Source organism: Exiguobacterium sp. s152 (assembly GCF_018618335.1).
GTDB classification, from domain to species: domain Bacteria; phylum Bacillota; class Bacilli; order Exiguobacteriales; family Exiguobacteriaceae; genus Exiguobacterium; species Exiguobacterium chiriqhucha.
Window position 1 is genome coordinate 1 of the sequence record NZ_JACSLX010000002.1, and the last position, 57,671, is coordinate 57,671.

Genomic DNA, 57,671 nt, shown 5'->3' on the forward strand with positions numbered 1-57,671 from the left:
AATTAGGCTACCTCACACCGATAAAATATGGTGTGGTGGCAGCCTAATAAGGTGTTTTTATTAGTGTCTCATATAGCTAGGTCAGTCTAATCTTCCCTCTCTTTTGTTATACCCAACCGCGGAAGCGCGACGCTTCTGCCATCTTACGCACACCGACCATATAGGCGGCGAGACGCATGTCGACCTTACGGGCCGACGAGGTATTGTATACCGTATTGAACGAGTGGACGAGCACTTTCTCAAGCTTCTCTTCCACTTCCTCTTCCGTCCAATAGTACCCTTGATTGTTTTGAACCCATTCGAAGTATGAAACCGTTACCCCACCGCTCGAAGCGAGCACGTCCGGGACAAGCAGGATGCCACGTTCCGTCAAGATGCGGGTCGCTTCGTTCGTCGTCGGCCCGTTCGCGGCCTCGACGACGATGGACGCTTTGATGTTGTCGGCGTTGTCCTCGGTGATTTGGTTCTCGATCGCGGCCGGGACTAAAATGTCGCAGTCGAGTTCGAGCATCTCTTTGTTCGAGATCGTGTTCTTGAATAAGGTCGAGATTGTCCCGAACGAGTCACGACGGTCGAGCAGATACGGGATGTCGAGACCGTTCTCGTCATGGATGGCTCCGTACGCATCGCTGACGGCGATGACTTTCGCTCCGGCGTCATGCATGAACTTCGACAGGAAGCTACCGGCGTTGCCGAACCCTTGGACGACGACGCGGGCGCCTTTTAACTCGATGCCGCGACGGAGCGCCGCTTCTCGAATCATGATGGCGACACCTTTTGCCGTCGCCGTCTCGCGACCGTGCGAGCCACCGAGCACGAGCGGTTTCCCGGTGATGAAACCTGGTGAGTTGAATTCATCGATTCGGCTATACTCGTCCATCATCCATGCCATGATTTGCGAGTTCGTGAACACGTCCGGTGCCGGGATGTCTTTCGTCGGCCCGACGATTTGACTGATAGCCCGAACGTAACCACGGCTCAACCGCTCAATTTCACGGAAACTCATCTCACGCGGATCACAAACGATTCCACCTTTACCGCCGCCATATGGCAGGTCGACGATGCCGGCTTTCAAGCTCATCCAGACCGACAACGCCTTCACTTCGACCTCGGTCACGCTCGGGTGGAATCGGATTCCACCTTTTGTCGGTCCGACCGCATCGTTATGTTGCGCACGATATCCCGTGAAAATCTTTGTCGATCCATCATCCATCCGAACCGGGATGCGGACGGTCAACATCCGAAGCGGCTCTTTCAAGAGCTCGTACATCTCTTCTGGATACCCGAGTTTATCGAGCGCCTCGTGTATAACTTCTTGTGTCGATTCAAGGATGTTTTTTCGTTTTTGATGACCTTTTTCTTGATCCGTAATCATGAAGGTTTCCTCCCCTAAATTGTCGATTCTCCCCCAAGAATCAACCTCGTATTCGTTTAAAAGTATATCTGATACGCGCCTAATTTGAAAGGCTTTTACAAAAATAATGAAAGCGTTTTCTAAAACGAAAAAAGAAGGGAGTGCCCCTTCTTACTTTTCAAGTGCGAGTGCGATGAATCGCTCTAACAGTTCACCGTACGAGATACCGACGGCGCGAGCGCTGTCCGGGAACAGGCTGAGCGGTGTCATGCCAGGCAGTGTGTTCGTCTCTAAAATATAGGCGAGCCCGTCTTCTGAGACGAGGAAGTCTGAACGGGAATATCCGCTGCAGCCGAGGGCACGGTGCGCTTGAATCGCAGCCGCCTGAACTTCTTCGGTCAACGAAGCCGGCAACTCGGCCGGACAGACGTGAATCGATCCACCTTCTGAATACTTCGACTCATAGTCATAAAACTCGTTTTTCGGGATAATCTCGATAACCGGGAGCGCGGCTTCGGCGCCATGGTTTCCGAGTACAGGTACCGTCAATTCACGACCTTTAATATATTGTTCGACCAAGACGGCCGTATCGCAGGCGAACGCTTTGTCGATTCCTTCACGGAGCATCGTTTCGTCCATCGCGATCGTCAATCCGTTCGAAGACCCTTCTTGGGCCGGTTTGACGACACATGGGAATTCACCGCCCCACTCGACGATTTTCGCGTCGATATCGTCCCCTGTCTCGATGAGGACGTCACGGGCGATTCGGATGCCGGCAGCGGCGAAGATGATTTTCGCACGGGCTTTGTCCATCGCGAGCGCGGACGCCAACACACCAGACCCCGTGTACGGCAAGCCCGCCATCTCCAAGAGCGACTGCACGCGTCCGTCTTCACCGTACTTGCCATGCAAGGCGCTGACGACGACGTCGGCTTGAAGCGTCAACAGCTCATTGGCCCGGTCCGGGTGAAAATCAATCGCCACGACGTCGTGACCCCGTTCTTCGAGCGCTTCAATCATTCCTTTACCACTCGTGAGCGACACTTCCCGCTCACCTGATACACCACCATATAATACCGCGACTTTCATCAAATCTCTCCTTCAGCTAGCTACTCCAAAATTCAAGTTTTATCATACCATGTGTCGGCGGAAAACAATAGAAACAGAACAGTAAAAAAGCCGTACTTACGCGAACGTATCGTACAGCTGTTTCACGGCCTGTTCAGTTTGAATCGTCTTGCCGTACTCCATCATGACGTACGGACTGACGGTCGTCGTTCGACCGTACTCCGACAAGATGGCGGCCAGTCGTTCTTCCACGTCTGGTTTGAGCACCTCGACAAAGTGCAGATAATATCGTCCCTCGTAATGATAGAACGCTCCGCCCTGCTCGGTGTCTCGCATATGTGGGAACAAGCGAATCGAGGCGTTGATGACGTCCTCGATATCGTCAAATTGATAAATCAAATGATGAATCACGTCGATGGTGAGCCGAATCTCGACTTGCTCTTGATCCGACTCTGCTACGGGCGCATCGACTTTCTGGACGTCGATGACGAGCCCGTCACGGGGAAACATCGTCACGTTCAAGTCGACGGTCCCTTGTGGCATGAAGCCAAATTCCGCTTCCGCCGTCTCAAGCAATTCCCGCCACAGGTCTTGACCGCTCTCCCCCACGATGGTATCGATGGCGATGCCTCGAGTGGATAGGTCGCTCGCGGTCAAATATACCCTTAAATGTTCTTTTGTTTGCTTTTCAAATCTCAAACGAAAACCTCCAAAGAATAATCAATCCTACTTTATAAGCTACTCCCGTTTGTTCGAGCTGTCAAATAGTTGACAACCACTCGGTCCACGCCTCGGGCGTGTCCCCGAGGAAGGCCGATCCGAATTCGGACGCTTGAAGGCTGACCGCGTAACCACCGGCCCCGATGACGAGGTTCGGGTGGTCGGCTTGGATGAACTGCATCGCGTCTTTCAGGCCATCGAGATGTTCTGTCAACGTACATGAGAAAATCAGACACTTGGCATCGATATCGTGCAACGCCTCGTTCAAATCCTCTTTCGGGAATCCCGCACCGAGGAAAATCACGTCATAACCGTATTGGCGTAAGTAAAGCGTCACGAACAAGAGCCCGATTTCATGCATCTCGCCCGGGGCACAGACGCAAATGATGCGCGGCAAAAAGGGATTCATCGGCATTTGGAGCGAGAGCGTCGATAGACGGGCACGCAAAAAGGCCGTCGCAAAATGTTCATGCGCAATCGTGATCGTCCCATTCTCCCAACGTGTCCCGATTTCCATCAATAACGGACCGATGATATCTTTCGTAACCTTTTCAAAACTGAACGTATTAAAGGCACGATTAATCAAATCGTGCGCCTTACGTTCATCAAATGAAAGTAACGCCTCGAGCAACCCGTCCATGAGCTCCTCGTCATAAAGGCGGGCAGGCTTCGGCTTCGGGGCTTCATGTAGCTGTTGAATTGCTTGGGACACGGTCAATCCTTCCCGTTGTTTTTCAACGACCCATTTTATCTTCTCGACGTCTTGGTCGGAATACAATCGATGACCCGAATCTGTCCGGCTCGGAACGATGAATTGATAGCGTCGTTCCCACGCCCGGATCGTGGTCGGGTTGACTCCGGTGAGTGACGCGACCGTCTTGATGGAGTACTTCGGCACAGCAGCCCCTCCTTTCCTACTAGTTCTTCTCTTTCAGTATAGACCCATCTGTACGGCTTTACCTGTTTTATTGTGCAAATCTTGTGAGAAATTGGTGAGATTGTGCATATTCACAACCTCGGGCACGAAATCATAAAAAAAATACGACGTTCTCGTCGTATTGTTTAGAAAAAGATGTCGTGACGACCTATATATAAAAATACAAGAATAATGGCAAACATCGTCAGTGTAAGCATCATGGCGAGCGGCCGCTTCAGCCAGTTGTCGTTCAATTTCTCTTTTCGCTCATGCTCTTGCCGTTCAGCGCGAGATGGCAACGTGTCCACCACTTGTTCACGAAGTGAGTCCGCTTGATTCCGATGTCGCAACGTGTGCCCTCCTTTACCTTTTTTATCATTTTACTATGATATCAATCAAAGGAAAAGATACGAGCCAACCGATGTTTCCAATCTGTCACATTTTTAGACACAAGTTGCTCCGACGGCGGGAACACGATTTCGCCGCAGATGTCGCAACAATCGCTTTGCTTGACCGGTTGCTCCGAGAAATAATTTAACAAATAATCGCGCCGGCACGTCTTGATGAGGGCATAGTCCATCATCTGCCCGAGTTGACGATACCGGGCCCGCTTTCTATCTTTTACCCAATCCACCGCCTCGGCAAGCGTCCGCTCGGCAAGCATCTGATTCAACAGTCCCCAAACCGGGTCTTCCTCGTTCAAGCGCAATAAGCGTGGCAACTGGGCCAGGCTCGTGCCATTGTCTCGTTCAAAATAAGCGAGACGGATATCTTTGTCTTTCGGATATTGCTGGTCAATCAAAAACTGTTGAATCCGCTCATCCCCTTCGGCGTATAGCAAGACCGCGAAAGCCGGCTCACCGTCACGCCCAGCCCGACCGATCTCTTGCATGTACGCCTCGAGCGTGGCCGGGATTTGATAATGGATGACGGAACGGACGTTATCTTTATTGACACCCATCCCGAACGCACTCGTACACACCATGATGGCGACTTCGTCACGTAAAAATTGTGACTGCACAAGGCGCCGGTCCTCGGTCGACATGCCACCGTGATAAAACAAGGCGTCATCGAGATGGAGGGCGAGCGCTTCGGCCTCACGCCGTGTCGCCGTATAGATGACGGCCGGTTTCGGCACGTCGTGGACGAGTTCACTCAGACGACGCATCTTATCTTCTGACCCGAGACGTTCCACGATGAGGCGAATCTCGGGACGGTTCGCCGAGTGGACGAACTGCGCCGGCGAGAAGAGCGCCAGTTTCTCGACAATATCTCGTTTCACCGTCTCAGGCGCGGTCGCCGTGACGGCCATACACTGCGGACTGCCGAGCTGTTTGCGCAGTTCACCTAGGCGCGCATACTCCGGCCGGAACTCATGGCCCCACTGCGAGATGCAGTGCGCCTCGTCGACGACGAGCATTTGAATTTTCGTCCGCGCCAGCGCCCGAGTCACATGGGGCACAGCGAGTTGCTCCGGCGATAAATACAAGAAGCGGTACCGTTTCAAATGATTTAAAATCTCTTGCTTCTCTTCGAGCGTCTCCATCGACGTCAATCGCGCCACCCCGCGTTCGCCGCGTTCGCGGATGTGGAGCATCTGATCCTCAATCAGTGACAAGAGCGGCGAGACGATAATCGTCAACCCGTCGTTTTTGATATAGGACGGGAGTTGGAACGTCAATGACTTCCCGGCACCAGTCGGCATGATGGCAAGCACGTCCTGCCCATCGGCGACCGCTTCGATCACCTCGCGCTGTCCCGGACGGAAACTGTCATAACCGAAAACTCGCTTCAACGTCTTCTCAAACAAATGTCTCACCTCGTTTCAATCGTGCGAACACCAATCGGATTTGATAGTAACTGATTCCGTCGATTTGTTCAAAAATCGGCTTGAGCGCCCAACTCGATTCGTCACGTAGCTGCTCGACTTGCTTGATTTGCTCGAGCGGTACGAATTGATCGAGCGGAAATTCGTCCAAATACATCGCCATCTCGACGACGTGGTCTTCAATCGTACTGGTGCGTAATCGCCGCTGCGATTGCACTTGCTGGAACGACCGGCCGGCCAAGAACTGTTCATACGACCCCCGCGCCGATAAAGTCATCCGTTCACTCGATAAGCCGTGGGCGAATCCTAACAGTTTTGCATCTCGCGGCAGTTTCCATAGGAGCGCATTCCATCCGGCCAAAAAGTAAAGCCGGGCTGTCCGTGCATCAACGTCGAGGAGGGCCGCGATTTGCTCATACGTATATCCGGTCTCGAACGCCCCTGTGAACCGGTAGACGACAGCGGTCGCATAAGGATCGCCGATGTCTTCAAGCGCCGTCTCGAGCTCGTGGTGGAAGCTTTGAATCAACGGTCGCCATTCACGTTCGGTCCGCACGATTTGTTTGACCCAACGTTCGGCTAAACGGTCGGCTTGGACCGGATAAAACGTGCGCTCATGCTCGAGCGACATGAACGTCTGCACGAACAGACTGAGCCGTTTCCATGTCATCGTCGTATAGTCTCGATACTCACCGCCGAGACGGTCGAACAAGTCACTGACGGCCTCGGGCGAAGCGAGCATTGCCCCGGCTTCGGTCAAGGTAAAACTGGAGCGGTTGAGCCAACCACGCTTTTCGAACGAAGCGAGCAATTTCTCATAGTCGTACTTCGTGTAGGGGAACAAGCCAAAAATCGGTTCTAAATCATAAAAAAAGGCATCTTGCAGCGTCGTCGCCGATCGTTTTCCGTTCAATACGTGAAACAAACTACGTTCGCTGCGTTCACCTTTCAAGCGCTGGATGGATAGCAACAACACCCCGTCCGCCAAATGAACCATCGTTCCACCTCCTTGTTAAAATTATGCTTCCAAAACGTTATTCGTTTCCTCATTGAAATATTTGGGTATGTAGACTACAATTACTCATAGTCAGTAGAAAATCATTTCTATGCAGAGAGACGAAACGTATGGAGGGTTACAAATGGCAAAATTTACGATTGTTGATAAAGATACATGTATCGCATGTGGGGCCTGCGGAGCAGCTGCCCCGGACATCTTCGACTATGATGACGAAGGCCTCGCGTTCAACTTGATGGACGACAACACGGGTACGATTGAAGTCCCGGATGAGTTGTATGAGGACTTGATGGACGCGTTCGAAGGCTGCCCGACTGACTCAATTAAAGTCGCGGACGAATCGTTCGACGGCGACGCACTCAAGTACGAATAAGCGAGACATGTGTGCCATCTTGGCGCACATGTCTTTTTTTAACGTGTCGCTTTGCGGAAACCGGCCTCCCGCGCCTCTTCTTCTGTACAGAACATCTCTTCCGGGATCGTGCGCTCATAGCTCGCCCCGCCCGGAACGTGATAAATCTTCTCTCCGTCCCGATTGATATTCCCTTTAATGTCACATCCATCCGTGTCTCGTTTCGGCTGGGCCGGCTCGGTCGCCTCGTGGTCGAATCCGTTGCCGGTCACATAATCCTCGAGACTCCAAATCCCGAGCAATTCCCGACGCGCGGCCTGTTCGACGTCCCGGAACGCATCGACGTGTTGCGTGTTCGGCGCGTATACATAGGCGACGCGCGCCAGACCGCGACGTAACAATTCCTCGTTCAGCATCGCATCGTCGTACCAGACGTAGGCGAGCGTCCGTTGATAGCGATCGTAGCGCCCGACATCATACTCGAGCGTGATCGTATCCCCTTCCGGCAGCCACCGTTCGACGAATGATTTCGCATCCTCTCCGAACGGCTGGACCGGTAGCGTCGGATGGCTCGTCTCCGGTGTATCGACGAGCAGAAGGCGAATCGATTCGGTCGCTCCGTTCTCAAACTCGACTTTGAGCGTGTCCCCGTCGATGACGCGGTCGAGCGTGACCGTCTCGGTCTTCCCGAGCGGCCGCGCGACTTGTTGCGTGACCGACGCCGACGGAAAGTCGGCCTCGAGTTCGACGAGCGACTCCGGCGGGTCGATTTGTTCAGCGAACCAGTCATCGACTGAGCAGCCTGCGAGCGAGATGCTCAGCACGACAGCGATCAGCAGTTGCCACCATTTTTTCAATTGTCTCACCTCTACACCAGTATAACAAAAAAGGTTGTTTGACTTAAGCGTCAAACAACCTTGGTGAAATGGACATTTGTCCTTTTGGTGATTAGCGTTTCCCTTTAATATATGGGATACCGACCGATTTCGGTGCATCCGCACGTCCGACGACACCCGCGAGGGCAAGAATCGTAAGCGCATACGGTGCAATCAAGAGCAACACTTGCGGCACGTTGCTGATGACCGGCAAGTTACTGCCGATGATCGACAACGCTTGGGCGAAACCGAAGAAGAGGCCAGCTCCGAGCGCGCCGAGCGGGTTCCACTTCCCGAAGATCATGGCGGCGATGGCCAAGAAACCTTGACCGACAATCGTCGTCCCACTGAAGTTCGTCGTGACCGTGACGGCGTAGACCGCACCGGCGAGACCGCCGAACGCACCTGAGAGCATGACGCCCATGAAGCGCATTTTCGTGACGTTGATTCCCATCGTGTCAGCCGCCATCGGGTGTTCCCCGACCGAGCGGAGACGAAGGCCGAACGGCGTCTTGAAGATGACGAACCAGACGACGAACGCGAGCGCGATGGCGATGAACGACGTGTACTGGACGTTGATGAAGAACATACGAAGTACCGGGATATCCGATAAAATCGGCACGTTCTCTTTCGCAATCCGATACTCGATGAAATCGGTTTGTCCTTTGTTGTAGAGGACACGGACGACGAAGATGGCGAGACCGATCGCGAGCATGTTGATGGCGACCCCGAGCACCGTCTGGTCAGCGCGCCAAAGGATGGCCGGCACTGCCAAGAAGAGCGAGAAGAGCGCACCGACGACCATGGCGACCAAGAGCGCAATCCAAGGACTGAGACCACCAAGCCCCATCTCCGTCAACGTGAGCGTCGTGATGATGCCCGTGGCGGCACCGATGACCATGATGCCTTCCAAGGCGATGTTGACGACACCCGAACGTTCACTGAAGATGCCGCCGAGCGCCGCGATGATGAGTGGAGTCGCATAGGCCAACGCGACCGGGACGACGATATAGAGGACTTCTAAGAAGCTCATTTTTTCTCCACTCCTTTCTTACGATTTCCTTTGAATTTGTCAATCACGTAGTTGAACGCATAACCCGACGCCACGAAGATGACGATGGCCGCGATGATGACTTTGACGAGCTCAGACGGAATGTTGGCACCGAGCTGCATCGCGAGTCCACCGATGTTGAGTCCGGCGAACAAGATGGCTGCCAAGACGACACCGATGGCCGTGTTCGCACCGAGAAGGGCGACGGCGATCCCGTCGAATCCGACCCCAGTGAACGAGGCGCTGAGCGTCATGCCGTTGAACGTACCAAGGCCTTCCATCGCGCCGGCGAGTCCAGCGAACATACCTGAGATGACGAATGACAGGATGATGTTGCGATTGACGCTCATCCCCGCGTATTGTGACGCGTGTTTGTTGAATCCGACGGCCCGAAGCTCATAACCGAGCGTCGTCCGTTGCAAGATGTAGTAATAGACGATGGCCGCGAGCACGGCGATGATGACACCCCAGTGCAAGCGGGAGAACTGCGTCATTTCTTGAAGCCATGGCGACGCGAGCGACGCGGACTCCTTGATTGACTCGGTCCGTTCGTTCGTTACGCCGATGGCGCTACGCAAAATCGCGTTCGTCGTGTACAAGGCGATATAGTTCATCATGATCGATGTGATAACTTCATGGACGTGGAACTTGGCTTTCAAGAAACCAGGGACGAACGCCCAGAGCGCTGCCGCGAACATGGCCGCGAGAAGCGCGAGCGGGAGGTGGATGAACATCGGTAAATCAAAGTTGATTCCGACATAAACGGCTGCCACCCAACCGATTAACACTTGACCTTCGACCCCGATGTTGAAGAGACCAGTCCGGAACGCGAATGCGACCGCTAAACCTGAGAAGATGAGCGGCGCTGCGGCACGAAGTGTTTCTCCGATTGCATATGGGCTTCCGACCATACCTTCGAATAATGAAGAGAACCCTTGAATCGGGTCATAGCCGCCAATCAGCATGACGATTGCCCCAACGAGAAGTCCCATCAAAATCGACAAGAGCGGGATGAGCAGTCGATTGAATCCTAACTTATTCATACTGTTTCTTCTCCTCTCTTACCGCCGGCCATCAAGAAGCCGAGTTCTTGCTCGGTCGTTTCTTTCGGATCACGAATCCCGACAATCTTACCTTCATATAAGACGGCGACTCGGTCCGCGACGTGTAAAATCTCTTCGAGTTCGAACGAGATTAAGAGGACGGCGCGTCCTTTCTCACGTTCTTTGATGAGCTGTTCATGAATGAACTCGATTGCACCGACGTCAAGTCCACGCGTCGGTTGGGCCGCAATCAACAAGTCAGGTGACCGGTCGACTTCACGGGCGATAATCGCTTTCTGCTGGTTACCACCTGATAAGGCACGGGCCGGTACATCGACCGATGGAGTTCGGACGTCAAACTTCTCAATCAACGCCTTCGCCTTCTCAGCCACAGCTTTATAGTTCATCAAACCACGCTTCGAGAACGGCTCTTTGTAATACGTTTGGAGGACCATGTTGTCCCGAATCGAATAGTCGAGGACGAGTCCGTGTTTATGACGGTCTTGCGGGATGTGACCGACGCCAGATTCCGTCACTTTACGTGGCGTGAACCCAGTCACGTCTTTCCCATTCAACAATACTTTTCCAGACTCCGGTTTCTTCAAGCCTGAGATGGCTTCAATCAACTCGGTCTGTCCGTTTCCGTCAATCCCGGCGATTCCGAGAATCTCTCCTGAACGAATCTGTAAATCCAAGCCGTCGACGGCTTCAAGCCCGCGACTGTCTTTGACGACGAGTTTTTGCACGTCGAGGACGACTTGCTGTGGATCTGCCTTGGAATATTCCGCATCAAAGTTAACTTCACGCCCGACCATCATTTCAGCCAAACGGTCTTCATTGACCGTCTCATCGATATCGACGGTGCCGATATAACGTCCGCGACGGATAACCGTACAGCGGTCGGCCACTTGCATGATCTCTTTCAGTTTATGCGTGATCAAGATGATCGATTTACCTTCTTCGATCAAACGCTTCATGATTTGAATGAGTTCTTGAATCTCTTGTGGCGTCAATACAGCGGTTGGCTCGTCAAAAATCAAGATTTCAGCGCCGCGATAGAGCGTCTTCAAAATTTCGACACGTTGTTGCATCCCGACCGAGATGTCCTCGATTTTAGCGTCCGGATCAATGCGGAGACCGTATTGTTCCGAAATCTCCATAACTTTTTTACGCGCCGTGGCCCGGTCGACCGTCAATCCGCTCTTCGGCTCTGAGCCGAGGATGATGTTCTCGGTCACCGTGAACTTCTCGACGAGCATGAAGTGTTGGTGTACCATACCGATTCCAAGGTCGTTGGCGATGTTCGGATTCTCAATGTCCACTTTCTCCCCGCGCACGCGGATTTCCCCACCTTCCGGCTGATAAAGGCCGAACAGGACGTTCATGAGCGTCGATTTCCCGGCACCGTTCTCGCCGAGCAACGCATGAATCTCTCCTTTGCGCAATTGGAGGGTGATATTGTCGTTGGCAACGAACGTTCCGAACTCTTTGCGAATATTGAGCATTTCAATTACATATTCCAAGAAAGTCCACCCCTAACTTTAAGTAAAGGGAGACCGCATGGGTCCCCCCTAACTCAATGAATTATTTTACTGTTTTCATGAACTCTTCGAACTCAGCGTCAGTCGCTGGAGCCGTGATGTCACCGTCGATCAACTGTGTGCGGTACTCTTCCACTTTTGTGAGGACGTCAGCTGAAACGTTCTCATCAGAAGTTTCAGCAATCCCTACGCCGTCATCTTTCAAAGAGAACTCAACGATTTCGCCTGCAGGGAACTTATCTTCCATTGCAAGTTTCGATACTTCGTAAGTAGCCGTGTCAACACGTTTGACCATTGAAGTAAGTGTTACGTTCTCTGGAAGACCTTCTTCGTATTGGTCGCGGTCAACACCGATGACCCATACATCTTCGCCGTTCTTCTTACGGTTTTTCGCTTCTGTGAATACCCCTACCCCAGTACCGCCTGCTGCGTGGTACACGATATCAGATCCTGCTCCGTACATACCTGAAGCGATGGCAGTTCCTTTTTCAGCTGAGTTGAAGTCTTCAGCGTATTTCACGTCGATTGTTGCATCCGGGTTAACAGCCATGACGCCCGCTTTGTAACCGTTCTCGAACTTCTTGATCAAGTCAGACTCAACACCACCGACGAATCCAACTTTGTCAGTTTTCGTAGTGAGACCAGCGACGACACCAACGAGGAATGAACCTTCTTGCTCTTTGAACGTGATCGATGCGACGTTCGGCGCATCGACGACCATGTCGACGATCGCGAAGTTGTTGTCTGGGAACTGATCAGCAACTTTTTTGATGTCTTCGCCCATCAAGAAGCCGATTCCGTAAATCAAGTTGAAGTTATCGCGTGCCAATTGCTGCAAGTTTGGCTGATAGTCCGCTTGTTTTGATGATTGAAGATATTTGAAGCCTTCGTTTTCAGTCAAGCTGTTGTCTTTCCCGAACTTCGTAAGACCTTCCCAAGCTGATTGGTTGAACGATTTATCATCGACACCGCCAGTGTCGGTTACCATGGCTACTTTAAAGTCGCTGCCTTCGCCGCCGCCGTCGCTGTTTGAAGCACCTTCATTGTCATCCCCGCCACATGCTGCGAGTACTGTTGAGAGTGTGAGGCCTGCTGCTAAAGCTGAGAGAATCGTTTTTTTCTTGTTCATCGTCGTGTTTCCCCTTTCGGATCATAACAATTAAGGTTGTCATGTCATCAGTAGTCTTTACACCGGTATAAGAAAGCGCTTTCACGCTGTTCCCCAAAAATAACCGTTTCCGGATAAAACGAACGTGCTTAGACGCGTTTGCGAACGACGTGGAAGTCGAAGCGGTCCGCTCGGAAAAAGTTCGCCGAATCGAGCAGCGGTAAGTCGCTCTCATCGTAATGCAATTGCTTTAATGCCAGTAACGGTTGGTCCGTTTGAAGTTGCGTCGAGATTTCCGCGTTCACACTCGGTTCGATGTGCGTGATCGCATAAGCGACCCGACGTCCTACCTCTTGTTCGAGCGCATCAAACAACGACTTACCTTCCGTCAACGCTTTAGGATTCGAGACGAGGTGGGCCGGAATTTTATCGACACAGTATACAACTGGTGTCTCGTCTGCATAACGAATCCGGACAATCCGATAAATCGGCGAGTTCGGTTCAATTTTCAGACGCTCAGCTTCTCTCTCGGTCGCTAGAACCTTTTCGGCCACCAATACTTTCGTTCCTGGTGTCATCTTGGCGCGCATAATCATGTCCGTGACACTGAACAGTTCTTCAATCCCTGAAGTGAACGGGGGTTTTGAACTGATAAATGTTCCGACGCCATGTTTCCGCACGACAAATTTCTCGTCTTCGAGGATACGAAGGGCTTCCCGGAGTGTCGCTCGACTGACTCCTAGTTGCTTCGACAACTCGAACTCTGAAGGAAGCTTCTCTCCTTCACGATAGACACCATCGTCGATATCTTGCTTGATTTTCTCAATCACGCGAAGATAGAGCAAGCGATGATCGAGCTTGATCGACATGGGCCTCACCACCTTTACCTATTCTAACCAGTGCTCAGACATCTGACGTATGAATGTCCTTGCCAATATTAAGTATAGGGATTCGAGAATTAGAACGCAATACTTTTTGTTCGGAATCAGGGAAATATTTTAATGTGAAGGGATTATGTATACCTCTTAGTCTATATTACCTGTTGTGGAGCCGTTTGAAAAGAAAACGTAACATGTAAACGGTATTAAAAAATGAAAGCGGTTCAACGATTTTAGTAGTATGTCTTAATGTATCAAATAGGTCAGATGTGCTATATTAGTTTGTCCCAACATGACGTTGACCCCAATCGTCACGTTTGAACCGGATTATCTGAAATTATATAAAAAACGAACGATTAGGATTTCTCATACCTAATCGTTCGTTTTACTATTTATACCTCTGGTTGATTAATGAGCACTTTCCGCGGCTTTGAGCCTTCTGACGGCCCGACATATCCAGCCTGTTCGAGCGAATCAATCAATCGGGCGGCTCGATTATAACCGATGCGGAATCTTCGTTGAATCATCGAAGTGGAAGCCGTCTCTTGCGTCAAGATGAATTGAACGACTTCTTCGAACAATGAATCGTCCGAGTCGATCGTCGTGACTTCCTCTTCTTTCGGCATCATCGCCTCGACATACTGGGCCCGTTGTTGGGCGATGACGTGATTGACGACCGTCTCGACTTCTTGATCCGAGACGAAGGCGCCTTGGACACGGATTGGTTTGTTCATCCCGTTGGCGAGCATGAGCATATCACCGCGTCCGAGCAACTTCTCCGCCCCGCCACCGTCAAGAATCGTCCGTGAATCCGTTTGTGACGAGACCGCGAACGCAATCCGGGACGGGATGTTCGCTTTGATGACACCGGTGATGACATCGACCGATGGACGCTGGGTGGCGAGCACCATATGAATCCCTGCTGCCCGCGCCATCTGGGCGAGACGCATAATCGCGTCCTCGACGTCGTTCGAGGCGACCATCATCAAATCGGCGAGTTCATCGACGATGACGACGATGAACGGCAGACGCTTCGCATCCTCATCGTCCGACTTGTCGACGAGTTCGTTATAACCTTCGATGTTCCGGACGCCATAGCGGCTGAACAGCTCATAGCGCCGCTCCATCTCGGCGACGACTTGTTTGAGCGCTTGGGCCGCTTTCTTCGGATCGGTCACGACCGGCGTCAACAAGTGCGGGACACCGTTATAGACGTTCAACTCGACCATTTTCGGGTCGATCATCATGAGCCGGACCTCATCAGGACGCGTCCGCATCAAGAGTGACACGATCATGCCGTTGATACAGACCGATTTCCCTGAACCAGTCGAACCGGCGACGAGCAAATGCGGCATCTTGTTCAAGGCGATCGTCACCGTCTCGCCGCTGATGCTGCGGCCGAGGGCAACGAGAAGCGGCGACTGTTCGCGCTTGACCGGATCGGCCTCGAGCACTTCACGGAGACAGACCGGCGCCACTTCCTGGTTCGGCACTTCAATCCCGATGGCCGCTTTGCCAGGAATCGGGGCCTCGATCCGGATATCTTTCGCGGCGAGCGCGAGGGCAAGGTCGTCACTGAGCGACGTGATGCGGCTCACTTTGACCCCGATATCCGGTTGCAGTTCATACTTCGTCACGGTCGGACCGAGATGAATCTTCAATACTTTCACACCGACACCGAACGATTTGAGCGTTTGGACGAGTTTCGTCGCGTTCGCTTTCAAACGGGCGTTCTCACCGGACAAGTCGGTCACGACCGGTTCACTGAGAATCGTGAACGTCGGCAGCTCATACGTGTCTGACACATCCTGTGACGCCGTCATCATCATATCCTCGGTCGGCAGGTCGGCCACTTCTTCAGCAGAGGCCGTCTCCTCCACTTTCGGACGCTTCTCGGCGACGACTTTCTCGCTGAACCCGACAATCGGGATATCATGCATCGTCACTGCGTCCGCCTCAGGCTCGGCTTCGGCAGGGATCGGCTCGACCTTCGCCGGGGCCGGGACGGCCTTCTGACGCTTCACTGGAGCCGGTTTGACCCGTTCCTGGTCGTGCCATTCTTGCTTGATGGCCGTACCCGTCTCAAGTAACCGTGAACCCATCGTCCGCCAAATCGTCGGCGATAATAGGGAAATCCCGACGATCATGCAGAGGGCTCCTAAAAAGATGATTCCGAAGTCGGAGAGCAAGTATTGGTTGAGTCGATAGAGCGCCCCGTTGACCTCGCCTCGTTCGGCCCCCCAGACCAAGTCCCCGAACATGAGGAACGACGTGAACAACAATAGGATCCCGGCCCGTTGCATCGGACGAAACTCGTTTAAAAAGACGAGCAACGTGAACGCGATTGCCAAATACGTCAGTGCCCCCCAGCCCCCGAACAACGTCGTCGCGAGAAGCGACGTCTGATTGCCGACCCATCCGAAATCGAACAGGGAAAAGATGAACGCCGTAATCGATAAGACGAAGGCAATCCAGCCATATGTACGCAGTGGGATGGGCTGTTTTTTCGCACGTCTCGTCGTCGGTCGTTTCCGCTTCACCGGGGTTTTTCTCGTTTTTTGTGCCACCTTAGATTCCTCCTAAAAAAACAAGGCAAAAGTCTGATGACTTTTGCCTTAATCTCAATTCCTTAAATCTCCATGATGATCGGCAAGATCATCGGACGACGTTTCGTCTGCTCGTACAAATAGACGCTGAGCCGTTCGCGGATATTTGATTTCAACTCGGTCCAATCACTTCCAGCTTGGAGACTCTTCTCAATCTGTTTTGTGACGATGCGATTCGCTTCTGAAATCATCTCTTCCGATTCACGCATATAGACGAATCCACGCGAGATGAGTTCAGGTCCTGAAATCAATTTCTTCTGTTTCCGGTTCAACGTGACGACACAGAGAACGACACCGTCTTGCGACAAGAGACGACGGTCACGGAGCACGATGTTCCCGACGTCCCCGACACCGATTCCATCGATTAAGACGTTTCCAGCCGGCACTTTGCGGCTCATCCGGGCTTTGCGGCCCGTGAACTCAACGACATCCCCTTTTTCAACGATGAAGATGTTGTTCGACTTCACACCGACTTGCTCGGCGAGTTTCGAGTGGGCCATCTGCATCCGGTACTCCCCGTGAATCGGGAGGAAGTACTTCGGTTTGACGAGGTTCAACATGAGCTTGAGCTCTTCGGCCGAACCGTGTCCAGAGACGTGTACTTTGCGTTGGTTATAGATGACGTTGGCGCCTGAGCGGAAGAGCAAATCAATCGTCTTCGAGACCGACTTCTCGTTCCCCGGAATCGGCGTCGCCGCGATGACGACCGTATCGTTCAGGCGGATGTTCACTTGTTTATGGGCGTTGCGCGCCATGCGCGTCAAGGCCGCCATCGGCTCACCTTGCGAACCAGTCGTCAAGATGACGACTTTGTTGTCAGGCAAGCGATTCACTTGTGAAAGCTCGACGAGCGTCTTCGGCTTGAAGCGCAAGTAGTTCAGCTTCTGGGCCACTTCGACGATATTGACCATGCTGCGGCCGACGACGGCCACTTTACGGTCGTTCGCTTCGGCTGCCGCGAACACTTGTTGCAGACGGTGCACGTTCGAGGCGAATGACGCGACGATGACGCGGCCTTCGGCTTGATAGATGACGTCGTTCAACTCTGCGCCGACGAGCGATTCCGAACCGGTTTGACCCGGACGTTCCGCGTTCGTCGAATCCGACAAGAGGCAAAGGACGCCCCGTTGGCCGATAGCCGCCAACTTGTTGAAGTCTGACTGTTTCCCATCGACCGGTGTGTAGTCAAACTTGAAGTCGCCCGTGTGAACGATGGCGCCTTGTGACGTTTGGATACAGACCCCGACACAATCCGGGATCGAGTGGTTGACGCGGAAGAAAGTGATGAAATGATCAGCGATAGTCAATTTCGTTTTGGCGTCAATCAATCGGAGGTCGACTTCTTTCAATAAGCCAGCCTCTTTCAATTTGAGCTCGATTAAACCGAGCGTCAATTTCGTCCCATATACGGGAACGTGTTTCAAATCACGGAGTACGTAGCTGAGTCCACCGATATGGTCTTCGTGACCGTGTGTGATGAAAATCGCGCGTACCCGATCTTTATTTTCTTTCAAATACGTAATGTCCGGGATGACGATATCAATCCCGAGCATCTCATCGCCTGGGAACATAAGGCCGGCATCGATGACGAAGATGTCGTCGTCTAGTTCCACGACGTACATGTTCTTCCCGATTTCGCCTACGCCTCCAAGCGCAAAGACGCTAACGTTCTCTGTCTTCTTCTTTGACACTAACAAAAACCTCCTAGATGTTGCATATTCTGTTTCGTCCACTTATCGCTACTGAATATTGTATCGGAAAACTGCTGATATGCCAACATTTCCGTTCAATCGACGAGAGGTTTCATCACATCGGCAAGCGGCATCGTCGCTTTGTCATCCGGACGTTTCCCGGAAGCGAGCTGACGAATCGACAAACCGAAGTCCATTTGTAAGTGTGGGTAATCAGGAAAACTTCTCCAATCCCCGCCCCATTCGAAGCCGAGCGCCTTACCGAGCTCCCCTAGTTCTTGCCAATCCGGTTCATCCGACCGATTATGGTCCGACTCCAAATCATAGTCGGCGCGGTTGTTGTGAATAATGACGAAGTCGACGGCAAGGCCATAGTTATGGTAGCTCTCACCTGCTTTGGCGTTCGTCACGACTTGACCTGGTTTCGAGCGACCTTGGGCGTACAGGGCGTTCTGCTCATCGGCTGAACGGTATCCTGACGTCAGGCGAACCTCGAGACCGAGGCACGAATAGGCTAGCCGCACGAACGATTCACTCCGCTCCCGTACGTGCGGATGCAGTTTGGCGAACGCCTTCTCGCTACGCTCGACGATGACCGCTTCCGAGCGCGAGTTGCGCTCACACATCCCCGCCTCGAACGTCGGTTCATCGACCCATGGCATCGGCCCCGGACGTGACAACGTATACGCTAAAAAGATTCCGACTAAAAAAGCCATCATCGCGAACGTCAAGACGCCGGTCCATTTCATCGGCGCAACCGTTTACGGAGTCCTTTGACGAGCGGTAATCCTGTTTCAAGGGCGAAATAGAGCGGACGATTCAAGACGAGATCGAACTCGCCAACCTTCTCGATCATATCGCTACCCCAACCTGATTTGAACGCATACAGACCCGCATACTCATCATCGGCGTCGGTGCTGCCCGATACGCCACCGAAATCATAGCGTTCGGCCCCGCTCGCCTTGGCCGCTTGCATCATCGTCCATTGCATGAGGTGGTTCGGCATGAAGTCACGGAACTCGTTCGAAGACGCGCCGTACAAGTAATACGAGCGTCGTCCGGCTAACGTCAACAGACCGCCCGATAAGACGAGCCCGTTCGGGTACTTGTCGTGCAACTCATTCAGTTCCGGCAACGCAGCTTTAATCTTTTCAATCTGTTCGCCCGTCTGCTTTTGACGGTTCAACAGACTCGTCCGTTTCTTCTCCACCGTCTCCGTCTCGAGGGAACGTTCAATCTTGCCGAGGTCACGTTCGGCTTTTTCGAGCGTGGCCATCTGTTGGTCCAGCGCGAGCTTCGGTTCGAGTTTCGTCAAGAACAGACGCGCGTCCCCTGGCTGCAGGCAATCGTATAAGTTCTCAAAGTAATCAAGGCCGCGGATGGCAAAGCCGTCCCGCTCGCCCGTCACTTTCATCAACTCCGCGAACGTCTGGAGACCATCGCGACCGACTTCCGTGCAGACGATTCCTTTTCGTTCTGCCAAACGCACGTTATAGCGGAACTTATGATGGAACTTGCCAAAAATCTCTTTCTCGCTCGGACGCAAGTCCGTCTCCATCGTGAACCGAGGCTGGGCGTAATCGAACCCGCCGCCGTATCCTTTATGGTTAAAACCGAGGCTAGCCATTTCCGTCAACAGGCCTGGCACTTCGTCTCGATCGATATTCGGATCAATTTTCACGACGATCGCTTTGTTCGCCTTGGCGACCCGTTTCGCTTCTTCGGTCAACGCGGTCAACGAAGCCACATCGTCATAGTCGACGACGAAACCGCGCGGCGCGTAGCAAAGCGTGAACGGAAGTTTAGGTACGCGTTTGAACAAGAGTAACGCGACCCCGCTCGTCACACCATTGGTCGCGACGGCGATCCGCTCGGCGAACCAGCCGTTTTGTCGTTTGACGTTGGCCCAACTTGAGAGTTGAAGCAAATCCCCACGGTCATGTGTTTTGACGAATTCGTCATGCTCTTTTTCTGTCAAGGTGATCGGTTGTACTGCCATAAATCATGATTCCTCCGTCTTCAAAATTGTCGCTCGGACGATCGCTTCTTCATCTAGCGGAATTTTCTCATTGCCAATGATTTGATATTTCTCATGTCCTTTTCCGGCCAGGACGACGATGTTATCGGACTCGGCCAATTTGGCCGCGTAGCGGACCGCCTCTTCGCGGTCCCCGATTTCAACGAAATTGTCGTGTGTCATCCCGGCAGCGATGCCGCTCGTGATTGAGTCGTAGGCTTCAAAGCGTGGATCGTCCGTCGTGATGACGACCGTTCCGGCATACTTCGAGGCCATCTCTCCCATCGTCGGCCGCTTCGTAACGTCACGATTTCCGCCTGTTCCGATTAAGAACACAATCTTCTCTTTCGGCACGCCGACGAGCGACTTCAAGCATTGCTCGATGCCGTCGGGCGTGTGGGCGTAATCCGCATAGACGTTATAGCCCGGCACATCGAGGCGTTGCATCCGCCCTTTGGCCGGATGGATCGCTTCGAGCGCCTGCACGATTTCGGGCAAGCGATAGCCTGCCGCGAGCAGGCAACCTGTCGCGAGCAAGATGTTATACACGTTGAAGCGGCCGATGAATTGAACCGTCAACGGATGGCGTTCGCCTTGATAGTTGAGGCAAAAGCTCGTCTCTGACAGCGTCTGAACGATATCTGATGCCGTCACGTCTGCCATCGCATCAATCGCATAAGTAATTACTCGCGCCCCTGTCATCGTCTCATACAGCTTGCTGTACGGGTCGTCTGCGTTCAGTACGGCGACCTTGTGACGTGACGCCATCTGTCCGAGCTGTGCGAACAGTAGGCCTTTCGCTCGCGCATAGTTCTCAAACGTACCGTGGAAATCGAGATGGTCGTGCGTCAAGTTCGTGAATCCGACGATATCAAAGTCCGTCCCGATGACACGGCCGAGTTCGAGTCCGTGCGATGACACTTCCATCATCACATCGGTCACGCCTTCTGCGTGCATCCGGGCGAGCAACTGTTGTAGCTCCGAGCTTTGCGGTGTCGTATTTTTACTTGGGACGACCGTATCGTTGATGCGGACCTCGACCGTGCCGATCAATCCGGTGCTATGACCGAGCTCGGTGAGGACGTCGCGCAAAATCGTCGTTGTCGTCGTCTTGCCGTTCGTCCCCGTGATCCCGAACAGACGCATCTGTTCAGACGGATACTGATAGAACGCCGACGCTAAGAGGCCGACCGATCGTGTGCTGTCGCGCACGATTAAGTTCGGTACGCTTAACGAGAGCGGACGCTCGCTGACGACGGCTACGGCCCCTTTGCTGACCGCCAATTCGGCATAGTCATGGCCGTCGACCGTATAGCCTTTGATGGCGACGAACAGCGTCCCAGGGACGACTTCTCTCGAGTCGGTCGTCACATGGGTCACTGGGATGGCTTGTAAGTTTGGTTGATTAATCAATTGAATGTGTTTAGCTAAATCCGTTAAGTTCAAGTCTTTCCCTTCTTTCACCTGTTCCTGTCCAAAGTAAAGAATACCTCTTAATCAGTGTAGAGAACTTACAATTCGGTTTCAAGTCAGTCTTCGGACGGAAGGACATAAGATTTGGCAGGGGCGTGGCTGAGCACCTCTCTGATTAAGGCGTTGACACCATGCACATCGATGCGATCGATTTTATCGAGCACCTCGTTCAAGTCCTCGACATCGTCGAGCAGGACGAGGTTTCGACCGTTTCGGTTCATGCGGGCACTCGTACTCTCATTCCCGAGGACGAGCGAGCCTTTCAATTGGCGCTTGCCTTTCTCGACTTCCTCGTCGGACAATCCATCCGCGATCAACGTCTCGAGTTCGCGCGTCATAATCGTCTCGACTTGGGCGAGCGTATCCGGAGATGTCCCGATATAGATGGTGAACGTCCCGTGGTCATCGAACGTCGTGTAGTACGAGTAAATCGAGTATGCCAGCCCCTCTTCTTCTCGAATCGACTGGAAAAGACGTGATGACATCGTGGCCCCGATGGCATTGTTCATCAAGGCCAAATGCGGCAGACGGTCATCTTTGGCGGCAATCGCCTCAAAGTTCCAACAGAGGTGTGCTTGCTCTGTCTCTTTCTGTTTTTTCATCACGTCACTGTATAAAATCGGAGTCGTCGATTCTTTCGGAGATTCCCCTGATGGGAGGTCAGCAAACCTTGTCTTGACCGCCTCAATCAATTCATCGGTCACATGCCCGGCAATTGAAACGACGACACGATTGCCCGTGTACGTCGAAGCGACGTAACGGAGCAGTTGGTCCCGCGATAGTCCGAGGACGCTCGCTTCCGTCCCGAGAATCGGTTCGGCAAGGATGTCGTCCTTATAGACGGCTTTCGCGAGCAGCTCGTGGACGAGGTCTTCCGGTGTGTCCTCATACATTTTAATCTCTTCTAAGACGACCCGCTTCTCTTTCTCGAGCTCTGTCTCATCAAATAACGAATCGAACAGCATGTCGGCGAGCGCATCGAACGCGATGACCGCGTGCTCGTCAAGCGTCTTCACGTAATAGCACGTGTGATCTTTCGACGTGAACGCGTTGACGCTGCCCCCGAGCTCATCGAAGAACGACGCAATCTCTTTTGCCGTTCTCGTCTTCGTTCCTTTAAATAACATATGTTCAATCAAGTGGCTGATGCCAATCTCGGTCATGTCTTCGGTGCGAGTTCCGGCTTTGATAAAGACACCGGTCGACGTGCTGCGGACATCTGTCATCGGTTCAATCACGATGCGGACGCCGTTGTCTAATGTGATCCATTCCATGTTATCACTCCTATGAAAAAGGCCATCGCACCAGACGATGGCCATCATGATTAGTTTGTCGAGCGTGGCGGACGACGGTCTCCGTCACGACGCGGCGGACGGCTGTCACGTGGTGGACGGCTTTCGCGCTGCGCTTTACGTTTTGCTTCGTATGCTTCACGTTCTTCCGGTGACAATCCTTCAAAGATGAGCACTTTGTGTGAGGCATTAACTCGGCCTTTGTCGTCAATCTCTGTCACACGGACTTTGATTGTATCGCCGAGTTTAACGACGTCTTCGACGTTCGCGACACGCTCTAAGCTGAACTCAGAGACGTGGACGAGCGCGTCTTTCCCTTTGAACAATTCGACGAACGCACCGAACTTCTCGATGCGGCGGACCGTTGCATCGAACTCTTCGCCGACGACGACTTCACGGACGATGTCGCCGATGAGGGCCATCGCCATATCGATGCCATCTTGATCGGTCGACGCGATGAAGACCGTTCCGTCTTGCTCGATATCGATTTTGACGCCCGTTTGGTCGATGATGCTGTTAATCATCTTCCCGCCCGGTCCAATCACATCGCGGATCTTATCCGGATTGATCGTCATCGTCACGATTTTCGGTGCATACTTCGACAACTGCGGACGCGGTGCATCGAGCGTCTCAAGCATATGGTTCAAGATGTGGAGACGGCCTGAACGTGCTTGTTCGAGTGCCTCTTCCAAAATCTCACGCGTGATTCCGGCGATTTTGATATCCATTTGGAGCGCCGTGATCCCGTCTTTCGTTCCAGCGACTTTGAAGTCCATGTCACCGAGGTGATCTTCGAGTCCTTGGATGTCCGTGAGAACCGTGTAATGTTCGCCTTCCATGATGAGACCCATCGCAATCCCGGCAACCGGTGCCTTAATTGGAACCCCTGCATCCATGAGAGCGAGTGTCGAGCCACAGATTGACGCCTGTGAACTTGAACCGTTCGACTCGAGTACTTCTGAGACGAGACGAATCGTGTACGGGAAGTCGGCTTCTTTCGGGATGACCGGGAGCAACGCACGTTCTCCGAGGGCACCGTGACCGATTTCACGACGACCTGGCGCACGCACCGGACGAGCTTCTCCGACCGAGAACGGCGGGAAGTTGTAATGGTGCATGAAGCGCTTGTTCTCTTCGAGACCGATGCCGTCGATGATTTGAGCATCTCCGATGACGCCGAGTGTCGCCACCGACATGACTTGTGTTTGTCCACGTGTGAACAACCCAACGCCGTGGGCGCGTGGCAATAAGCCCGTTTCCGACGCAAGTGGACGGATGACTTCCGGGCGACGACCGTCCGGACGAACTTTATCGACCGTGATGAGACGGCGAACTTCATCTTTGACAAATTTGTTCAAGATGCCAGACACTTCTTTCAACTTGGCCGGCTCGTCGACGAGGCGCTCTTCGTAGATGGCGACGTACTTGGCAATCACTTCGTTGATTGCTGCGTCACGCGCATGCTTCTCTTCGACTTGAACTGCAGCGTTGATTTCTGGACGAGCTGCTTCAAGCTCAGCCGTCAAGGCGTCATCAAACTTCGATACCGTGTATTCGAACTTCGGTTTCCCGACAGCTTCGACGATTTCCGTTTGGAAAGCGACCAATTTCTTGATCTCTTCATGACCGAACAAGATTGACTCGAGCATGACGTCTTCCGGTACTTCGTTGGCGCCTGCTTCAACCATGTTGATTGCAGTTGCCGTTCCGGCGACTTGGAGTTCGAGGTCTGTCTGTTCGAGCTGAGCCGTCGTCGGGTTGACGACGAACTCACCGTTGACGCGTCCGACTGTCGCACCGGCGATCGGGCCATCGAACGGGATGTCTGAAATCGAGAGTGCGATTGACGTTCCGAGCATGCCGGCCATCTCAGCTGGGCAGTCCGGGTCGTTCGACATGACGTAAATCATCACTTGGATATCATGACGGAAGCCATCCGGGAAAAGCGGACGGATCGGACGGTCGATGAGGCGCGATGTCAAAATCGCGTTCTCCCCAGGACGACCTTCCCGACGGAGGAAACCTCCTGGAATTTTACCGACCGAGTATAATTTTTCTTCATAGTTGACCGTGAGCGGGAAGAAATCTAAATCCTTCGGCGCTTTCGATGCTGTGACCGTGGCGAGCACGACCGTGTCCCCATAACGGACGAGTGCCGAGCCGTTTGCTTGTTTCGCAAGTTGCCCGACTTCTACAGACAGCGGACGCCCGCCCCATTCTGTAGAAAATACTTGTTTCGTACCTAACATGAACATTCTCCTCTCAAACCTTATCTAGTTTATTATGTAACTCATTCATATGAATGTCTAATGATTTTCCTCCTAAAAAAGAAGAAACGGACTAGGAACAAGTGTCCCAGCCCGTCACATGGTCCGTTCGGATTAACGACGGAGACCAAGGCGTTGAATCAATTCACGGTAACGTGTAACGTCCTTGTTACGAAGGTACGTAAGCAAGTTACGGCGACGTCCAACCATTTTCAAAAGACCGCGACGTGAGTGGTGGTCTTTCTTGTGTGTACGAAGATGATCGTTTAAAGTGTTGATTTGTTCAGTCAATACTGCAACTTGAACTTCCGGTGAACCAGTGTCACCTTGTTTTGTCGCGTATTCCGCGATGATTTCGTTCTTACGTTCTTTTGAGAGTGCCATTGCCTCTCCACCTCCATTTAATAGAAAATTGCCGCGTTGCCGAGCCGACGTTGGTGAATCGATCAGCCAAGCGAAGCGGTGTACTTTGCGTACCAAAATAGGATACCGTACCACCCATCCAAAGTCAAGACAGGATTGCCCGAGCGGCCGTCTCATCTTGCTTGAGTTGGGCGATGAGCGAGTCGAGTCCGTCGAACGCCCGCTCGTCCCGTAAATAGTGCATCCATTCGATTTCAATCAATTGTCCGTATAAATCTTCCGAGAAGTCGAACAAGTGGCTCTCGATTGAGACGTCACCGGTCGCATAGAACGTCGGCCGCCGACCGACGTTCGTCATCGCGTCGAACGTCCGACCGTCCTGAAGCCGTACACGCGTCGCGTAGACGCCTAGACGAGGCATAACATACGATGCGTCCATGACGACGTTCGCCGTCGGGTAGCCGATCGTCCGGCCTCGGGCGTCACCGTGGATGACTTCCCCGCAGATAACGTACGGCGTACCGAGCAATTCACTCGCCACTTCGACATCACCGGCACCGAGCAACTGACGAATCCGTGTCGACGACACTTTTTCGCCGCCGCTCGTCTGTTCGGCGACGACCGAGGTCGTGAAGCGACCGCGCGCATGATACGGCAGCGTTTCCATCGTCCCCTCGCCGAATTTACCGTACGAGTAGTCAAAACCTGCCGTCACATGGACCGCACCGGCACCAATCAAATAGTCATCCACGAACTGTTGTGGCGACAGGCTCGCCAACTCTTTCGTGAACGTGATGACGATGCACCGTTCGACACCGAGTGCGGCAATCCGGTTCAATTTCCGCTGGAGCGGTGTGATATAACGGACCGCATCCGGTTTGTTCGATAACACTTGTTTCGGGTGCGGGTCGAACGTGATGACGGTCACGGGCACGTCAAGCTGTTTTGCTTGCCCCTGCGCATGCCGAATCACGGCCTGATGTCCGGTGTGGACGCCGTCAAAAAATCCGAGCACCATGACCGAAGGGACCAGGTCTGGTGTCTCAGGATACGTCAGATGGATCGTTTCCATACTTCAATCTCCCCTTTAGTCGATAGTCAACATGACCTCGACAGTTGCGTCTGTTGTTCCGTCAAGCCGTCGATAGAGGGCAAGTGGAATTCCTTCTTCATTATAGACAGTAAACAGTTCAAATTCGAGCGAGACGTCGTTCAAACGACCTCCGTTTCGAATATACCGTTCTCGATTGGCTGGAATCGTCATGGCCGGCCAACGTTTGATGACCTCTTCGAGCGGGATGAGGTGGTTCATTCGTTCCTCGACCGTCTCGAGGTCGGCCAGTTGCTGTAACGTGACGGCGGCCGTTTCCTCAAACGAACCAGACCGGGTCCGCCGCAAGTCGCTCATATGGGCCGGATAGCCGAGCAGCTCCCCGATTTGAACGGCGAGCGTCCGGATGAACGTCCCTTTGCCACACTCGACGTCGACACGGAAACGGCAGACACCGTCTTCGATGACCGGCTCATTCGTCCGGACGAGGCGATGAATCTCGACGATGCGGCGCGGTCGGTCCACCGTCTGACCTTTTCGGGCGTATTCATACAATTTCTTACCGTTCACTTTGACAGCAGAGAAGTAAGGCGGGATTTGCTCGATTTTTCCTGTCAGCTTCTCAAGGACACGATCGATCTCCGCAGCGGTGAACGCCTCGGGACCGACCTCGCGCGTCTCGACGACCTCGCCATGGGCGTCCTCCGTCATCGTCGCTGTTCCGATTGTAATCTCGGCGGCGTACCGTTTGCCTTCATCGGTCAGAAAACGAGACAGCTTTGTCGCCCGTCCGAGGCAAATCGGTAGGACACCGGTCACTTCCGGGTCAAGCGTGCCGGTATGTCCGACTTTTTTCGTTTGGAACAATTTACGGAGCTTGAACACACAGTCGTGGCTCGTCATGCCGCTGTCTTTATCTAAAATCAATACGCCAGTTGGTTCCATCTGAATTCCTCCCATCAAAAAAGGGGAGACGCGAGTCCCCCCTTCAATTTATTGGTCGTTCCGATTTAAGTCACGAATCAATGAATCGATATGGCTACCATATGCGACCGATGAATCGTATTCGAACGACAATTCTGGCGTTTTCCGAAGACGGATGCGGCTTCCGATCTCGCGGCGAATAAATGCGCTCGCCTTATCAAGACCAGCTTGCGTTTCAGCCTTCACCGTGGCGTCGTCTCCGAGCACCGTGTAGTAGGCTGTCGCTTGCTGCAAATCTCCCGTCACATCAACGCTCGTGATTGTAGCGTTCTTCGTACGTGGGTCGTTGACTTCACGGAGCAAGATATCTGTAATCTCTTTACGCATCTGCTCTGCGACGCGTTGGGCACGAATGTTCATACGTGTTCCCTCCTCGCTTTATTTACGTTCGACTTCTTTCATGATGAACGCCTCGATGACGTCCTCCACTTTAATATCGTCGAACTTCTCTACTTTAATCCCACACTCGTATCCTGCCGCGACTTCTTTAACGTCGTCTTTGAAGCGGCGAAGCGTATCGAGTTTTCCTTCGTACACAACAATCCCGTTACGGATGATGCGGACGCCGGCGTCGCGTGAGATTTTACCTTCTGTGACGTAACAGCCGGCAATCGTACCGACTTTCGAGACTTTAAAGACGTCACGGACTTCAACTTGTCCTGTGATTTCTTCAACGAACTCAGGGTCGAGCATCCCTTTCATCGCGCTCTCGATTTCATCGATTGCGTTATAGATGATGCGGTGCAGACGCATTTCAACATGCTCTTGCTCGGCCATCGACCGGGCGTTACCATCTGGGCGAACGTTGAATCCGATGATGATCGCATTTGCCGCCGAAGCGAGAATGACGTCACCTTCTGTGATGGCACCGACACCTTGGTGGACGATGTTGATTTTAACGCCTGCGACGTCGATTTTACGGAGTGAACCAGCGAGTGCTTCAGCCGAACCTTGAACGTCTGCTTTGATAATGACGTTCAAATCTTTGACTTCGCCTTCTTGAATGCGACTGAACAAGTCATCAAGACTAACTTTAGCCGATTCGCGACGCTGTGATTCGAGGTAACGTTGGTAACGTTTTTCTCCGATTGCACGTGCTTTCTTCTCATCTTCAAACACGATGAACTGGTCACCCGCTTGTGGGACATCGTTCAATCCTGTAATTTCGATTGGTGTCGATGGACCAACTTCTTTCACACGACGACCGATATCGTTGACCATGGCCCGGACGCGTCCAAACGTGCTACCGACGACGATTGAGTCACCAATTCGGAGTGTCCCGTGTTGAACGAGAAGCGTGGCGACAGGACCGCGACCTTTGTCGAGCTTCGCTTCGATGACCGAACCGCGAGCTGGCATTTTAGGCGTCGACTTGTACTCTTCGACTTCAGAAACGAGCAAGATCATCTCGAGCAACTCATCGATTCCTTCGTCTTTCAAAGCTGAAATCGGTACGAAAATCGTTTCGCCGCCCCACTCTTCCGGTACAAGACCGAACTCTGTCAATTCTTGTTTGACGCGGTCAGGGTTTGCGCCTTCTTTATCCATTTTGTTCACAGCGACGATAATCGGCACGTTAGCCGCTTTCGCATGTGAGATGGCTTCTTCTGTCTGTGGCATGACGCCGTCATCCGCTGCGACAACGATAATCGCGATATCCGTCACTTCGGCTCCACGAGCACGCATCGTCGTAAAGGCGGCGTGACCTGGTGTGTCGAGGAACGTGATCTTTTTATCGTTGACTTCAACTTGATAAGCACCGATGTGCTGCGTGATTCCTCCGGCTTCACCAGCAACGACTTTCGTGTTGCGGATCGAGTCAAGAAGTGTTGTCTTACCGTGGTCGACGTGACCCATGATTGTGACGACAGCTGGACGCTCAACAAGCTCATACTCAGAGAAGTCGATTTCTACTTCTTCAAAGTCCGTCTCATCGATGAGTACTTCTTTCTCAACTTCATAACCGAATTCAGTTGCAAGCAACTCAATCGTCTCGTCATCAAGTGTTTGGTTGATTGTCGCCATGACACCAAGACCCATCAACTTCATGATGATTTCGTTTGGCTTTTTATCCATCTTCGCAGCGAGGTCCGATACGCTGAGGACATCATCGTACTTGATGACGTTGCCCATTTCAGACTCTTGCGCTAAACGAGCTGCTTTACGCTGACTCGTTTTCGAATTTGGATCCGCTTCTAACGGCACAGCTGCTTTCGCAGGCTTGCCTTTGAATTTACCACCGCGCTTTTTGTTGCGGTTGTCGTTGCGGTTGTTGCCGAAACGGTTGCCACCACGGTTGCCAGCTTGGTTGCTTTGACCGCTAGACGCTTGTGGGCGTGCTTTCGGTGCTTCTTGCTTGGCAGCAGGCTTCGCGTCAGCCGGTTTTGACTCGGCAGACTTCGTTTCAGCTGGTTTCGATGCAGCTGGCTTTTCTTGCTTGTCAGCCGAACGGTATTTCTCAGGATTGAAGACACGGTCGAGTTGCTTGACCGACTCCTCATCTAAGACAGCCATGTGGTTTTTCACTGGCTTGTTCATTTTCTCGAGCTGAGTAATGACTTGTTTACTTGTTACATTCTGTTCTTTTGCAAATTCATAGACGCGTTTTCCCAAAGCATCCACCTCCGTTAATAGTTAAGAGAGAAGTTGCTTAAGCTTGTTCGCAAATCCGGATTCTGTCACAGACACGACGACTCGCATGTCTTTACCTAAAGCAGCCCCGATCGTATATCGGTCGCTCACTTCAATCAATGGAACACCATACGATGTACATTTGTCGGTAACCCGTTTTCTCGTAGACGCTCCTGCATCTCCGGCAAGGATGACAAGCTTGGCTCGGCCAGCTCGCACATCCTTCAACACAAACTCTTCTCCCATCGTTACTTTCCTCGCACGTGCGGCAAGGCCTAACAATGATTCCCACTGACTCATGATTCGGCTCCTGTGACAGCTTGAAGCAGCTGCTCATAAAGCGCGTCACTCGTCTTGACTTTTAAATGATGATCGAGTGTCCGTTTTTTCTCTGCTAAACGAATCACATCCGCATCTTTCGACAAATACGCACCACGTCCGTTCAATTTACCGGACATATCGATGACGACGTCACCTTCCGGCGTCCGAACGACACGAATCAACGCTTGTTTCGGTAACATTTCTTGCGTGACCACACATTTGCGCAAAGGAAGTTTCTTTTGCTTCATGGTCATTCCTCTTCTTTCACCGTTGTCGGCTCGAGGGCGACGTCAACCGAGTCAGTCTGTTCCACTTCATTGTGAACAATTTCTGGCTCCGGTTCAACTTTTTCGGCGTACGTATCATACAAGTCCATGCCTTCTGCATCGGTCTCGCTCTTGATATCAATTTTCCATCCCGTCAACTTAGCGGCAAGACGGGCGTTTTGACCACGTTTCCCGATGGCGAGTGACAATTGATAGTCTGGCACGACGACCGTCGTCGATTTATTCGGTTCATTGACGTACACGTCAACGACTTGAGCCGGGCTGAGTGCGTTTTTCACGAACTCTTTTGGGTCGTTCGACCAACGAACGATATCGATTTTCTCACCGTTGAGCTCATCGACGATTGTTTGGACCCGTTGCCCTTTCGGACCGACACAAGCACCGACTGGATCGACGATGTCTGAATGAACAGCAATCTTCGAGCGATCACCCGCTTCGCGTGAGACCGACATGACGTCGACCGTTCCGCTCGCGATTTCTGGCACTTCGAGCTCGAACAGGCGACGCAACAGACCTGGATGCGTCCGCGAGACTTGAATGGCTGCTCCAGACCCTTTCGTCGTCGAATCGACTTTTGTGACATACACCTTGATGCGGTCATGAATCTGGTACGATTCATTCGGCATCTGCTCGTTCGGTGTGAGCACCGCTTCGATATTGTTTTCAAGACCGATATACAAGTTGCGTGGGTCGAACCGTTCCACAATCCCCGTCATGATCTCGTCTTCTTTATCGACGAAATGATTATAGATGCGCTCGCGCTCGGCTTCCCGCATCTTTTGCGTGACGACTTGTTTGGCGGTCATCGCCGCGACGCGACCGAAGTCGCTCGGTGTGACTTCTTCTTTATGGAAATCCCCTAACTCATAGTTCGGGTCAATCTCATGCGCTTCTTCGAGCGACAATTGTTGCTCGGGATGCGAGAGACGTTCAACGACTTCGAGAAGTGCGAAGACGCGAATATCACCGGTCACTTGGTCGAATTCAACTTTTACGTTTTCATTCGGGTTGGCGACGTTTCGGCGGTATGCCGAAATGAGCGCCTGCTCAAGTGCATCGATGATAATCTCCTTCTCGATTCCTTTTTCGTTAGCAATCTGTTCGATTGTTGTGAGTAATTGTGGCCCCATCTTTACCTCTCCTTAACTAAATGTGACCGCTAGGCGGGCTTGTGCAATTTTGTCTACCGGTAGCGATATCGCTTTTTTTCTTGTCTTGATGCGTGTCTCGACGATGGCGGTCTCGCCGTCATATTCCGTCAAAATCCCTTCGAACTCTTTGGCACCTTCAATCGGGGCAAACGTCTTGATATAGACGTTTTTTCCAATCGCGCGTTCAAAGTCGGTCGGCTTCTTCAGCGGTCGTTCGGCACCGGGACTCGAGACGTCAAGATAATAGGCTTGTTCGATCGGATCGCTATCGTTTAGTTTTTCCGAGAGTTGTTCGTTGATGTTGACGCAATCATCTAAATCGACGCCCCCCGGCTTGTCGATATAGACGCGCAAGAACCAGTCTGGCCCTTCTTTCACGAATTCGACATCGACCAATTCCATGTTCTCACGCTCCACGATCGGCAACGCGATCGCTTCGACGACTTCTGTTATTTTGGACACTCTCATCCCTCCTTCTGGCTTTTACATACAAGAAAGGAGTAGGGTTCCCTACTCCTTTCCGTCGTAGTATCCAACATTGTTCGATACCAATATATCATATTTTCCCGGTTTTTCGCAACTTACACCCCAAAATCAAAGAACGAGAGTTGGTTCTCATCCGGGAGGCCTTCGAGACATTTCATCGTATCGAGCGTCTCGACGATCGTCTTCGACAACTTGGCCCGTTTGCGCAAGTCTTCTTTCGATAAAAACTGTCCTTCGGCACGTGCATCGACAATCGCTTTCGCCGCATTCGTACCGAGACCATCGACCGCATTGAACGGCGGGATGAGCGTGTTTCCTTCAATCAAGAACTCGGTCGCGCTCGAACGGTACAAATCGATGTTCTGGAACTTCATGCCGCGCTCTAACATCTCGAGTGCGAGCTCGAGCACGGTGTGGAGACCTTTGTCTTTCGCCGTGGCTTCAAATCCTTTTTCACGGATATCCGACATCGCTTTACGCACGGCCTGTGACCCTTTAATCATCGCCGACAAATCGAAGTCGCCGGCCCGGACCGTGAAGTACGTCGCGTAATATAGAATCGGATGATGCACTTTGAAGTAGGCAATCCGGACGGCCATGAGCACGTACGCTGTGGCGTGCGCTTTCGGGAACATATACTTGATTTTCTTACAAGACGAGATGTACCATTCCGGGACATCATTGGCCCGCATCTCCGTCTCCATGTCTTCCGACAAGCCTTTCCCTTTCCGTACCGACTCCATGATTTTGAAAGCGAATGACGGTTCGAGGCCCGCATAAATCAAGTAGACCATGATGTCATCACGACAACCGATGACGTCTTTCAATTCACACGTCCCGTTATAGATGAGTTCGTTCGCGTTCCCAATCCAGACATCTGTCCCGTGAGACAGTCCCGAAATTTGAACGAGTTCGGAGAACGTCGACGGTTTCGTCTCTTCGAGCATCTGCCGGACGAACTTCGTTCCGAACTCTGGAATCCCTAGCGTACCCGTCTTCGATTCGATTTGTTCCGGCGTGACACCGAGTACTTCCGGCGACGAAAAGATTTTCATGACCGTCGGGTCGTCCGTCGGAATCGTCTTCGGATCGATACCGGACAAATCTTGGAGCATCCGGATGGCGGTCGGATCATCGTGACCGAGAATATCGAGTTTGAGCAAGTTGTCATGAATCGAGTGGAAGTCGAAGTGGGTCGTCTTCCATTCGGACGACTTATCATCGGCCGGATATTGGATTGGCGAGATTTCGGCGATGTCCATATAGTCCGGGACGACGATAATCCCCCCCGGGTGTTGCCCGGACGTCCGTTTGACGCCGGTGACACCCGAGACGAGCCGGTCGACCTCGGCATTCCGATAAATCTTATCGTTCTCGGTCGCATAGCCTTTCACGTACCCGTACGCCGTCTTATCGGCAATCGTCCCGATTGTACCGGCACGATACACATACTCTTCACCGAACAACACTTTCGTGTAGGCGTGGGCGTGCGGTTGATATTCACCCGAGAAGTTCAAATCGATATCCGGCACTTTGTCCCCTTTGAAACCAAGGAACGTCTCGAACGGGATATCGTGCCCGTCCTTCGTATACCAAGTCCCACACTCCGGACATTGCTTGTCGGGAAGGTCATACCCGGACCCGACCGATCCGTCGTCGAAGAAGTGGGAATGTTGACACTTCGGACAGACGTAATGCGGTGGCAGCGGATTGACCTCGGTGATTTCGGTCATCGTCGCAACGAAACTCGATCCAACTGAACCACGTGACCCAACGAGATAGCCGTCATCGAGCGATTTCTTCACGAGTTTATGCGAGATTAAATAAATGACCGCAAACCCGTGACCGATAATCGACTTCAACTCTTTCTCGAGCCGAGCCTCGACGATTTCCGGCAGTTGTTCTCCATAAATCGAACGGGCCATATCATAACTCATATTCCGGACTTCATCGTCGGCCCCTTCAATCTTCGGCGTATACAAGTCGTCCGGGATGATTTGAATCGACTCGATTTGATCGGCGATTGCGTTCGGGTTCGTGATGACGATTTCACGGGCGAGCTCGTCCCCGAGGAATTTGAAGTCCTCCATCATCTCTTTCGTCGTCCGGAAATGGGCGTGCGGCAGTTCTTTCCGCGTGTTGATGAAGTTAGCGCCACCTTGCGTTCGAATCAAAATCTCCCGATACGAGCGGTCCGTCCGGTCGAGATAGTGGACGTTGCCGGTCGCACAGACAGGCAGTCCGGCCTGATCAGCGACACGAATGATCCGTTTGATGATTTCACGCAACTCGAGTTCGTTGGCGACGATCTCTTTATCGATGAGGTGCATATAGAGCGCCGGCGGGTGAATCTCGATGAAATCGTAAAACGCCATCATCTTCTCAAGTTCTTCGTCAGACTTGTTCAGGGCGGCATCGAAAATCTCGCCGTTGTCGCACGCCGAACCGATCAAGAGGCCCTCACGGCGCTTGATAATCTCCGAGCGCGGCATGCGTGCCATCCGGAACAAGTAGTCAATGTGCGACAAAGAAATCAGTTCGTATAAGTTCCGGAGTCCCGGTTTTTTCGTTTTCGCATAAATTGTCGCATGGAACGGACGAATCTTCGAGACGTCGCTCCCGACTTTCGCGTTCAGCGAGCGATGCGTTTCCATCTCAAACATCTGTTTGGCGAGCTCGAGTAGCTTCATGAGCAAATACGCCGTCGCCTCGGCATCATAGATGGCGCGGTGATGTTGCGTCAACTCGATATCGAATCGCTTCGCGAGCGTGTTGAGACGGTGGTTCTTGAGTGTCGGTAAAATCGTCCGGGCGAGCTCGAGCGTGTCGATGACCGGATAGTCATCCGGCTCGTGCCCACCGCTCCGGAGTGTCGCCTCAAGGAAGCCCATGTCAAACGATGCGTTATGGGCGACGAGAATGCCGTCCCCGCACCAATCGACGAACTGCTTGGCGATGACTTCCGGATCGGGTTGGCCATGGACCATGTCATCGGTGATACCCGTCAGTTCGATCGTCGTGGCCGAGAGCGGATGCTTCGGATCGGCGAACGCCTCGAAGCGGTCGATAATCTCTCCGTCCTTGATTTTGACGCCCGCGAGCTCGATGATTTTATTGTAGACGGCCGAAAGTCCCGTCGTCTCGACGTCGAAGACGACATACGTCGCATCGTCGAGCGGGACGTCGGTCGGATGATAAGCGACCGGTACGCCGTCATTGACGACGTTCGCCTCGACCCCGAACAGTACTTTAATGTCATTCTTTTTCCCGGCGTAATAGGCTTCTGGGAACGACTGGACACCGGCATGGTCCGTGATGGCGATGGCACGGTGGCCCCATTTCGCTGCTCGTGCGACCAGTGCCGACACGTTCGTGACCGCGTCCATCTGGCTCATCTGCGTGTGCGCGTGCAATTCGACACGTTTCTCACCGGCCCATTCGTCCCGGACCGGTTCGACTTTCACTTCTTGCAGTTGTGACGCCATCATGCACAGTTCGCGCATGAAACTGTCATCCTCGACCCGACCGGCCGCTTGAATCCACATGCCTTTTTTGACGGCACTTAGCATACGGTCATCGTCATCATCGCGCGCGAACACTTTGACGATGAGTGAATCGGTATAGTCCGTCATCTTGAACGTGAACAGTTTCTTCCCGCTCTTCAGTTCTTTCCGTTCGGCCGAGAAGACGAGGCCACGGATGGCGACGCGTCGTTCTTCTTCGATAATCGTCTTGATTGGGACAATCTCGTCTTTAATCAAGGCACCCATCCGCACTTCAGTGACCGGCTCATCGTTCGTCTCGGTCGACTTGGCGAACTGCGCCGCTAGTGCGAGCTTCGCCTGTTCCAAATCTTCTTGGACGACTTGTTCGCGCAACGCTTGGTTCGCTTCTTCATTTTCTGAGAACAGCGCTTGGCATGGTTTTTTCATAAAGCCGTAGGCGCTGTAGAGCGCTTGGACTTCTTGGCATAGCTCTTTATCGACATAGTTCGCCTCAGGGGCCGAGCGCACCGGGATGAGCAATTTGTTCTGCTCGAAGCGCGGTGAGACCGATGCGAAATAACTGCGCATCGCGCCTGACACTTGACTCAGCTCACTGACGATCCGGGGCCAATAGTCGATATAGTCCTGTTCGCCCCCACCTGACGTCGTCGTGAACCGCGCATATACCTCGTCCGCGAACGTCGCATAACGACTCTCGAGTCGGCTCATGAACAGTTGGTACACCTCATACGGCAACACGTGTTGTAATTGGAAATAAAACGTCCACGTCCGACGTTGCTTGTTGACGACGAGTCGTGATAACTCTGCTCCGTCGAACTGATCCGTTTCGGTCGTGATGCCGAGGTCACCCAAGAGCAATTGCATTTTTTGATTAGCTTCCACGGGTAAGAAGTCCCCCCTTTTATCATTCAATGTCGAAAAATGAAGGTGACGGCAAGAAACCGTCACCTTCATCGATCATTTGGCTTCGTTCAGTTGCGTCGTGATGACACGTGGCAACTCATCGACTGTCGTCTCGAGGACTTCGCCAGTGGCACGTACTTTCACTTCGACGATTCCTTCGCTCGCTTTTTTCCCGACGTTGATACGAATCGGAAGACCGATCAAATCAGCATCGGCAAACTTGACGCCAGCCCGTTCTTTACGGTCATCATACAACACATCGTACGTCGATGACAGCTCATCGTATAAACGGTTCGCGAGTTCGACTTGCGCCTCGTCTTTCGTGTTGATGGCAATCAAATGCACATCGAACGGAGCGACGCTCTTCGGCCAGACGATTCCGCGATCGTCATGATGTTGCTCGATGACGGCCGACAATGTCCGCGAGACGCCGATGCCGTAACAGCCCATGATGAGCGGTTCGGCCCGACCTTCTTCGTTCAAGAACGTCGCGCCCATCGCTTCTGAATAGCGCGTGCCGAGCTTAAACACTTGTCCGACTTCAATCCCGCGGGCGAACCGGACCGGACCCGACTCGTCAGGTGCCATGTCGCCTTCGACGACGAAACGGAGGTCGTGATACGTCAAATGCGACAAGTCGCGTTCGGCGTTGACGTGCGTATAATGGGTGTTCGCCTCGTTGGCGCCACATACCGCGTCGACCAAATATTTGACGGCGTAATCAGCCACGACTTTGACCGGTGAATGAATCGGTCCGAGCGTGCCCGGCTCACAGCCGAACAAGTCGATAATCGTCGCTTCTTCTTCCATTTGGATGTCGAGTCCACCGAGAGCGTTCTTCACTTTGACGTCGTTCGCCTCGTGATCACCTCGAACGATGGCCATGACCGTCTCGCCATCGACGTTGAAGAGAACCGATTTGATCGTCGTCTTCGGATCGACGTTCAAGAAACGCGCCACATCTTCAATCGTCTTATTGTCCTTCGTGTCGACCTTGTCGAGTGCGAGCACGTCGGCCGCTTGCATGTCATAGCGGTCGAGCGTTTCAGCCATCTCGATGTTCGCCGCATAAGTTGATGAATCTGTATATACGATCGTATCTTCACCGATTTCGGCGAGCGCTTGGAACTCATGTGTATCTTTCCCGCCGATGGCGCCTGAATCAGCTACGACCGGACGATATTTCAAGCCGATGCGGTCAAAGATGCGTGAATAGGCGTTATACATATTCGTATACTCTTCGTCCAAGTCGTCTTGCGTCGCATGGAACGAGTACGAGTCTTTCATCAAGAACTCACGGCCCCGGAGCAATCCGAAACGCGGACGACGTTCGTCGCGATACTTCGTTTGAATCTGGTACAAGTTGACCGGTAGCTTTTTATACGAATTGAGTTCATCGCGCACGATTGACGTAATGAGTTCCTCATGGGTCGCACCGAGTGCGAAACGACGGTCATGACGGTCCGTCAATCGCATCAATTCTGGACCATAAATGCCCCAGCGTCCCGTTTCTTCCCATAGTTCAGCCGGTTGAATCGCAGGCATGAGCAACTCTTGCGCTCCGGCCCGGTTCATCTCTTCGCGGATAATCGTTTGGATATTGTGCAATACGCGATGGCCGAGCGGGAGATATGAATAAATCCCAGCGGCGTTTTGGCGCATGAAGCCCCCACGGACGAGAAGCTGATGGCTGATGGCTTCCGCATCGGCCGGTACTTCTCGTAATGTAGGCATGAACAGTCTCGATTGTTTCATAGGTATCAACGTTTCCCTTCTGTAACTCGATTAGATCTTATTATTTAAAGAATGACTGGATATCATTCCAGGTGACAATCAACATGAGCAGCATGAGCAAAGCGAAACCGATAAAGTGGACAAATCCTTCCTTTTTCGGATCAATCGGTCGTCCGCGCACCGCTTCGAACAAGAGGAAGATGAGTCGTCCCCCATCGAGCGCCGGGAGCGGCAACAAGTTGAAAATGGCCAAGTTGACGGATAGAAGTGCCGTCCAGTTGAGGAGCATGATGAATCCGCTCGCTGCCACTTCGTCGGTCATGCGGACGATCCCGACCGGACCGGCCAACTGATCGACGCCGACCTGGCCCGTCACCAAGTCACCGACCGCGGAGAAGATCAGCGTCGACATCGTCCACGTCGTCTCGGCCCCGGTTGTAAAAGCTTTGGCCGGTGAACGTTCGAGCGCGTTCGTCACGCCTAAAATCCCGACCGTCTCCCCATTTTGTTCGACCGCTTGCGGCGTAATCGTCACCGTTTGCTCGACGTCGTCACGAATATACGTCACTTCGGTCGGCGTGTCGGCACGATCCGCCAATACCGTCCGCAAATCGAGCCAGTTGTCAATCGGTTGACCTTCGATTGAGACGATCTCGTCGCCTGCGACGAGTCCAGCTTGATCAGCGGCCGAGTCCGGTTGGACCGTACCGATTTGACCATCGTCCGTCGGTGTCCCTTGGACGAGACCGACGATGACGAGGAGGAGGAAGGCAAGGACGAAGTTCATCGCCGGACCGGCTGCAATTGCAAGCACCCGTTTCCAGACAGACTGGGCTCCGAACGTGCGGTCGTAAGGCGCGATTTGAATCTCCATGCCTTGGTCGACGAGAAGTGTGTCCCGCTCGAGCGAATAGACACGGACCTCATCATCGACGAGCAGTTGTACTTTCAATTCGCGGACCGAGTCAAACTTGTCGACCGTCCCGACGATATGAACGTCTTGGGCCTGGTCCGGTTGGAAATAGACGCGATCGACCGTCCCAGCACTCGTTAGACGCAATCCGACGTGTTGCCCAGCCTTCACTTCGATCGGCTCAAAATCTTCCCCGGCCATTTTGACATAACCGCCGATTGGCAATAGTCGAATCGTATACAGCGTCTCATTTTTTCGGAATGAGAGGATTTTCGGTCCAAACCCGATTGCAAATTCATGACAGAGAATCCCTGCCCGTTTCGCCATGACGAGGTGTCCCCATTCATGAACCGAAATGAGTACCCCAAACATCAAAACGATGGCGATAAAAGTCGTCATTGTCTATTCCCCACCTTCACTTTCCTTGCTGAATTTGTTCTCGAACCGCTCGGTCGATTTGAAGAATCTCCTCGAGCGTCGGTTCTGCAATTACCGTATGTGTCTCCATCGCTTGCTCGACGATGCGTTCGATATCGAGGAATGCGATCTCCCCGTTCAAGAACAGCTCGACGGCCGCCTCGTTAGCCGCATTGAGCACGGTCGGCATCGAACCGCCGGCGCGCCCGGCCTCATAAGCGAGGCGTAACGCCGGATAACGTGTCAAATCTGCTTCCGCGAAGTGCAGCGTTCCGATTTCTCTCAAGTTTAACCGCTTGTTCCCTTCGATTTCAAGACGTTTCGGAGCCGATAACGCATAGAGAATCGGACCTCGCATATCGGGGTTCCCAAGTTGCGCCATGACAGCGGCATCTTTGAATTCGACCATCGAGTGGATGATCGACTCGCGATGGAGCACCACTTCAATATCATTATAATCGATATCGAACAACCAGTGCGCTTCGATGACTTCGAGTCCTTTATTGAACATCGTAGCCGAATCGATTGTGATTTTGGCCCCCATCGACCAGTTCGGGTGCGCCAGCGCCTCCGCGACGGTCACCCCTTCAAGCTCTTCCCGCGACTTGTCACGGAAACTTCCGCCTGAAGCCGTCAAGATGATTTTCGAGACGTCCTCGCGGCGTTCGCCGTTCAAGCATTGATAGATGGCCGAATGTTCGCTGTCGACCGGGAGCAGGCTAACACCGTGTTTTTTGACTGCCTCGGTGACAAGGTGTCCTGCCGTGACGAGCGTCTCTTTGTTCGCGAGCGCGATGTCTTTCCCCGCTTCGATGGCGGCAAGGGTCGGTTCAAGCCCGACGGCGCCGACGACTGCCGTCACGACGACATCGGTCCTTTCAGCGGTCGCACATGCAATCAACCCTTCCAGTCCGATGAAAAAGAGTGGTTCATATGTAAGGCGTGGCTTGAGCTGTTCGAGTACCTCGATATTTTTAGCGGATACGTATTTCGGCCGCAGGCGATTGATCCATTCTTCCGCCACGTCTACGTTCGATCCGAACGCATATGCCTCAAGTTCAAACAAGTCGGGGTGCTGTTCGATGACGTCGCATGTTTGTACGCCAATCGATCCAGTCGCCCCGATTAAGCTGATTCGCTTCATCTTGACACTCCTCTTTTATAACAAATTAAATACCCAAATGACGGTGAATACCGCGATCATACTATCAAACCGGTCTAAAATCCCACCGTGTCCCGGTAACAGATGACCGGAATCTTTCACATTATATTGACGCTTGTATGCTGATTGTACCAAATCCCCGAGTTGACCGACGACTGATACGACGACCGCGAGCACCAACACCTCGAGAATCGGCAACACCGGCTCGATGAGCACGTAGATGATACCGAGGACGATCGCCGATATGATGCCGCCGATGGCACCTTCAATCGTCTTATTCGGGCTGATGGACGGCCACAGTTTCGTCTTTCCGATCGCTTTCCCTGTGAAATAGGCACCGGAATCGGTCGCCCAAATCATGAACAAGACGAGCAACACTTTGACGAGCCCGTCTTCTGACAAACGGACGAGTGCGAAACTCGAGAACCCGACGACGAGATAGACGGCCGAGACGAAATAAAAACTCGCATCCTCATACGTAAAACGGTTTTTCGTGACAACCGTCCAAAACAAGAGGAGCATCAATCCGAGCACCATCCATTGCGTCGTCGACATCGGCAGTTCCTCGAGGACGAGTCGGCGTTCGAGCAACAACAAGATGAATGGGAATGCCACGAGAAGTGACGTCACGAGAAACGGGAACGCCATCAATTTATGGTTGCGCATCAACGTGAACTCGCTCAATCCGATTAAGGCGACCACGCCCATCAAGATGACGAACGGGCTACCGCCTAGGGCAATCAACGTGACAAAGATGGCGCCGGCCCAGAGACCGGTAATGATTCGTGTTTTCATGTCACACCCCGCCAAACCGGCGAGTCCGCGCGTTATACGCTTCAATCGCCTCGACGAAATGGTCCCGTTTAAACTCAGGCCATAACACGTCCGTGAAATGTAGTTCAGCGTAAGCCCCTTGCCAGAGCAAGAAGTTCGAGAGGCGCTGTTCCCCACTCGTGCGGATAATCAAATCAACGTCTTGCATGTTCGTCATGAGACGCTCACCAATCATGACGTCATCGATCTCGTCCGGTTGAATCGTACCGTGCGCTACATCACTCGCGATTTGTTTCATCGCTTGAACGAGTTCATCACGTCCGCCATAGTTGAGCGCAAAGACGAGATCAAGCCCCGTATTCGTCGCCGTCCGTGTCCGTGCCTCATCGACCGCTTCTCGCGTCCCGCGTGGCAGTTTTGTCACATCGCCTGCGACGAGCACGCGAACGTTCTGTTCATCCAATTCTTTTAAATCCGTCTCTAAAAATTGCTTCGGCAATTTCATCAAGAAGTTGACTTCTTCTTCAGGACGCGTCCAGTTCTCCGTCGAGAACGCATACAGCGTCAATGAACGGATGCCGAGTTCTTGGGCGGTGCGCACCGCTTCCCGGACCGACTTCATCCCTTCCCGGTGACCCATGATGCGAGGGAGCCCACGCTTCTTCGCCCAACGGCCGTTGCCGTCCATGATGATGGCGACGTGTTCGGGAATGCTCAGTTCCGCCTCGGTTTTTGTTTTAGGATTCACCCATTTAAACATACTCTATCCTCCTGATTGTATGAAAGAGGGACCCTCTCAGTAAAAGGGTCCCCACACAGCTTTTTGGTATACCACTTCCGTGATTACACTTCCATGATTTCTTTTTCTTTCGTCGCTGCAGATTCATCAATCTTTTTGATGTACGAATCCGTTAACGATTGAACGTCATCCGCGTAACCGCGAAGGTCGTCCTCAGTCAAGTCCCCATCTTTTTCAAGCTTCTTCAAGTTTTCATTCGCGTCACGACGAACGTTACGGACAGCTACTTTCGCTTCTTCCGCATATTTTTTCGTCACCTTCACGAGCTCTTTGCGGCGCTCTTCTGTCAAAGCTGGGATCGCGAGACGAATGACCGTCCCATCAGAAGACGGCGAGAGGCCGAGGTCGGCTTTTTGAATCGCTTTCTCGACATCTGACACCATCGATTTGTCCCATGGTTGAATCAAGAGTAGACGCGCTTCCGGAGTGTTGATGTTCGCCACTTGGTTGAGCGGAGTCGGTACGCCGTAGTAGTCGACTTGGACCGGGTCCAAGATTGACGCGCTCGCGCGTCCCGTACGAAGTGTCCCGAAATCACGTTTCAAGGCAGAATGGGCTTTCTCCATCTTTTCTTCAGCAGTTTTCAATACGTCATTAACACTCATGAATTGATTCCTCCTACTACCGTCCCGATATGTTCCCCGAGTACGACACGTTTGATGTTTCCTTCTTCAAGCAATGAGAATACAATCAGTGGGATATGGTTGTCCATACATAGTGATGTGGCTGTCGAATCCATCACTTGGAGTCCGTCTTTTAAGACGTCCAAGTACGTGAGCGTGTCGTATTTGACCGCATCCGGAACGAGTTTCGGATCCGCCGAATAGACACCATCGACGTTGTTTTTACCCATCAGGATGACATCAGCTTCAATTTCCGCTGCGCGGAGTGCTGCTGTCGTATCTGTTGAGAAGTACGGGTTCCCCGTCCCTGCCGCGAAGATGACGACTCGACCTTTTTCAAGGTGACGCATCGCCCGACGACGGATGTACGGTTCAGCCACTTGGCGCATTTCGATTGAGGTTTGGACGCGCGTCTGGACACCGTTCGATTCAAGGCTATCTTGAAGTGCGAGCGAGTTCAACACCGTGGCAAGCATGCCCATATAATCGGCATTCGCCCGGTCCATGCCGAGTTCGCTGCCCGTCTTCCCGCGCCAGATGTTTCCGGCTCCGACGACGACGGCTACTTCAACGCCCAAGGCGACCAACTCTTTGATTTGTCCAGAGATCGAGTTGACGATGGCCGGGTCAATCCCGTACCCTTGATCTCCTGCGAGCGCTTCTCCACTCAATTTTAACACAATTCGCTTATATTTCGGTTCCATACTTTGCCTCCTCTTGCTTGAAAAAAGGGAACACGCTCCCTTAACGAACTAACTCAAGGTTATACAGACGTGTTCCCAATTTTGATTGCATCACGGGTGATGCAGATTATTTTTTAAGTTGGTTCATTACTTCTTCAGCAAAGTTTTCTTCGCGTTTTTCCATACCTTCTCCAACTTCGAAACGTACGAATGAGTTGACACGGCCGCCTTTAGACTCTACGTATTTCCCAACTTTGAAGTCAGCGTCTTTAACGAATGTTTGGTCGACGAGGCAGATTTCCTCGAAGTACTTGTTCATACGTCCCGCGATCATCTTCTCGACGATGTTAGCAGGCTTGCCTTCGTTGAGGGCTTGCTCAGTCAAGACTTTCTTCTCACGGTCTGCTTCTTCAGCCGATACTTCGTCGCGTGTCGCGTAAAGTGGGCGTGCTGCTGCGACGTGCATCGCAACGTCTTTCGCAACTGTCTCGTCTGTTGTCCCGTCGATGATGACGATCGAACCGATACGTCCACCCATGTGAAGGTACGTGCCGAAGACTGCATCGTCAGCTTTTTCAAGAACTGCGATACGACGGAGTGAGATTTTCTCTCCGATTGTCGAAGCTTCTTCTTGGATGTGCGTTTCAAGTGTTTTACCTGCTACGAACTCAGAAGCAAGTGCTGCTTCAACCGTTGTCGCGCCTGAAGTGAGAACTGCATTCGCCACGTCTGAAACGAGTGTTTGGAACTTCTCGTTTTTCGCAACGAAGTCTGTTTCTGAGTTAACTTCGACGAGCGCAGCTTTGTTGCCGTCAACCGCTACTGCCGTCAAACCTTCTGCTGCGATGCGGTCGCCTTTAGCTGCTGCTTTAGCGATCCCTTTTTCACGAAGGAAGTCGATTGCCGCTTGCATGTCACCATTTGTTTCAGTGAGTGCTTTTTTGCAATCGAGCATACCTGCGCCTGTTTTTTCACGAAGTTCTTTTACCATTGCTGCTGTAACTGCCATCGGAAATTCCTCCTTGTAAAACTTACGAATTTTTAAGAAAAAGCACTAAGGCTTCATATACGTGTCCTAAAAAAAGGTGATAAAAGGCTTTCCCTTTATCACCTGTTGTCTGACCGATTACTCAGCTTCTGTCGCTTCAGCTTCTGGAGCTACTGCTTCTTCAGCTACTTCTTCTTCGCCTTGCTTCGCTTCGATGATCGCGTCTGCCATCTTAGAAGTGAGCAATTTAACCGCACGAATCGCATCGTCGTTCGCTGGGATGACGTAGTCGATTTCGTCTGGGTCACAGTTTGTGTCGACAATCGCAACGATTGGGATGTTCAATTTGTGAGCTTCTGCAATCGCAATACGCTCTTTACGTGGGTCAACGATGAAGAGGGCATCAGGAACACCTGGCATGTCCTTGATTCCGCCGAGGAACTTCTCAAGACGTGTCATTTCTTTTTTCAAGATGATGACTTCTTTCTTAGGAAGTACTTCGAACGTACCGTCAGCTTCCATTTTCTCAAGCTGCTTCAAGCGGTTGATACGCTTTTTGATTGTTGAGAAGTTTGTGAGTGTTCCACCCAACCAACGCTCGTTGATGAAGTACATACCTGAACGGAGTGCTTCTTCTTTGATCGTGTCTTGAGCTTGTTTTTTCGTACCTACGAAGAGGACGTTTCCGCCTTCTGCCGCGAGTTCACGAACGAAGTTGTAAGCTTCGTCTACTTTTTTGACCGTTTTTTGAAGGTCGATGATGTAGATTCCGTTACGCTCCGTGAAGATGTATTTCGCCATTTTTGGGTTCCAACGGCGTGTCTGGTGACCGAAGTGTACACCAGCTTCGAGCAATTGCTTCATTGAGATTACTGCCATGATAAATTTCCTCCTTGTGGTTTAAAAAAGTCCTCCGCCTCGTTCATCGTTGTATTCCGACCTTTCGGCACCGAGGAATACCATCCCGAGACGTGTGTGATGTGTTTAACACCGAAAATTACTATAGCATATGTCAGGCAATCCGGCAACTCTCACTTTTTGCGAAGTTTGGCATAAAGGGCGACTTCTCCCTCACCTTTTCCGAGCAGTCGGGCCGTCTCTCGGACCGAATGGTTCAGTAAAACGTCCTCGACGTGCGGTGCCTGTTGGCGCTCACGGGACGACGGTGCCTCCATCGGCGAATCCTCAAGTGCAGGTTCCACAGCCGATTCCTCGCTCGATGGCGCAGGGTGTTTCACGACATCGTTCATCGATTCCATGAACGACAACAGGAGGGCCTCGGTCTCACGCTTCTCCTGTTCGAGCAGCGTGACACGAGCCGTCAGCGCCTGGACTTGACGAAACAAAATCAACAGTCCGTACGCGACGATACAGGCGATTCCGATATAGACGACGGTCATCTCCATCCCTCCTTCACGATGTCTTTTCTTCTAAATAGGAACGTCCGAGCGCAAGCTTCAACGTCTTCAGCGCCTTGGAATGAATTTGTGAGATGCGGGACGTCGAGAGTTCCAACACTTCACCGATCTCCGTCAACGTCAACTCGTCGAAATAAAATAACGACACGACGAGCCGTTCTTTCTCAGATAAATGCTCAATCTCGTTCGTCAACACATCGAGCAGCTCGCGCTGCAGAAGCGTATCTTCCGGTTTTTCGGAATCGGGGTCGAAATACGTGACGGACATGACCGTGCCTTCCTCTTGAAGCGTCACCGCCTCATCGATTGACAACATGTTCGCAAAGTATCCTTCCGCCATCGCTTTCTCGATTTCTGAGACCGGCAGTTCGCACGCGTGCGCCAGCTCTTCTTTCGTCGGAGCCCGGTGCAGCTTCTGTTCAAGCTGTTCGGCGACGTGGTCAATCTTCTTTACCCGTTCACGCACCGATCGCGGCAACCAATCGATTTTCCGTAGTCCATCGATGATGGCGCCCCGAATCCGAAACGCCGCGTACGTGTCAAACTTGTTGTTGTGTTCTGGATCATATTTCATGAGGGCATCGTACAATCCCATGTAACCCAAACTTTTCAATTCGTCGCGTTCGACGCTCTTCGGGAGCGTCACGATCATTCGTTGCACGTGATAATGGATCAGGAACTCATAGTGCGTCAATAGTTCATTCGCCGTATCCATATCGCGGTCAGTATTCCAACGATCCCACAACTCGGTAAGTTGAGTCGTCATGTCGATCCCCCCTAAATTTCCTTTGTTCCTACGCTGACCGTTCGAATCGAGAGGACGCAAGTCGCCACATCAAATTCAATCGTCCGCCCATTATGTCCGCCACAGTCCTCGGCGATGAGCGGAATCCGGTGCGCCTTTAACGCATTGCGGACGGCCTCGGCATTTCGTTCCCCGATGCGCATCGCCTCATTCTCATATTTGAATTGAAACATTTGGGCGCCGCCGGCCATCTTTGCTTGCAACCGACCGGCCCCAGCCCGTTTCAATGAAGCGACGAGAGCATCGATGGCCGTATCCGCATATTTCCCTACTTCGATCGTTTGATGTTTGCGGGCGATCGCCGAATCCGGCAACATGACGTGGGCCATCGCCGCGACTTGGAGCCGGACGTCGTACAGGATAACCCCGACACACGAACCGAGCCCGGCCGTCCGCAACTTGTTCGGCGCCGTCGTCTGCTTCCATTCTGCAATCCCAATTTTGAGTACTTCAGCCATGGCCCATCAACCGCTGCTTAATCCGTTCGAGCGAGCCGTGCGTCGGTAGGAACAACACATGTCCGGCACTTACTTTTCCGTCGATGCGGAACGTCGTATCGATATAGAGCGCCGCATCTTCTTCGGGCTGGACCGATGTGACGACGAATTCGACGATCGAACCGGCCATGTCGACCGCTGTCGCCGGGACGTGAATCGGGATCGGTGTATTTAACCAATCGCCGAGCGCCCGGGCGTAGGCCCCGCTCATGATATTCCCAATCTCTTCCCATGCCGACTGACCGAGTTCATCGGCCGCTTGGAACGTGAACCCGCTCCCGATAAGTGATGAGACCATCATCTCGGCGTCGTCGACCGGGAATAAGATGAGGATCATGCCGCTGATGTCGCCTCCGAGCTCTAATAGCACGGATGCCACGTGACGCTCAGGACCGCCGACCCGTTCCGGAAGATACGTGATCGGTTCCATCTCGGCCGAGGATACGGTAATGTTGACCGGCTTGGCCAAGAGCGTCGACAATGCCGTCGCTGCGTGGCCTGATCCGATATTGCCAAGTTCTTTCAATAAATCTTGCTCGAACTCACTCAGCATGTTGTTCCTCGAACAACGCATTGGCGTCGAGAAGCGAGAACAGTTTGTCCTCCCCTTTCGCAATCGCCGTCAAATGAGCCGACAACATGTCTCGACTCGATTCAGGAATCGGCTCGAGACGAACGTCCTCGCTTTCCACGACCTCGTTGGCGCGATCGACGATAAAACCGGCATCGCCTTGATTGAGCGAGGCGATTAAAATCCGTGTCTCGTCGGTCGGTTCAATCGCCTCATACCCGAGGCGGAGGCGAAGGTCGATGACCGGCGTGACAACACCGCGCAAATTGATGACGCCCTTGACGTGAGCCGGTGCGTTCGGGACGCGTGTGACCGGTTGTACTCGTTCAATCGAGCGGACCGACTGGACATCGATCCCGTATGTGTTCGTTCCCAGTGAAAAGACTACCCATTTTTGTTCCATCCTTCTTCCTCCTTAGAACAGATCGTTGCTGTCGACAATCAAGGCGACACGCCCGTCTCCGAGTATTGTCGCACCAGAGATGGCCGGAATGCCCTCGAGATACGTACCGAGCGGCTTCATGACAATCTCTTGTTGGCCAATCAAATCGTTGACGACCACGCCGACGAGTTTATTTCCTTTACGGACGACGACGACCGGGAATTGCGTCTTCGTTTCCGTCTCAATCGCAAACATTTCTTTTAAATAGATGAGCGGGACGAGCTGACCTCGGAAATCGAAGACACGTTCGCGATGGGCCGTCAAAATGTCGGCCTCGTCAAGAAGTGTCGTCTCAAGAATCGATGACAACGGGATGGCGTACGTCTCCTCACCGGCTTGAACGAGCATCGCCGAGATGATGGACAGCGTGAGCGGAAGGCTGACTTGGAATTTCGTCCCTTGTCCGACGACCGTCTCGAGCGTGACGACCCCTCCGAGTGATTCGATTTTGTTTTTCACGACGTCAAGACCGACACCGCGACCAGACAAATCGGTGACGACATCTGCCGTCGAGAAGCCTGGGGCGAAGATGAGCATAGCGACTTCGTTATCGGTCATCGCCGTCGCTTCTTCCGGCGTGATGACGCCGCGCTCGAGCGCTTTCGACCGGACTTTATCGACATGGATCCCTGCCCCGTCGTCCTCGATTTCAATGAAGACACGGTTGCCGCCATGGTAAGCCCGGAGTGCAAGACTCCCTTGCTCCGGTTTCCCGGCTGCGACACGGACTTCTGGTAGTTCGATGCCGTGATCGATGGCATTGCGAATCAAGTGAACGAGCGGGTCGCCAATCTCATCAATGACCGTCCGATCGAGTTCCGTTTCCGCGCCCGTGATCTCAAGCTGGACTTTTTTATGGATGTCTTTCGCGACCGAACGTACCATGCGTGGGAAGCGGTTGAACACTTGCTCGATCGGCATCATTCGGAGCGTCAGCACGAGTGATTGGAGTTCGTTCGTCCCGCGTTTGATTTTCTCGACCGTCTCGTTCAATTCAGGCTGTCCGACTTCGTCGGCGAGCCGCTCGAGACGACCGCGGTCTATAATGAACTCTTCGAATAAGTTCATTAAACGATCAATCCGTTCCAAGTTGACGCGAATCGTCTTCGCCTGGGCGACGGCCTGTTCTTTCGGCTCGTCCGCCTCGACTTTCGGTTTCGCTTCAGCGACGGCGACGGTCTCGGCACTGACGGCGACTTCCGGTTCACTCGATGCACTCGTATACACCGTCACGAGGACGTGCTCGACTTCTGACACTTGGGACACGGCGTGTTCAATCACGTCGGCCGTCTCTTGCGACACGATCAAGACGTCAAACGATAGCTCAAACTGCTCTTGTTCGATGGCCTCGGTTTCCGGTAACGTCCGGACGACCTCGCCGAGTTCTTGCAGGCGATCGAATACCATATAGGCACGCGCCGCTTTCAAGACGACGGCATCGGATAGTTTCACGTGCAATTGGAACGCCTCGAAGCCCGTCTCTTTCGCTTGTGTGATGACCGAATCCGTATAAAGGTCGGCTGTGAAGACGTTGGATTCGACCGTCGGAGCCGCCTCTGGCGTGCTGCCAATGAACGACTGGAACGCAGACACCGTCGCAGCGACATCGACGTTCGCGCCTCGGCCGCCAGTCTCGATATTAGCGATCATCTCTTCGATTTGTTCCATTGCTGAGAACATCGTGTCAAGCAATAGCTGGTTGCTCTCTTTCTTACCGGCCCGAACCAAGTCGAGCGCGCTCTCCATCTCATGTGTCAAGTTGGCCACACTCTCGTAACCCATCGTCGCCGACATTCCTTTGAGCGTATGCGCGGAGCGGAAAATCTCTTGAATCGCCTCTTGGCTGCCCGTCTGTTCAAGTTTTAACAGTTGGGTGTTCACCGATTGAATATGTTCTTGCGACTCATCTAAAAACAATCCTAAGTATTCGTTCACGTCCATCTATAATGCCTCCCTGTCGTTAGACTCGGTTCCACTGACGTTTCAAGTTCCCCATCAAGCGCTCCATAAAATGACGCGGTTTCGGCGGTGTCCCGGTCAATGTCGTTAAAATCCGCTCTAACCGCCAACTGATATCACTTTTTCGGTCCAAATGGTAAAACGGGACTTGGGCGATGACCGCTCGTCTGACCGTGGCGTCATCTGGTAAATACCCGAGGAATCGAATCGATTTCTTTAAAAACTGCTCACACGCAACTTCCATTCGTTCAAAACATTGCAGCGCTTCCTCACCCGATTGGGCCCGATTGACGATGACGCCGAGCGGTAAGTCTGGGCTTTGTCGATGCACCAGCTTCGTATAGGCGTACCCATCCATGAGCGAGGTCGGTTCAGGCGTCAAGATGAGAAACATCTCATCGCATCCTTCAATGAATTGAAGTGATGTGTCGGTCGCCCCGGCCCCCATGTCGAACAGGACATAATCGTATTCAGTGAGCACTTCGAGTTCACGCATAAAAAATTGCATATCGGCATGTGAGAATTGGACTAGTTCATCAAGTCCACTCCCCCCATGTAATATATCGACACCATGCACACCTTTCTGAACCGAGGCGGCCAGCGGAATTCGGGCTTTGACCGAATCCATCATCGTCCGTGATCTCGAGGCATTCAACAAGATATGCACGTTCGCCATCCCGATGTCGAGATCGACGATTAACACGCGCTTCCCAAGCTCGACGAGGCCGATGGCCGTATTGACACAGACGTTCGTCTTGCCGACCCCGCCTTTCCCGCTCGCGAAAGCGATCGTCGTCGGTGGGGTCTCTGTTTTCGCCCTTAGACGTCTTGCTTGGTCCATTGGGTCCACCCTTCTTTCTCAAGCAACCGATCCGTCAGCCGGGAAGGATCCCCGTTGACGAGGTCGTCAGGCACTTCTTGTCCATCCGTCAGCCAAGCGACCGGCAACCCACTTTCGCGAACCATCCGATACATCGCATGGATGTCGCTCGTCTCGTCCGCTTTCGTGAAGATGAGCGACCCGAGCGGCAACGGCTCGAACTGACGATATATCATTTCCATGTCTCGCATCTTTGACGTCAAGCTGAGGACGAGCGAGAGACTCGTCTCCGAAAAGTCATGATGCCGCTCGAACTGCTCAACATACGCCTCGTCGCGGAAATTGCGGCCAGCCGTATCAATCAAAATGATGTCTTTTCGAGCGAACAGCTGCTTCGCCCGCTTGAAATCATCAAAATCGTAGGCGACCTCGACCGGGATGTCTAGAATCTCGGCGTACGTCTTCAACTGCTCGATGGCAGCGATTCGATACGTATCCGTCGTGATGAGGCCGACCGAGAGTCCATGCTCGAGCTTATAGTGGGCGGCTAGTTTCGCGAGCGTCGTCGTCTTGCCGACACCGGTCGGACCGACGAGCATCATGTACCGCTTCGGTTCCGGTACAGGCAAGAAAGAATTTTGGATTTGGTCGCGGACGTAACGCTCGACGGCTTCGACCGATTTTGTCGTGTAATACAGCTCCTGAATCGCTTCGTCCCACGACTCGCCGTGAAACGATTCGGACGCGAGCAGTGCTTCAACGTGTGCGAGTGGTGCCGGCAACCGTCTCGCTGCCGACATGTCAGGTGCAGCGCTCACGACGTTCCGTGGCTGCGGTTGACGTCTTGGTGCCGGTTCAGGTTTCGTTGCCGCGACCGGCTTCGCAACCGTACGTGGTTTGACGGCAAGTGGTGCTTTCTCGAGCGCGGCGATGACCTCGACGTGTTGTGAGGCGAACAAGCCGAGCCACCCTTTCTTCACTTGGCGCGAATTCAAGATGACGGCGTCGTCGCCAAATTCTTGTTTGACTTTCGCCATCGCTTCCGCCATCGTCTTGCCTGTATATTTTTTGATTTGCACTTAAATCACCCCAATACTTTTCACTTCAATCGAGCTGAGCAGTTCGTTGTAGGCGAGGACCGGCACATCCGGATAATACCGTTCGAGCAATTGTCTCACGAATAGGCGGATTGTCGGCGAACAGAGAATGACGGCAGATGCCCCGTAGCGTTCGAACATCGACAGCTGCTCGCCCGAGCGTTCGATAATCTCGCGCGCTTGTTCCGGGTCGAGCGCCAAATAGTTGCCGAACTCCGTCTTTTGAACGGCGTCTTGAATCAGCTGTTCGGTCTGGCCGCCGAGCGTAACCACGTAGAGTGGTCCGTCGGGCGGACTGACTTGGTCCGTCAATTGACGCGACAGACCTTGTCGGCAATATTCGCCGAGGATGTCCGCGTCTTTCGTCACTTTGCCATAGTCGGCCATCGTCTCGAACAAGAGCGGTAAATTGCGAATCGAGACGTGTTCTTTCAACAGATGACGGAGCACTTTTTGAATGTCTCCAATCGACAGGACGGATGGTGTCACGTCTTCGACGAGCACCGGATGTGTCTCTTTCAAATGCTCGACGAGCTGTTTCGTTTCTTCACGGCCGAGCAGGTCGGCAGCGTGTTTCTTGAGCGTCTCCGTCAAATGTGTCGCCACGACGGATGGCGGATCGACGACGGTATACCCGCTCATCTCTGCGCGGGTGCGCGTCTCTTCATCAATCCATAACGCCGGGAGACCGAACGCCGGCTCCGTCGTTTCAATCCCATATACTTCCGGATCTTCAATCCCAGGACTCATTGCCAAGTAATGATCGAGCAAGAGCTCGCCTTCAGCGACGACGTTGCCCTTCACTTTGATGCGATATGCGTTCGGTGACAATTGCAGATGATCGCGAATCCGTACTGTCGGCAAGATGAACCCAAGTTCGAGCGCGAGCTGACGACGAATCATGACGACTCGGTCGAGCAAGTCGCCGCCTTGCGATTCATCGGCGAGCGGAATGAGTCCGTAGCCGAACTCGAACTCGATAGCATCAATCTGTAACAGCGAGACGACCGTCTCGGTCGGTGCCGATGGTTCTTCTTCAGGTAACGGCGTATCGATGACCCGTTTCAAATTGCGACGCATCGTATAGGCGCCATAGAACGTGGCGCCGGCAATGATGAGCGTCACTGGGAGCAGACTCGGCGAGATAAAGCCGAGCATGATGACGATTGAGCCGGCGATATAGAGCAGCGTCGGGTTTTGACCGAGCTGATCGACGACGTCCTCGCCGAGATTCCCGTCCGAGACGGCACGCGTGACGATAATCCCGGTTGCCGTCGAGATGAGGAGCGCCGGGATTTGACCGACGAGCCCGTCCCCGATTGTCATGAGGGAGAACGTCTGGAACGCCTCACCGACTGGAAGACCCATTTGGACGGTACCGATGATAATTCCGAAAATCAAGTTGATGGCAACGATGATAATCCCGGCGATGGCGTCCCCTTTGACGAACTTCGAGGCTCCGTCCATCGATCCATAAAAGTCGGCTTCGCTTTGAATCTTTTTCCGACGGATTTGCGCATCTTTATCATCAATCAATCCCGAGTTCAAATCGGCATCGATGGCCATCTGTTTCCCCGGCATCGCATCGAGGGTGAAACGCGCCGATACTTCGGATACGCGCTCGGCCCCTTTTGTGATGACGACGAACTGGATGATGACGAGGATGAGGAAGACGACGAATCCGACAAGGATATTCCCGCCGACAACGAAGTGACCGAACGTCTCAATGACTTCCCCGCCGTACCCGGTCGATAAAATCGAACGTGTCGTCGACACGTTCAATCCGAGCCGGAACAGCGTCACAATCAAGAGCAGCGACGGAAAGACAGAGAAATCAAGTGCTTCCCTGGCGTTCATCGCGACGAGCAAAATGAGCAACGCAATCAGTATATTGACAATGATTAAGAAATCTAACATGAACCCTGGTAACGGGATGACGAGCATGACGACGATTAATAGCACGCCGATCAATACCGCAAAATCTTTAGCTTTTACAGCCAACACATACTCCTCCTCAAGACGGTTGTTTCAATTGATAGACGAATGCGAGCACTTCGGCGATCGCCTGATAAAACGACTCGTCAACGACTTCCCCGATATCCATTTGGGCGTACAGCGCACGGGCCAACGGTTTGTTTTCGACAATCGGGATGTCATGTTCTTTGGCCGCGTCTCGGATATTGAAGGCGACGCGATCGACCCCTTTGGCCACGACGAGCGGCGCGAAGTCTTTCGTGTCGTCGTAACGGATAACGACGGCATAATGGGTCGGGTTGGTGATGACGACATCCGCGTTCGGAATTTCTTGCATCATGCGGCGCATCGCCATTTCCCGTTGTTGTTGTTTAATTTTTGACTTGATGAGCGGGTCACCCTCACTATTCTTATACTCGTCTTTAATATCTTGCTTCGACATACGAATCGATTTCTCAAAGTCGAATCGTTGATAGAAGAAGTCGAGCAACGCGAGCGCGAGCAAGGCCACACTCACCCATAGTCCGAGTTCGATTGTGATATGAGCGAGCGCGATAACCGATTCACGGATATGTTCGACCGCCATGCGGGACAGTTCTTTTTGATTCTGCCAGAGCACGGCGACGGCAGTCGTCAGGATAATCAATAATTTGAATAAGGACTTTAAAAATTCGACGACCGCTTTCATACTGATAATCCGTTTGACCCCTTTAATCGGATCGATTCGTTCGAGTTTCGGTTGAATCGCTTCCGCCGAGAACAACGTCCCGATTTGAAGATAGTTGATTAAAATCCCGAAAATGACGGCGACCGCGAAGAACGGGCCCACGATCAGTCCGACACGAAGCAACAGGTCGGTGAGCATACCGGACAATCCGTTTGACAGATCGAACAACAAGTAGCTCGGACCGAGCAAATCCTTCGTCACACTGAACAGCTGTTTGCCGAGATACGGTCCTAAGAACGATAACATGAGAAACATCGCGAACAAGGCGAAGGCACCAGTCAAATCGGCCGACTTGGCCACTTGACCTTTCTTGCGCGAGTCCTCTCGTTTACGTGGTGTTGCTTTTTCGGTTTTTTCTCCTGCAAAAAATTGAAGATCGACCGATAAGGTATATAGAGGCTTCATGAGGCGTCTCCTAGCACAGTCATAAAATCACGTAACACTTCTTGTAGAATCGGGATGAATTGGCTGATGCCGTTCAAGGTCAAGCCCATCATGACGACCATGACCGAAAATCCCGCAATCAGCTTGAATGAAAATCCGATTGCAAAAATATTGAACTGCGGCGCCGATTTCGCCAAGAACCCGAGCGCCATGTCGACGAGCAAGAGCGACGCCATGAGCGGAAAGGCAAGTTGCAGGGCGACCATCATCGTCATCGTGACGACCTTGACGGCCATCATGAGTGACGCTTCGCTAAAGTCGATGATCGGCTGACCCGGCGGATAAATTTGAAAGCTATAATAGATGCCATCAATCAGCAACAGATGTAAGTTGCTCGACAGCATGATAAACAACGTAAAAATATAATAGAATCGACCAATCAGCGGCGACTGCCCTCCGAACATCGGGTCATAGGCCGATGCCATCGCGAGTCCAAGCTGTAAATCGATGACGCCACCCGCAATCTGGGGCGCGAAGAATAAAATGTTAATCAAAATACCGAGTACCAACCCAATCAATACTTCGTACAATACCTGCAAAATATAGGCTTGGCCGAGATCGAGCGGCTCTGTCACCGTGAACATCGCATAGTACGCTAAAAAGGCACTGAACGCGACGCGGTGCATGACCGGCAGTTGCCGGGATGAAAATAACGGGACGCTCACGAAGAAGCCGGAAAGACGGGCGAACGTCAATCCATAGAGACTGATGAAATCGACCACGTTCATTTCGAGGCGACCTCGACCATCAGTTCAAAAATCAAACGGGTGAACCCTTCAATCTGTTGCAGCATCCAAGGTCCAAAGACGACAAGCCCGATAAAGACCGAGACGATCTTTGGGACGAACGATAGCGTCTGCTCTTGAATTTGTGTCGTCGCCTGTAAAATCGAAATGACGAGACCGACGACGAGCGAAATCAATAAGAGCGGCATCGAGATTTTCAATAACGTCCACACACTCTCCGTCGCCAAATAAATGACCATTTCCTGCGTCATATTCGTTCCTCCTACATACTTCTAAGCAAGGACTCCACAATCAAGTGCCATCCATCCACCAACACAAACAGTAACAATTTGAACGGTAATGCGATCATGACCGGCGGAAGCATCATCATCCCCATTGACATGAGGACACTCGCCACGACCATATCGATAATCAAAAATGGCAAGAAAATCATGAACCCGATTTGGAACGCCGTTTTCAACTCGCTAATCGCATAGGCCGGGACCATCGCGAGCAGTGGGACATCTTCGACCGACTCAGGTTGCTCATAGTTCCCATACTTAATGAATAATTGCAAATCCTCTTGGCGCGTATATTGGGCCATGAACCGCTTCATCGTATTTCCCGCCTCTTCGAACGCCTCGTCTTGACTGATTTCGTCGTTCATATATGGCGACAACGCTTGATCATTCAACTCAGAAAGTACAGGCGACATGACGAACAATGTGATGAACAGGGCGAGCCCGATAATCAACTGGTTCGGCGGCGTCTGCTGTGTTCCGAGTGCCGGGCGGATGAACGAAAGCACGACGACGACCCGTGTAAAACAAGTCATCAAGATTAAAAACGATGGCGCGAGCGTGAGCAAGGTGAGCACGACCAACAATTTGATCGAGGTCGATGTACTGTCTGGCGTCTCCAAGTTGATTAATTGTTCAATCGTCGTCATCGTTTCTTCCTCACTTCTTCAATCTGGGCCAACTGTTGTTTAAACGTGTCGAGGAAAGCCGACGAGTTCGACTGGTTCAAGGTCGGGGCATCGAGTGCCGCCTCGTCCATCGCTTCGGCATCAATCCGGTCGAGCAATTGAATTGAGTCGCCGACACCGAGCACGTACACTTGTTCACCGAGCTTGACGAGTTGCACCGAACGGTCTTTGCCGAGCGGGACACCACCGAGATGGGTCAAATGCTGAGCCGATTTCACGCCTTGTGTCCGTGCATTCAACCATCGCACGAGGACGAGGAACCCGCCGATGACGACGACCAGGCTCAAGATGAGCTTGATGGCCGTGCCGACCGATGAGACGGCCGATGTGACC

At 52.6% G+C, this 57,671-nt stretch carries 54 protein-coding genes (1 of these 54 running past the window's edge); 1 reads left to right on the top strand and 53 read right to left on the bottom strand.

The window, feature by feature from the left end; genetic code table 11:
- Positions 1-106 precede the first annotated feature (106 nt).
- The 7 genes from KNP72_RS04030 to KNP72_RS04060 all read right to left on the bottom strand — a co-directional run bounded on the left by KNP72_RS04030 (position 107) and on the right by KNP72_RS04060 (position 6,883).
- A complete protein-coding gene (locus KNP72_RS04030; RefSeq protein ID WP_021067184.1) occupies positions 107-1,375 on the bottom strand; it encodes a Glu/Leu/Phe/Val family dehydrogenase in 1,269 nt (422 codons plus the stop codon).
- Positions 1,376-1,525: 150 nt separating this feature from the next.
- A complete protein-coding gene (locus KNP72_RS04035; RefSeq protein ID WP_021067183.1) occupies positions 1,526-2,443 on the bottom strand; it encodes a D-alanine--D-alanine ligase in 918 nt (305 codons plus the stop codon).
- Positions 2,444-2,539: 96 nt separating this feature from the next.
- Positions 2,540-3,121 carry an adaptor protein MecA gene (locus tag KNP72_RS04040; protein WP_021067182.1) on the bottom strand — a complete coding sequence of 194 codons (582 nt, stop codon included), beginning with the start codon at positions 3,119-3,121 and terminating at the stop codon, positions 2,540-2,542.
- A gap of 61 nt (positions 3,122-3,182) precedes the next feature.
- The gene (locus tag KNP72_RS04045; RefSeq protein WP_214752191.1) at positions 3,183-4,040 is read right to left on the bottom strand and encodes a MerR family transcriptional regulator; all 858 of its coding nucleotides are present in this window, start codon (positions 4,038-4,040) and stop codon (positions 3,183-3,185) included.
- 164 nt (positions 4,041-4,204) lie between these two features.
- Positions 4,205-4,408: a hypothetical protein gene (locus tag KNP72_RS04050; protein ID WP_214719577.1), complete on the bottom strand. Its 204-nt coding sequence runs from the start codon at positions 4,406-4,408 to the stop codon at positions 4,205-4,207.
- 41 nt (positions 4,409-4,449) lie between these two features.
- Positions 4,450-5,853 carry a RecQ family ATP-dependent DNA helicase gene (locus KNP72_RS04055; RefSeq protein ID WP_251128873.1) on the bottom strand — a complete coding sequence of 468 codons (1,404 nt, stop codon included), beginning with the start codon at positions 5,851-5,853 and terminating at the stop codon, positions 4,450-4,452.
- 7 nt (positions 5,854-5,860) lie between these two features.
- The gene (locus KNP72_RS04060; RefSeq protein WP_251026087.1) at positions 5,861-6,883 is read right to left on the bottom strand and encodes a YpbB family protein; all 1,023 of its coding nucleotides are present in this window, start codon (positions 6,881-6,883) and stop codon (positions 5,861-5,863) included.
- 142 nt (positions 6,884-7,025) lie between these two features.
- On the opposite strand from KNP72_RS04060, the gene KNP72_RS04065 reads away from it, so the two are divergent.
- Positions 7,026-7,274, top strand: coding sequence for a ferredoxin (locus KNP72_RS04065; protein WP_021067177.1), 249 nt, complete (start codon positions 7,026-7,028; stop codon positions 7,272-7,274).
- A gap of 38 nt (positions 7,275-7,312) precedes the next feature.
- Here KNP72_RS04065 and KNP72_RS04070 read toward each other — a convergent pair whose 3' ends face one another.
- From KNP72_RS04070 to KNP72_RS04295, 46 genes are all read right to left on the bottom strand, one after another.
- Positions 7,313-8,119 carry a thermonuclease family protein gene (locus KNP72_RS04070; RefSeq protein ID WP_214719399.1) on the bottom strand — a complete coding sequence of 269 codons (807 nt, stop codon included), beginning with the start codon at positions 8,117-8,119 and terminating at the stop codon, positions 7,313-7,315.
- 82 nt (positions 8,120-8,201) lie between these two features.
- A complete protein-coding gene (locus KNP72_RS04075) occupies positions 8,202-9,161 on the bottom strand; it encodes an ABC transporter permease (protein WP_214832282.1) in 960 nt (319 codons plus the stop codon).
- Positions 9,158-10,222, bottom strand: a complete 1,065-nt coding sequence (locus KNP72_RS04080; protein WP_214832283.1) for an ABC transporter permease — start codon at positions 10,220-10,222, stop codon at positions 9,158-9,160. The genes KNP72_RS04075 and KNP72_RS04080 overlap by 4 nt, the downstream gene beginning before the upstream one ends.
- Positions 10,219-11,745 carry an ABC transporter ATP-binding protein gene (locus KNP72_RS04085; protein WP_214719402.1) on the bottom strand — a complete coding sequence of 509 codons (1,527 nt, stop codon included), beginning with the start codon at positions 11,743-11,745 and terminating at the stop codon, positions 10,219-10,221. Before KNP72_RS04085 ends, KNP72_RS04080 begins: the two co-directional genes overlap by 4 nt.
- Before the next feature lie 61 nt (positions 11,746-11,806).
- Positions 11,807-12,892 carry a BMP family lipoprotein gene (locus KNP72_RS04090; RefSeq protein WP_214719403.1) on the bottom strand — a complete coding sequence of 362 codons (1,086 nt, stop codon included), beginning with the start codon at positions 12,890-12,892 and terminating at the stop codon, positions 11,807-11,809.
- Positions 12,893-13,020: 128 nt separating this feature from the next.
- Positions 13,021-13,740 carry a GntR family transcriptional regulator gene (locus tag KNP72_RS04095; RefSeq protein ID WP_021067171.1) on the bottom strand — a complete coding sequence of 240 codons (720 nt, stop codon included), beginning with the start codon at positions 13,738-13,740 and terminating at the stop codon, positions 13,021-13,023.
- A gap of 401 nt (positions 13,741-14,141) precedes the next feature.
- Complete coding sequence (locus tag KNP72_RS04100; RefSeq protein ID WP_214832285.1) at positions 14,142-16,316, bottom strand: DNA translocase FtsK; 2,175 nt, start codon at positions 16,314-16,316, stop codon at positions 14,142-14,144.
- A gap of 62 nt (positions 16,317-16,378) precedes the next feature.
- Positions 16,379-18,046, bottom strand: coding sequence for a ribonuclease J (locus tag KNP72_RS04105; RefSeq protein ID WP_021067169.1), 1,668 nt, complete (start codon positions 18,044-18,046; stop codon positions 16,379-16,381).
- Positions 18,047-18,141: 95 nt separating this feature from the next.
- Positions 18,142-18,795 (bottom strand): M15 family metallopeptidase, encoded by a 654-nt coding sequence (locus tag KNP72_RS04110; RefSeq protein ID WP_214832286.1) that lies wholly within the window; start codon positions 18,793-18,795, stop codon positions 18,142-18,144.
- Positions 18,792-20,045 (bottom strand): lipid II:glycine glycyltransferase FemX, encoded by a 1,254-nt coding sequence (locus KNP72_RS04115; protein WP_214832288.1) that lies wholly within the window; start codon positions 20,043-20,045, stop codon positions 18,792-18,794. The genes KNP72_RS04110 and KNP72_RS04115 overlap by 4 nt, the downstream gene beginning before the upstream one ends.
- A gap of 3 nt (positions 20,046-20,048) precedes the next feature.
- Positions 20,049-21,509 (bottom strand): UDP-N-acetylmuramoyl-L-alanyl-D-glutamate--2,6-diaminopimelate ligase, encoded by a 1,461-nt coding sequence (locus tag KNP72_RS04120; RefSeq protein ID WP_031200186.1) that lies wholly within the window; start codon positions 21,507-21,509, stop codon positions 20,049-20,051.
- Between the two features lie 83 nt (positions 21,510-21,592).
- A complete protein-coding gene (locus tag KNP72_RS04125) occupies positions 21,593-22,810 on the bottom strand; it encodes a M16 family metallopeptidase (RefSeq protein WP_214832290.1) in 1,218 nt (405 codons plus the stop codon).
- A 50-nt stretch (positions 22,811-22,860) separates the two neighbouring features.
- On the bottom strand, positions 22,861-25,077 hold the full coding sequence (gene pnp / locus KNP72_RS04130) for a polyribonucleotide nucleotidyltransferase (RefSeq protein ID WP_214832292.1): 2,217 nt from the start codon (positions 25,075-25,077) through the stop codon (positions 22,861-22,863).
- 132 nt (positions 25,078-25,209) lie between these two features.
- On the bottom strand, positions 25,210-25,479 hold the full coding sequence (gene rpsO / locus KNP72_RS04135; protein ID WP_015881433.1) for a 30S ribosomal protein S15: 270 nt from the start codon (positions 25,477-25,479) through the stop codon (positions 25,210-25,212).
- Between the two features lie 124 nt (positions 25,480-25,603).
- Positions 25,604-26,530: a bifunctional riboflavin kinase/FAD synthetase gene (locus tag KNP72_RS04140; protein ID WP_214832293.1), complete on the bottom strand. Its 927-nt coding sequence runs from the start codon at positions 26,528-26,530 to the stop codon at positions 25,604-25,606.
- A 15-nt stretch (positions 26,531-26,545) separates the two neighbouring features.
- Entirely contained in the window at positions 26,546-27,454 is a 909-nt protein-coding gene (gene truB / locus KNP72_RS04145) for a tRNA pseudouridine(55) synthase TruB (RefSeq protein WP_214832294.1), read from the bottom strand.
- A gap of 48 nt (positions 27,455-27,502) precedes the next feature.
- Entirely contained in the window at positions 27,503-27,853 is a 351-nt protein-coding gene (rbfA, locus tag KNP72_RS04150) for a 30S ribosome-binding factor RbfA (RefSeq protein ID WP_021067161.1), read from the bottom strand.
- Between the two features lie 18 nt (positions 27,854-27,871).
- Positions 27,872-30,106 carry a translation initiation factor IF-2 gene (gene infB, locus KNP72_RS04155; RefSeq protein ID WP_214832295.1) on the bottom strand — a complete coding sequence of 745 codons (2,235 nt, stop codon included), beginning with the start codon at positions 30,104-30,106 and terminating at the stop codon, positions 27,872-27,874.
- 21 nt (positions 30,107-30,127) lie between these two features.
- Positions 30,128-30,424: a YlxQ family RNA-binding protein gene (locus tag KNP72_RS04160; protein WP_021067159.1), complete on the bottom strand. Its 297-nt coding sequence runs from the start codon at positions 30,422-30,424 to the stop codon at positions 30,128-30,130.
- Positions 30,421-30,693, bottom strand: coding sequence for an RNase P modulator RnpM (gene rnpM / locus KNP72_RS04165; protein WP_214832296.1), 273 nt, complete (start codon positions 30,691-30,693; stop codon positions 30,421-30,423). The genes KNP72_RS04160 and rnpM overlap by 4 nt, the downstream gene beginning before the upstream one ends.
- 2 nt (positions 30,694-30,695) lie before the next feature.
- Entirely contained in the window at positions 30,696-31,862 is a 1,167-nt protein-coding gene (gene nusA, locus KNP72_RS04170) for a transcription termination factor NusA (RefSeq protein ID WP_114165576.1), read from the bottom strand.
- Between the two features lie 12 nt (positions 31,863-31,874).
- The gene (gene rimP, locus KNP72_RS04175; RefSeq protein ID WP_021067156.1) at positions 31,875-32,345 is read right to left on the bottom strand and encodes a ribosome maturation factor RimP; all 471 of its coding nucleotides are present in this window, start codon (positions 32,343-32,345) and stop codon (positions 31,875-31,877) included.
- A gap of 119 nt (positions 32,346-32,464) precedes the next feature.
- On the bottom strand, positions 32,465-36,739 hold the full coding sequence (locus KNP72_RS04180) for a PolC-type DNA polymerase III (RefSeq protein ID WP_251128875.1): 4,275 nt from the start codon (positions 36,737-36,739) through the stop codon (positions 32,465-32,467).
- A gap of 93 nt (positions 36,740-36,832) precedes the next feature.
- Positions 36,833-38,533: a proline--tRNA ligase gene (locus KNP72_RS04185; protein WP_021067154.1), complete on the bottom strand. Its 1,701-nt coding sequence runs from the start codon at positions 38,531-38,533 to the stop codon at positions 36,833-36,835.
- A 40-nt stretch (positions 38,534-38,573) separates the two neighbouring features.
- The gene (rseP, locus tag KNP72_RS04190; protein WP_214719417.1) at positions 38,574-39,824 is read right to left on the bottom strand and encodes an RIP metalloprotease RseP; all 1,251 of its coding nucleotides are present in this window, start codon (positions 39,822-39,824) and stop codon (positions 38,574-38,576) included.
- A gap of 16 nt (positions 39,825-39,840) precedes the next feature.
- The gene (gene dxr / locus KNP72_RS04195; protein ID WP_214719418.1) at positions 39,841-40,986 is read right to left on the bottom strand and encodes a 1-deoxy-D-xylulose-5-phosphate reductoisomerase; all 1,146 of its coding nucleotides are present in this window, start codon (positions 40,984-40,986) and stop codon (positions 39,841-39,843) included.
- A 15-nt stretch (positions 40,987-41,001) separates the two neighbouring features.
- Positions 41,002-41,799 carry a phosphatidate cytidylyltransferase gene (locus tag KNP72_RS04200; RefSeq protein WP_214832298.1) on the bottom strand — a complete coding sequence of 266 codons (798 nt, stop codon included), beginning with the start codon at positions 41,797-41,799 and terminating at the stop codon, positions 41,002-41,004.
- Between the two features lies 1 nt (position 41,800).
- Positions 41,801-42,538 (bottom strand): undecaprenyl pyrophosphate synthase, encoded by a 738-nt coding sequence (locus tag KNP72_RS04205; protein ID WP_021067150.1) that lies wholly within the window; start codon positions 42,536-42,538, stop codon positions 41,801-41,803.
- A gap of 83 nt (positions 42,539-42,621) precedes the next feature.
- Entirely contained in the window at positions 42,622-43,182 is a 561-nt protein-coding gene (frr, locus tag KNP72_RS04210; RefSeq protein ID WP_021067149.1) for a ribosome recycling factor, read from the bottom strand.
- On the bottom strand, positions 43,179-43,904 hold the full coding sequence (gene pyrH / locus KNP72_RS04215; RefSeq protein ID WP_021067148.1) for a UMP kinase: 726 nt from the start codon (positions 43,902-43,904) through the stop codon (positions 43,179-43,181). Before pyrH ends, frr begins: the two co-directional genes overlap by 4 nt.
- Before the next feature lie 106 nt (positions 43,905-44,010).
- Positions 44,011-44,892 (bottom strand): translation elongation factor Ts, encoded by an 882-nt coding sequence (gene tsf, locus KNP72_RS04220; RefSeq protein ID WP_214719421.1) that lies wholly within the window; start codon positions 44,890-44,892, stop codon positions 44,011-44,013.
- 117 nt (positions 44,893-45,009) lie between these two features.
- Entirely contained in the window at positions 45,010-45,750 is a 741-nt protein-coding gene (gene rpsB / locus KNP72_RS04225) for a 30S ribosomal protein S2 (protein WP_021067146.1), read from the bottom strand.
- Positions 45,751-45,902: 152 nt separating this feature from the next.
- Positions 45,903-46,271 (bottom strand): hypothetical protein, encoded by a 369-nt coding sequence (locus KNP72_RS04230; protein WP_214719423.1) that lies wholly within the window; start codon positions 46,269-46,271, stop codon positions 45,903-45,905.
- 13 nt (positions 46,272-46,284) lie between these two features.
- Complete coding sequence (locus KNP72_RS04235; RefSeq protein ID WP_214832300.1) at positions 46,285-47,055, bottom strand: FliA/WhiG family RNA polymerase sigma factor; 771 nt, start codon at positions 47,053-47,055, stop codon at positions 46,285-46,287.
- Between the two features lie 11 nt (positions 47,056-47,066).
- Positions 47,067-47,552 (bottom strand): chemotaxis protein CheD, encoded by a 486-nt coding sequence (locus tag KNP72_RS04240; protein WP_021067143.1) that lies wholly within the window; start codon positions 47,550-47,552, stop codon positions 47,067-47,069.
- Positions 47,545-48,144, bottom strand: a complete 600-nt coding sequence (locus KNP72_RS04245; protein WP_021067142.1) for a chemotaxis protein CheC — start codon at positions 48,142-48,144, stop codon at positions 47,545-47,547. The genes KNP72_RS04240 and KNP72_RS04245 overlap by 8 nt, the downstream gene beginning before the upstream one ends.
- Positions 48,134-48,565, bottom strand: a complete 432-nt coding sequence (locus tag KNP72_RS04250) for a chemotaxis protein CheW (RefSeq protein ID WP_029595691.1) — start codon at positions 48,563-48,565, stop codon at positions 48,134-48,136. Before KNP72_RS04250 ends, KNP72_RS04245 begins: the two co-directional genes overlap by 11 nt.
- A gap of 12 nt (positions 48,566-48,577) precedes the next feature.
- Entirely contained in the window at positions 48,578-50,545 is a 1,968-nt protein-coding gene (locus tag KNP72_RS04255) for a chemotaxis protein CheA (RefSeq protein ID WP_214832302.1), read from the bottom strand.
- 19 nt (positions 50,546-50,564) lie between these two features.
- Positions 50,565-51,404 carry a MinD/ParA family protein gene (locus tag KNP72_RS04260; protein WP_214832303.1) on the bottom strand — a complete coding sequence of 280 codons (840 nt, stop codon included), beginning with the start codon at positions 51,402-51,404 and terminating at the stop codon, positions 50,565-50,567.
- Positions 51,383-52,462 carry a flagellar biosynthesis protein FlhF gene (locus tag KNP72_RS04265; protein WP_214832305.1) on the bottom strand — a complete coding sequence of 360 codons (1,080 nt, stop codon included), beginning with the start codon at positions 52,460-52,462 and terminating at the stop codon, positions 51,383-51,385. Before KNP72_RS04265 ends, KNP72_RS04260 begins: the two co-directional genes overlap by 22 nt.
- A complete protein-coding gene (gene flhA, locus KNP72_RS04270) occupies positions 52,463-54,481 on the bottom strand; it encodes a flagellar biosynthesis protein FlhA (RefSeq protein WP_021067137.1) in 2,019 nt (672 codons plus the stop codon).
- A 13-nt stretch (positions 54,482-54,494) separates the two neighbouring features.
- Positions 54,495-55,586: a flagellar biosynthesis protein FlhB gene (gene flhB, locus KNP72_RS04275; protein ID WP_214832309.1), complete on the bottom strand. Its 1,092-nt coding sequence runs from the start codon at positions 55,584-55,586 to the stop codon at positions 54,495-54,497.
- Positions 55,583-56,353 carry a flagellar biosynthetic protein FliR gene (gene fliR / locus KNP72_RS04280; protein ID WP_214832310.1) on the bottom strand — a complete coding sequence of 257 codons (771 nt, stop codon included), beginning with the start codon at positions 56,351-56,353 and terminating at the stop codon, positions 55,583-55,585. The genes flhB and fliR overlap by 4 nt, the downstream gene beginning before the upstream one ends.
- Positions 56,350-56,622 carry a flagellar biosynthesis protein FliQ gene (gene fliQ / locus KNP72_RS04285; RefSeq protein WP_021067134.1) on the bottom strand — a complete coding sequence of 91 codons (273 nt, stop codon included), beginning with the start codon at positions 56,620-56,622 and terminating at the stop codon, positions 56,350-56,352. Before fliQ ends, fliR begins: the two co-directional genes overlap by 4 nt.
- Positions 56,623-56,633: 11 nt before the next feature.
- A complete protein-coding gene (gene fliP, locus KNP72_RS04290; protein ID WP_214832311.1) occupies positions 56,634-57,299 on the bottom strand; it encodes a flagellar type III secretion system pore protein FliP in 666 nt (221 codons plus the stop codon).
- Positions 57,296-57,671: the 3' portion of a flagellar biosynthetic protein FliO gene (locus tag KNP72_RS04295; protein ID WP_021067132.1), read on the bottom strand. 119 nt of this gene lie beyond the right edge of the window; 376 of the gene's 495 nt are visible here — the last part of the coding sequence; the start codon falls outside the window, past its right edge; the stop codon is at positions 57,296-57,298. Before KNP72_RS04295 ends, fliP begins: the two co-directional genes overlap by 4 nt.

What these genes read in the sequence shown, in the direction of transcription:
- KNP72_RS04035 (WP_021067183.1), bottom strand. Translation starts at nt 2,443, where the DNA reads ATGAAAGTCGCGGTATTATATGGTGGTGTATCAGGTGAGCGGGAAGTG.
- KNP72_RS04230 (WP_214719423.1), bottom strand. Translation starts at nt 46,271, where the DNA reads ATGACCGTCGTCTATATCGGAATCGCCTGTATCGTCGCGTACGGACTG.
- frr (WP_021067149.1), bottom strand. Translation starts at nt 43,182, where the DNA reads ATGAGTGTTAATGACGTATTGAAAACTGCTGAAGAAAAGATGGAGAAA.
- KNP72_RS04110 (WP_214832286.1), bottom strand. Translation starts at nt 18,795, where the DNA reads ATGAAATGGACCGGCGTCTTGACGTTCGCGATGATGGCTTTTTTAGTC.
- KNP72_RS04115 (WP_214832288.1), bottom strand. Translation starts at nt 20,045, where the DNA reads ATGGCAGTACAACCGATCACCTTGACAGAAAAAGAGCATGACGAATTC.
- pyrH (WP_021067148.1), bottom strand. Translation starts at nt 43,904, where the DNA reads ATGGAACCGAAATATAAGCGAATTGTGTTAAAATTGAGTGGAGAAGCG.
- truB (WP_214832294.1), bottom strand. Translation starts at nt 27,454, where the DNA reads ATGGAACCAACTGGCGTATTGATTTTAGATAAAGACAGCGGCATGACG.
- KNP72_RS04245 (WP_021067142.1), bottom strand. Translation starts at nt 48,144, where the DNA reads ATGCTGAGTGAGTTCGAGCAAGATTTATTGAAAGAACTTGGCAATATC.
- flhB (WP_214832309.1), bottom strand. Translation starts at nt 55,586, where the DNA reads ATGAAGCCTCTATATACCTTATCGGTCGATCTTCAATTTTTTGCAGGA.
- KNP72_RS04260 (WP_214832303.1), bottom strand. Translation starts at nt 51,404, where the DNA reads ATGGACCAAGCAAGACGTCTAAGGGCGAAAACAGAGACCCCACCGACG.
- fliQ (WP_021067134.1), bottom strand. Translation starts at nt 56,622, where the DNA reads ATGACGCAGGAAATGGTCATTTATTTGGCGACGGAGAGTGTGTGGACG.
- KNP72_RS04180 (WP_251128875.1), bottom strand. Translation starts at nt 36,739, where the DNA reads ATGCAATTGCTCTTGGGTGACCTCGGCATCACGACCGAAACGGATCAG.
- KNP72_RS04205 (WP_021067150.1), bottom strand. Translation starts at nt 42,538, where the DNA reads ATGTTTAAATGGGTGAATCCTAAAACAAAAACCGAGGCGGAACTGAGC.
- dxr (WP_214719418.1), bottom strand. Translation starts at nt 40,986, where the DNA reads ATGAAGCGAATCAGCTTAATCGGGGCGACTGGATCGATTGGCGTACAA.
- KNP72_RS04080 (WP_214832283.1), bottom strand. Translation starts at nt 10,222, where the DNA reads ATGAATAAGTTAGGATTCAATCGACTGCTCATCCCGCTCTTGTCGATT.
- KNP72_RS04160 (WP_021067159.1), bottom strand. Translation starts at nt 30,424, where the DNA reads ATGAGTCAGTGGGAATCATTGTTAGGCCTTGCCGCACGTGCGAGGAAA.
- tsf (WP_214719421.1), bottom strand. Translation starts at nt 44,892, where the DNA reads ATGGCAGTTACAGCAGCAATGGTAAAAGAACTTCGTGAAAAAACAGGC.
- KNP72_RS04255 (WP_214832302.1), bottom strand. Translation starts at nt 50,545, where the DNA reads ATGGACGTGAACGAATACTTAGGATTGTTTTTAGATGAGTCGCAAGAA.
- pnp (WP_214832292.1), bottom strand. Translation starts at nt 25,077, where the DNA reads ATGTTAGGTACGAAACAAGTATTTTCTACAGAATGGGGCGGGCGTCCG.
- rpsB (WP_021067146.1), bottom strand. Translation starts at nt 45,750, where the DNA reads ATGGCAGTAATCTCAATGAAGCAATTGCTCGAAGCTGGTGTACACTTC.
- rnpM (WP_214832296.1), bottom strand. Translation starts at nt 30,693, where the DNA reads ATGAAGCAAAAGAAACTTCCTTTGCGCAAATGTGTGGTCACGCAAGAA.
- nusA (WP_114165576.1), bottom strand. Translation starts at nt 31,862, where the DNA reads ATGGGGCCACAATTACTCACAACAATCGAACAGATTGCTAACGAAAAA.
- KNP72_RS04125 (WP_214832290.1), bottom strand. Translation starts at nt 22,810, where the DNA reads ATGGAATGGATCACATTAGACAACGGCGTCCGCATCGTGATTGAACCG.
- rseP (WP_214719417.1), bottom strand. Translation starts at nt 39,824, where the DNA reads ATGACGACTTTTATCGCCATCGTTTTGATGTTTGGGGTACTCATTTCG.
- KNP72_RS04095 (WP_021067171.1), bottom strand. Translation starts at nt 13,740, where the DNA reads ATGTCGATCAAGCTCGATCATCGCTTGCTCTATCTTCGCGTGATTGAG.
- fliR (WP_214832310.1), bottom strand. Translation starts at nt 56,353, where the DNA reads ATGAACGTGGTCGATTTCATCAGTCTCTATGGATTGACGTTCGCCCGT.
- KNP72_RS04235 (WP_214832300.1), bottom strand. Translation starts at nt 47,055, where the DNA reads ATGACGACTCAACTTACCGAGTTGTGGGATCGTTGGAATACTGACCGC.
- KNP72_RS04240 (WP_021067143.1), bottom strand. Translation starts at nt 47,552, where the DNA reads ATGGCTGAAGTACTCAAAATTGGGATTGCAGAATGGAAGCAGACGACG.
- KNP72_RS04060 (WP_251026087.1), bottom strand. Translation starts at nt 6,883, where the DNA reads ATGGTTCATTTGGCGGACGGGGTGTTGTTGCTATCCATCCAGCGCTTG.
- KNP72_RS04075 (WP_214832282.1), bottom strand. Translation starts at nt 9,161, where the DNA reads ATGAGCTTCTTAGAAGTCCTCTATATCGTCGTCCCGGTCGCGTTGGCC.
- KNP72_RS04065 (WP_021067177.1), top strand. Translation starts at nt 7,026, where the DNA reads ATGGCAAAATTTACGATTGTTGATAAAGATACATGTATCGCATGTGGG.
- KNP72_RS04250 (WP_029595691.1), bottom strand. Translation starts at nt 48,565, where the DNA reads ATGGAACAAAAATGGGTAGTCTTTTCACTGGGAACGAACACATACGGG.
- fliP (WP_214832311.1), bottom strand. Translation starts at nt 57,299, where the DNA reads ATGACGACGATTGAACAATTAATCAACTTGGAGACGCCAGACAGTACA.
- rpsO (WP_015881433.1), bottom strand. Translation starts at nt 25,479, where the DNA reads ATGGCACTCTCAAAAGAACGTAAGAACGAAATCATCGCGGAATACGCG.
- KNP72_RS04090 (WP_214719403.1), bottom strand. Translation starts at nt 12,892, where the DNA reads ATGAACAAGAAAAAAACGATTCTCTCAGCTTTAGCAGCAGGCCTCACA.
- rbfA (WP_021067161.1), bottom strand. Translation starts at nt 27,853, where the DNA reads ATGAACATTCGTGCCCAACGCGTCGCAGAGCAGATGCGTAAAGAGATT.
- KNP72_RS04200 (WP_214832298.1), bottom strand. Translation starts at nt 41,799, where the DNA reads ATGAAAACACGAATCATTACCGGTCTCTGGGCCGGCGCCATCTTTGTC.
- KNP72_RS04030 (WP_021067184.1), bottom strand. Translation starts at nt 1,375, where the DNA reads ATGATTACGGATCAAGAAAAAGGTCATCAAAAACGAAAAAACATCCTT.
- KNP72_RS04140 (WP_214832293.1), bottom strand. Translation starts at nt 26,530, where the DNA reads ATGGAAACGATCCATCTGACGTATCCTGAGACACCAGACCTGGTCCCT.
- KNP72_RS04185 (WP_021067154.1), bottom strand. Translation starts at nt 38,533, where the DNA reads ATGAAACAATCGAGACTGTTCATGCCTACATTACGAGAAGTACCGGCC.